Origin of the sequence: Pseudoalteromonas rubra (assembly GCF_004212645.1) — a bacterium.
Taxonomy (GTDB): domain Bacteria; phylum Pseudomonadota; class Gammaproteobacteria; order Enterobacterales; family Alteromonadaceae; genus Pseudoalteromonas; species Pseudoalteromonas rubra_G.
The window spans coordinates 115344-160417 of record NZ_PPUZ01000012.1; the positions used below are offsets into that span (position 1 = coordinate 115344).

Genomic DNA, 45074 nt, shown 5'->3' on the forward strand with positions numbered 1-45074 from the left:
GCACCATTCCAGCTGTGCTGCTGTTTGGTCAGGGTTTCAACCTGAATTTTTCCGCTGTGCGCGTGCTCTGCACTGACACTTATAGAGCTCAGCAGCAACAGGGTCGAGAAGGAAAAAGCGGTATTGTTCATAGGTGTTGTTCCGTCGTTATTTTCCCCACCCTAACGCATTAATGTGGGTTAATTGTGAAGCACCGTCTCGGTGATCTGGCGCTGCGGTGAGAGCCTTAACATGATGTCGCATTGCTCTGGCAAAGTTGCTAAGCCCCACTGTGTCAGACGCTGAAAAAACTGCACAAAATGCGCTACTTCCGACTGCGACATGCGGCGCGCCTGAGCGCCAGACAGGCTAAGTTTTTGCTCCTGTTCAAAGCGCCAGCGGGCAACATGAGTAAACGCCTGCGCGTTGAGGAAAATAAGCTTGTCCAGCTGTCCAAACAGCGGCTGATAGTCTGTATTAAGAAAGTGATTAACCGCATGTCGATAGCGTCCTTCAGGATCCTGGTTTTGTTCTAACGAATTAACCGGATCACTGAGTTGTTGATCAGTTTGTGGCCCGACGCCCAGGCACCAGCCCTCGACAATGAGGACATCCAGCGCATCGGTCTTTGTCCATTTTTCTGGCTCAAATGGTTCATCCATGGACTTGTCAAAGCGGGGTAAGGTAAGGGGCCGACGGGCTCGAAATTGCGCGAATACATCCTTTGCCAATTCGATGTTGTGTGTGCCGGGGACACCGCGGGTTTGAAACAAAGGGTGAAGATCTGCAGCACGTTTTGCACGCTCGGCCCGGCTCAGATAAAAGTCATCCAGCGATACACATTCAGCATTGAGGCCGAGCTGTATCAGATAGGCTTTTAAATAAGTCGCCAGAGTTGATTTGCCACTGCCCTGCGAGCCACTGATCCCAAGGCACACAGGCACCTGTTGCTCAACCTGCTGCGCCAGCCAGCGTGTAACCGGCGCCAGAGGCTGGATATACTGCGCATCCAGGCCCTGATTGTCACAAAATGCCTGCTGCCAGGGCGAAAGTGTCGAAGGTTTATCCATACGATACTGAGCTAGTTTGTCAGCTCATATTTGTAACCCGCACCATAAATTGAGTGAATAAACTCGCTGTCAGGAGACAACTGCGACAGCTTTTTGCGGATCTTTTTAATGTGGCTGTCTATGGTGCGGTCACTGACGATGCGGTCGTCGTCGTAAATGTTGTCCATCAGTCGCGAGCGATTATAAATACGCCCCGGATGCGCAACCAGCGTTTGCAGCAATACAAATTCAACCTGAGTCAGTTCAACAGAATTATTCTGATAACTCACAAACAAAGTATTTTCATCCAGTGTCAGTTGCTCAGACTGAGGCTCGCTCGACCCGACCCGGCGTAAAATGGCTTTAACCCGGGCAACCACCTCCCTCGGACTATAGGGCTTGCAAACGTAATCATCGGCCCCGACTTCAAGACCCAGCAGCCTGTCTATTTCTTCGACTTTGGCGGTTGTCATGATGATCGGCACCATAGAGTGACGGCGCACCTCCTGACAGATCACGATACCGTCGACATTAGGTAACATCAGGTCGAGTAAAATAATATCGGGTTTATAACTTTCCACGGCGGCCAGGGCGTCGGCGCCGTCATGCACCATATGGAGCTCATATCCAGCCTGGGTGACATACTTGCCCAAAATGGTCGCAAGCTTTTGCTCGTCTTCTATGATCAGTACTTTTTGCATCTTCGGCGTTCACTTTCACCTTGGGTCTTCTCTTACCCAAAGCTAAGTGAAATCGCTTGAATTTACAACCCTTTTAAGCAAAACGCATCACCACAGCCAAGCCTCCTAACTCACTCTCGCGCGCCGAAATCGTGCCGTTATGGGCCTGAACTATGCTGGTACAAATGGCCAGCCCAAGACCTGAGCCGCCCGAGACCCGATCTCGGGCCTGTTTAACGCGAAACAACCGGTCGAACAATTTATCCAGCAGCTCGGGGGCCACGCCGGGAGAGCTATCTTCCCAGACGATCTCTGTTTGTGTGCCCTGCTGTTTAATGGTCACCCGAATTTGCCCAGGATTGTGCAACTCTGAATCGGTATAGCGCAGTGTATTTTGCATCAGATTACTAAACAACTGCGTCATTCTTCTGTCGTCACACATCATCAGACTCTGTGTGTCGCCTTTAAGCTGATAGTCAAAGGCACGGTTGGCAAGCTGCGCCTGATGATTGCCAAAGGTTTGCTCGATCAGTTCGCCCAGACAATGTGATGACATCTGGTAGCTTAGTGAGCCTCTGTCCGACATAGAAAGCTGGTGCAGGTCATCAACCAACTGAGTCAGACGACTGATCTCTTCATGTAAGGACTGCAACTGAGCAGGATCTGTGTCTATCACGCCATCTATCATGCCCTCCAGCTCGGCTTTAAACACGGCGATTGGCGTGCGCAGTTCATGGGAAATATCGGCAATCCACTGTTGTCGGGCTTGCTGGTTTTCCCGTAGGGTCTCGGAGAGTGTATTCAAATCTCTTGCCAGCATGCCCAGCTCGTCGTTACTGTCAGGGTTTAAACTGCTCTGATAATCGCCTCTTGCCAGGTTTTGTGCAGCACGGCGCAGCGCCAGCACCGGCGCGACCAGAAAGTGGCTGAACGGGATAGCCAGTAAGCTCGACGCTATCAGGGCCACAATGGCAATGTACATAAACCAGTTTTTTTGTCGCTCTGCAAATAAGCTGTCAAAGCGATTGCTGATAACCAGACCATCTTCCAGACCCACGTACCCCAGCAAAGGAGACGATGAGGAGTCGGACTGATGTACGGGCTCCCATAACGTGCTTCTGGTCGTCGTCAAAGAACCAATCACCTGCTCACCTGCCGCGTTTTTAAATACCAGACGACCACCCATACTATCTGCGCGTCCTCTGGGGGGTCTGCGCTTTTGATGAGGGTGATCACCGCGCTCGCCTCTGGGCGGGCGATCAGCGCCGGGCCTTGGACGTCTGTCGGTGTGATGCTGCGCCTGAGGGTCTTGCTCATTGCGCATGCCACGACCATCCCGACCTGGTTCAGGCTCCCGCTCAGTGAGCTCTGATAGTCTGCGCGGGCGCTGCATGGCGGGACTGTCGTAACTGTCATAGGAAGGTGCCCCAGCGGGTGAAGTGGCACTTCTGCCGTTTCCTCTTAGTTCGCTTACCAGCTGATGCCAGGCGGGATGACGAGGATATACCCAGTCGTCGCCATAGCGAGCAAAATTATCGCGAATGCTCGGCATCAGCGCAACCAGCCGGGCACGGCTGTTTTGCTGAATATAATCACGAAAGCTCTTTTCAAATGCCGCCTGATTAGCAAAGTAAATCGCCATGATCAATACGGTGTTGACCAACAGCAAAATAGCCAGCAGCTTGTGCCGTATCGTCAGTTTCATGGTGTAATTACCTCTGTGAACGGAATTCAGAACATGGGTTCGCAAATTTTGCCTGTTTATCGCCCCTATTTTCTCGCCTCAAATAGAACACTCAATTAAGCAAATTGTTATAAGGCCAGATGCTAATCAGTATGTAAGGTCAATGTGCAAATAGTGTGGAAGTAGCGGCAAACACTAACTAAACAGGAACACGTCTGCATGCCTGCTTGGGTGGCTGGCTTGTCGGATGCCAGACAAGCCAGGTTGCTAAGGAGATGAAGGCGGCTAATTAAACTGCACGATTTCCAGGCCCAGCATATAGCCATCGCCTTCGCTGTTATTACCGCACCGGATGACTTTCACATGGGCATTCAAAGGAGGAATAGAGCCGCCATGGCTGTCGATAAATACGTCCAGCATTTCATTCATTTCCAGAGGCTCGTCCACAATGATTGAAAGCCCCGTGGCACTTAAATCGTGGCAGGTGCCTTGCAGTTTATGACCCGTGGACAACACTGTTAGTTGTGCCTGGGTATTGACCATCATGCGCATAAAGCGCCGTTTATCCTCGTGTATCATGGCGTGCTCCACTCTTTATTATCATTGCTTGCCTGCAAAAAATTACCTGGGAATAATTTGCACCATATTTTTTATTTTTTCCGATAAGGATTGCATTGAAAAAGGCTTAACCACATACGCATCGCAGCCTGCATCGAAGCCTGCTTGCTTCTCCTGCTCCGATTCAAGGCCTGACACCATAAGCACCGGAATGTCTCTGGTCTCTGGCGTATTTTTCAGCATCCGGCACGTGTCGTAGCCATCCAGCCCGGGCATGCACACATCTAGCAAAATCACATCCGGCGGATCGGCTATCGCATTAGACAGGCAGCTCTTGCCCGACTCAGCATAACTGAACTTAAATGCATCCGATAAAGCCATAGAGAGCATTTCAAAATTGAAATACTCATCGTCAACCACTAACACATGCGGCGTTTTCATCCTGCTCCCCTGTGTGGACATAGTCAATGCCGCTTCCTTTTCACAATCCAAAAATAGTTTCCTCTTAATAAGGTAATTGCCCCAATGCAAATTGCAAGTCAAAACACACTATTCGATCTCATTTAACGCATTGGTGATCCGTTTGGCCGAAATCGGATAAGGCGTTCCTAGTGTTTGAGCGAATAAAGACACCCGAAGTTCCTGCTGCATCCAGAAAATCTCCTCAAGTGCCGCAGGCATAGGGATCCCTTTTGGCTGTTTGTTACATTTATCGCTATACGCCGCCGCCACTTTTTCCAGCTCCAGCACACATAAACGGTCCCGGTTAGGGTCAACAGGCAGTTTTTCCAGCCGTTTTTCAATGGCTTTCATATAGCGCAGTAAGTCTGGCAATTTGTGCGCCCCATGCTGGCTGACAAACCCTTTGAAGATCAGGCTTTCCAGCTGAGACTTGATATCTCCGTGCGCGGTGATCATGGTTAAATCAACCCGCCCTTTCATACGCTTGTTAATGCTGTGCGCAATACTTAGCACCTGCTCTACCGCCGACGCAATATCTACCACTTTGTCTCCAAGTTCAGCCCGGACATATTCTTTGGCTTTTTCAAAGTCCTGCTCAGAGCGAATAGCGGTGTAATCTCCCAGTAAGGCATCTATTCCCGCTGCAGTACAATCGTCGATCAGGTCATTAATTTTACCAAACGGATTAAAATACAGCCCCAGCTTTGCTTTATTCGGTAAGTGCTGTTGTAAATATTTCACCGGTGAGGGCACGTTCAGCATCACCAGCCGACGTAAACCAAGGCGGTGTGCCTGTTGTGCCTTGAGCGGATGGTCAAATAAACTGATTGAAGTGCTTTGCTTGTTATCTACCAGCGCCGGGAAAGCTTTGATCTCATAGCCGCCTTGCTTTTTGGTGTATTCCTCAGGCAAGTCACCAAATGACCACTGCGTCAGCCCTTCCTGCTCGATGCCCTCTTCGGCCACTTTTGACAGCGTTTGTGTGACCTTGCCTTGTAATTTGGCCTTGAGTGCATCCAGGTCATAGCCATGCGCTATCACCTTGTTGTGTTCGTCCAGCACCTGAAACTGCATTTTTAAGTGCGATTCCAGTGCTCCGAGATCGAAATCCTCAGCGTCAACTTTGACGCCCGTCATACGCAACAAGCGATTGGCCAGCGCTTCCAGAAAACCGCCCTGCATCGGCTCTATGGCAGCAAGCACCGCATCGGCATAGTTGGGCGCCGGGACAAAGTTGCGTCGCAGACTTTTTGGCAGGCTCTTGATCAAAGAGCAGATCAATTCATGGCGCAGTGCCGGAATATGCCAGTCAAACCCTTCATTAGCCACCTGGTTAAGCAGTGGTAAGGGAATGTTCACCATCACGCCGTCAACCGGCTGACCGGGCTCAAAGTGATAGCTCAATGGCAACATCAGATTGCCCTGCTGCCACACATCAGGATAATCCAGCGCCGTAATGTGTGACGCTTCGTGCTGCATCAGAGCATCTCTGTCCATATGCAAAAAGCGTTTGTCAGTTTTTTTCTTCTCTTTCCACCAGTGGTTGAACGCAGCCCGGTTATTGACATCGGCCGGGATCCGCTGCTCGTAAAACGCCTGCATCATATGCTCATCAACCAGAATATCCCGGCGACGCGCTTTGTTTTCCAGATCCTGAATATCTTCAATCAGGGCCTGATTGTGCTTTAAAAAGGCCTCATTTTGACCCAGTTGCTGCGCAACCAGCGCTTCTTTAATAAACAGTTCGCGACACAGCGCAGGTTCAATCTGACTGTAAACCGTACGCTTTTTGCCAACTATGATCAGGCCATACAGGGTTTGCTGTTCAAAGGCGATGACACAGCCCTGTTTCTTTTCCCAGTGTGGTTCGCTGTAACTACGCTTAACCAGATGCTCCGCCAGCGGGGCAACCCAGTTGACATCAATCCTGGCATTAATGCGGGCATAGAGCTTACTGGTTTCTACCAGTTCAGCCGCCATCACCCACTTCGGACTTTTCTTAAACAGGCCAGAGCCCGGGAAAATATGGAACTGGCTGTTGCGCGCCCCTTTGTAGAATTTTTTCTCGTCTTTTTGACCTATGTGGCTCAACATCCCGCTGAGCAGCGCCTGGTGAATGGCTTCGAAACTGGCGTCGTTGCCTGAGGCTTTGAGGCCCATTTCTGTACACACAGTGGTGAGCTGATAAACAATATCTTGCCACTCTCTGACCCGCATATAAGCCAAAAAGTCTTTCTGACATTGCTTTCTGAACTGGCTGCGACTGAGCGCTTCCTGCTGCTCCTCCAGATACTGCCAGAGGTTCAAAAACGCCATAAAATCCGAGTCTGGGTCTTCAAATCGACCATGCTTTTCATCCGCAGCACCGCGTTTTTCCTGCGGCCTTTCTCTGGGGTCCTGAATCGACAGTGCCGCTGCGATAATGATCACCTCACGCAATGCACCCAAAGGAGCTGATGCCAGTACCATACGGGCCAGGCGTGGATCTATCGGTAAGCGGCTAAGCTTGCGCCCGGTCTGGGTCAGTGTAGTTTGCTCACGTCTTGCGGCAGGTTTAACGGCCCCCAACTCTTCAAGCAGCGTAACACCATCTGTGATATTGCGGTTATCGGGTGCTTGCACAAACGGAAACCGCTTGATATCACCCAGACCCAGCGCCAGCATTTGTAAAATAACCGATGCCAGGTTGGTGCGCAGAATTTCCGGATCGGTAAATTCAGGACGTCCCAGAAAATCTTCTTCTGAGTACAACCGGATACAGATACCCGCAGCAACCCGACCACAGCGACCCATACGCTGATTGGCACTGGCCTGAGAAACGGCCTCAATCGGCAATCGCTGAACCTTAGTACGAGCACTGTAGCGGCTGATCCGCGCCGTGCCCGGGTCAATAACATAGCGGATCCCAGGTACCGTCAGTGAGGTTTCGGCCACGTTGGTTGACAGCACAATACGACGATGGCTGTGGGCGGCAAAAATGCGATTTTGCTCGGCATTCGACAAACGGGCATACAAAGGCAGGATTTCAACCCCTTTGAGGTTACGCTTACTCAGCGCATCCGCCGTATCGCGAATTTCCCGCTCGCCATTCATAAAGATCAGAATGTCTCCGGGGCCCTCTGCACACAGCTCGTCTACGGCATCGAAGATCCCCTGTAGCTGGTCGTTTTCGGCTTCACTCTCATCCCCACTGGCATCAATCACGGGGCGATAGCGCACTTCTACCGGATAGGTACGGCCCGATACTTCAATGATGGGGGCGTTATTAAAGTGCCTGGAAAAACGCTCCGGATCGATTGTTGCCGAGGTAATAATCACCTTCAGATCTGGGCGCTTGGGAAGCAGGTTTTTCAGATAACCAAGGATAAAGTCGATATTCAGACTGCGCTCGTGGGCTTCATCTATGATGATGGTATCGTACTGGTTCAGGTATCTGTCTTGCTGGATCTCTGCCAGCAAGATACCGTCCGTCATTAATTTGATATAGCTCTTATCAGACACCTGATCGCTGAAACGGATCTTAAAGCCCACCTCCTGACCAAGCTCACAATTAAGCTCTTCGGCAATCCGGTTTGACACGCTGCGTGCGGCCAGACGTCGTGGCTGAGTGTGACCAATATAGCCATCAACACCACGGCCCAGTTCCAGACAGATTTTAGGTAGCTGAGTGGTTTTACCTGAACCGGTTTCACCGGCTACTATCACCACCTGGTTCTCGGCAATGGCTTTTTTAATGTCGTCTTTTTTCTGGCTAACCGGCAGCGACTCGGGATATTGCACCGTCGGCAGTTCAGCCAGACGCTTTACTCTAAGCGTTTTGCTGTGCTCTATGTCACGCGTTATCTGAGTAAGTACCTTTTGTTGTTTCGCTTCGTCTTTTATTTTTTTAACGCCCTGAAGACGTTTTTTAAAGAGAAACTGATCCTTTTTGAGGCAATCCGCTATGTTCGAATACAACGACTGCAAATCCACTACACGACACCTTGTTACTGAGAAAATCGTCGCGTAGTCTAACAAAAAGCATGCAGTCAGCCCAGTCCCTTTGACGGGGGCTGTGTACTAAATTAGCGCAGGTAAATTCGTCTCTACAACGAGTGGGCCGAACAAAGCACCAGGCACACTCGCCAGTAGGTCTGGCGAGTAGTTCAACACTCAGACAAAGCGATGTCCCGATTCATAGGTATCGTGGAGGTGCTTATCAATGGCATAAAGCACGTGAGTACGACTGATCACCCCAACCAGCCGACAATCACTGTCACAGACCGGATAAATTTTCGGCTTGTCCGCCGTCATTCTGTCTGCCAATTTTAAAATGCTGTCATCCGGGCTGACACACAATGGCTCGGCATTCATTACATCAGCCACTATGGTGTGTGATTCGTTCTGATAAGTAGCTTCGAGCATAGTGCGGATACAATCTTGCTCGGATAAAAAGCCCACCACGCGTTGCATGTCATCAATCACCGGGCCTCCGGACTGACCACTTTGCAGTAATTTTTCCACTGCCGATTCAATGCGCATGTCCGCTTTAAAGGTCACCGGACGATGATTCAGATAGTCTGCTACTTTGACAGATTGCATATTTCATTCCCCTAAAAAACACCAGCTTCATATTAAATAGTAGCTGGCGTTACAAAAATTGCCTAAGTTTGCAAACCTTAAGCACACTATTTAGAGGTGTCTTTGTCCTCAAAAATCCCCACATAGGTAGGCTGAGTGTTGGACTTGCTGGCCCGGTACATGCCCTTGGTGTTAAATGGCATACTGATATTGCCCTTGGCATCTAGAATAATCACACCGCCGGTTCCGCCCGCGCGTAACATAGGGCCAAAAATCACGTCCTGCCCGGCTTGCGCCACGGATTTGTCCTGATACTGTACCCGCGCACAGATATCAGCGGCAACGTTATAGCGAATAAAGTACTCACCATGCCCGGTTGCTGACACCGCACAAGAGTCATTGTCTGCAAAGGTCCCTGCGCCAATAATCGGCGAGTCACCAACACGTCCAAATCGTTTTGCTGTCATACCGCCGGTCGATGTGCCTGCGGCCAGGTTGCCCTGTTTGTCCAACGCAACGGCGCCCACTGTGCCCATTTTATATTGCTGCGGCAACTGTTGATGCTGTGCCTGATAGTCTTTGTTGCTCTGCTCGGCTTGCTCCAGTTTCTTGCGTGCTTTTTGCCAGGCTTCATAGCGATGAGGTGTGTCAAAATAGTCATTATTAACAAACGACATACCTTCGCGTTTGGCAAACTCCTCGGCGCCTTTGCCACTGAGCATCACATGCACCGATTGCTCCATCACTGCTCTGGCCAGCTCGATGGGGTTTTTAATATGTTTAACACCGGCAACCGCGCCGGCCTGACGGTCTCGTCCATCCATGATCGACGCGTCCAGCTCATGGGCTCCTTCATAAGTATAAACCGCACCTTTTCCGGCATTAAAAAACGGCGAATTTTCCAATATCTTAATTGCCGCAGTGATGGCATCCAGACTCTCACCACCTTGCTCTAACACGGCGTAGCCCTGCTCGACAGCTGACTGTAAAGTTTGTCGATATGCATGCTCCTGCTCGGGGGTAAATTTTGACCTTTCAATGGTGCCGGCACCACCATGAATAGCAATGGCAATAGGTGTCTCAGGTTTGGCTGCAAAAGCGGGGTGTACCGCGCTCAGGGCGGCGAATAAGGATGAGGTGATAAGTATACGGCGCATGTTGAGTTCCTGTTGTTCTTTTATTATGAAACCAAGTTGCCGGAACTGCATTTCGAATACAAAAAAAAGCGACAAAAAAAAGCGCCCTTGGGCGCTTTTTAACAATAGAAAGTCATTATTGACTTAGCTTGCCTGACGCTTTGCTTTCAGACGAGCCAGACGGCCAACCTGATGTGTAGAAGTCAGGAAAGAGAAGATTGGTGCCAGGTAACCACGCTTGCGCAGTTCCAGGTAAGCTTCGTCGCTCAGCTCGTTCAGCTTACGCTCGTCTACCAGGTAAATACCGTTGATGTCTTTCTTTTCACCAGCGATTTCAACTGTCAGAGTTTGTTGTACAAGTAGCTCTTTGTCTGCCAGGTACTGAGTGAAAGCTTCAGTTACACGAGAAAACTCGATGTAGTTAACCAATGCTTCTTTACGGCGCTCCAGATACTCAGTTTCTTTGCCGTCTGCAAACAAAGCATTGCCTTCTTCTTCACCTACCAGCGGGCTGGCTTCGTCAATAACGATGCCGTACTGGTCTTGCTCTGGGTGCTTAACCAGACCAAACGGGTAACGAGATGCTGCCAGTGGTGCGATACCTGCAGTCCATTCGCCATCCTGTACAAACAGGTTCTCACCTGGCTCAAGGCCAAATAAAGCTACCGCCTGATACTGACCGCTTTCAGTGTTCTTAACAAATGCCATCGGGAATTCAGTCGCAACACGTGCAAACTCGTGTGCAACAACCGGGATCAAGTGCTGAGATTTCAAAAATTCTACATTAATGCCATTTTTTACTTTGATGTTGGCATGTTTCTCGTTGTGTAAAGGCTGCACTTGTTGCTCCGCCATAATACTGCTCCGTTTTTTCATAAAGTTGTTATTTATATGTGTCCAAGGCTATAGCTTTTCAAGTTAAAAGAAAAGAAATATTGTGGTTAAATTCTTTGAAAGCCATATCTTGCTGCTTTTGCAACCAGCTTGCTGTGCGTTTCTAACATTGCTACAGCTTTTTGTTGTTGCTGGGACACCAGCTTAAGCATAGCTTCCTGTTGTGACACTTTTTGTGGCGAAGGATACTTGCACCGACTAGGATAGTTCATGCCGTATAAAACATAAAGGTGATTTTCTAGCCTGAATACATCCAGGCTACTGACAAAGTCATACTCATTCGGGATATCGCTTCGCCACAGTGCCAGTTTATGTTGCAGTGAATCCGGGATTGTTTCTGGGGCACGATTCATGCGCCAAAACTCGCTATCATCTCGATTGGAGATACAATAATGGAGTTTGATAAAATCAACAATTGACTGCCAGGCATGAGACATATGTTGATTAAATTGCAGCGCAATTGCCGGCATGTCCTGACGCTGCTCAGGTAAGCGTTTCGAGAGCATCCTGGCCGCCAAATCAAACACCAGCAGTCCAGTCGCCTCCAGCGGCTCAACAAACCCTTGTGACAACCCGATACCGATACAGTTTTTTACCCAGGCTTGCGCTCGATAACCTACTTGCATTTTTATCAACCGAGATTCGACGACGTCTTCAGATTTGCCAAGGTAAGCAGACAGATCGCGATGTGCCTGCTCATGGCTGGTAAACTGATCGCTATAAACGTGGCCAACGCCTTTGCGGGTTTGCAATCCAATATCCCAGATCCACCCTGCCTGTTGTGCTGTTGAAATAGTATAAGGCGGTACTTCTTGCTCGCGCTCATAAGGCACCTGTGTGACCACCGCATGATTGGCAAAGAGCACGTCACTCTTATCAATAAAGGGGGTATTCAGCGCTTTGCCAAGCAATAAAGACTGGAAGCCACTGCAATCAATAAACAGGTCGCCCTCCAGCAGAGGGCCCTGCTTCAGCTGTAAGCCTGAGATGGACCCATCCAGCGCCAGCTCTACCGACTCGACGTCATCGTGAATATGCTTGACCTGACGGTTGTCAATGGCATGTTTGGCAAGCAATGCCGAGAATTTTCCCGCATCAAGGTGAAAAGCATAATTGATCAAACGCTCATATTCCGCATTGGTGATCAACTTAGGCGCTCTATTTTCTAATGCAATATGCGTTTGAATGGATACGCTTTGATCAAAGCGTGCCCTGGCCTCTGGCAGCTGATGCAGCCAATACGGCAATAGATTAACCCCGTTGACATTGGGGTCGTCAAATGGGTGAAAATAGCAGTGGGGCTGCCCGTTAACAGGTTTGTTCCAGCCAACAAAATGGATACCATTTTTAAATGTTGCGTCGCACAACCTGAATACGTCCGACTCTTTAATACCGAACTTCTTCAAGCTATCAACTATAAATGGCACAGTCCCCTCACCAACTCCAATCGTAGGAATATTTGGCGACTCAACTAATGTAATGACCACATCTTCGGGCGCATCTGCAGCCAAATGGTTAGCAGCCAGCCAACCCGCAGTCCCACCACCAACAATGACTATACGTTTAATTTTAGCTTCTGCATTATGCACAACTCACCTCACTACTATGCTAAAGACCACCACGAACAGGCAAGCGACTTATGGTATTCACAGTATGCCTGCCCCGCTCGCTTTCTCATAGGCATAAAAAAGCCCCACTATTTAAGCAGGGCTTTTCCAAACAACAAAATTAGAAACGTAAGTTTGCTCCCAGTGCAATCTTGCGCTCACCCACATAGCTCCATGCAGGGAAGTTATGTTTCGTTTCTTCTTTCAACAGACCGTCAGAGCCAGAGATACCAATCTGATAGCTGTCTTCTTCAAGAATGTTTACAACTTCAAGTGTCAGGCTGATATTGTCATTCACCTGGTAATTACCAGTGAAATCAAGAGTACCGAAGTCCATGTGCTCACGTGAAGAGTAGAAACCCGTTTCACGGATCATGAACTCAGAACGCCAGTTATAAGCAAGACGAGCACCGAAGTCATCATTCTCATAGTAACCAACCAGGTTAACTGTGTGGTCAGAACTGTCAGAGAAACGGCCGATACGGTCATCGAAGTTTGTTTCTTCTGACGAGCTGTCTGCATACGTGTAGTTAACAATGGTACCAAAACCGTTGTCAAACGCGTGCTGAAGCTGTAGTTCAAGACCGATTACATCACCACCGTCGCCATTAACACGGTTAACGATGTTCCACACATCACAGTTACATGCCGGGTCATTAATACCGATTGACTGATTTGGCGTGGTTGATGACGTTACGAATGTCTCGATGTCTTTGTAGAAGAACGTCGCACTTGCGAAGTTGCTGTCACCATAGTAGTACTCGTAAGACACGTCCAACTGAGTTGCTTTGAACGGCTCAAGACCTGGGTTACCAGTTACTTCCTGCTGGTCATTCGGGTTTTCATTGTCGTAACCACTCAGACTGGAACGTGCAAACACATCCTGGTAGTTAGGACGGCTGATAACCTGTGCGATTGAACCTCTCAGGATAGTATCTTCGTCCAGGTCATACGCAATGTTAAAGCTAGGCAGGATATCTGAGTAATCGGCTTCTTTGTTAGACAAAGTTTTCGCTTTCAGTGCATTACCACCGTAGAAGTTACCAGAGTCCGTAAAACCTGTTACTGTGATATCTGAACCATAGTAGTCACTGTTTACGTCTGTAGAGATGTAACGCAAACCGAAGTTACCACGATAGTTTTCGCCACTGAAGTCAGCCATTACGTAGAATGCAAAGTTCTCTTCCTCAAGCGCAGCATAGCCACTGCGGTCACGCACATATTCGCTGAAGTTCTGTGCCGTGTGGTTGAACATCGCATCCAGGTGTGGGCCCGGGATAGTGATATATTCGAAGCCCGCTTCGTTTACACCATTACCGTATAGCTGTGCCGGCGCAATATCGGCGATATCGGCAATGATACTGCCCGGATCGTTCGGGTCTTTAAGGATCGGTGCACCGTTAGCGTCACGTTTGATGTTTGCCAGGCCTTTAAAGTTGTCTTCTTCAACCTTGTGGTTGGTAAAACGTGCACCGACATGAACGGCAGTGATGATGTCATGGTCAAGCATGAACTTGGTATCAAGCTGTGCGTAGGTCTCTTCATCTGTATTAGGCTGATTACGTACCGCCCAACCTGCAACAGCCGGACTGCCTTCATTCCAGTGGCCAACGCGATAGTCATTTTCTTTCAGCTGAATTTTGATGCGCTTGCCGGTCATGTCGATCATGCCGTAGCGATCTTCATGTGAGCCGATGTGGCCACCGTAGTTAGTTTGCGCTTCTGTACCACCGGTTGCTTCTGAGCGACCAATACGTCCAGAGATTTCAAACGTGTCACGTTTAAATTCAAAGCCAAAATCAACCGTTTCAGATTCCATCTTCGCCCGACGCGCGAACGCCTGTAGCCATGAAGGTTTGTCTGTAGGTATAGCAGCTGTTGCTTCAGACAACATACATACGCCATCCGGGTTTTCACCCAAACAGTTTGCACCAGTTTGGAAAATCCAGAAGCTACTGTTGTTATTGTTTGCTTCAAGCTCAAGGTTCATATAAGTCAAATCAAACGACAGCTCGTCAGTCGGTGCATATTGGAACGCAACATTAGTTGCCGTTCTTTCACGCTCTTGCAGGAAGTAGTTCGCAGAAACTGCGCCATCCCAGCCAGCCAGTGATTCGTTACCACGGCGTACATAGTCGGTTTCCTGTACTGCTAACGCAGCAAGTACACCAAATGTTTCGTCGTCATTTTTATAGCTTGCAAGACCACTGTATGCAGGGTCCCATTGCTCAGACTGGCTTGAGTAAACACTTTTAACAGAAGCGAATACGGTTCCGGAATCCAAGTCTAATGGCTTACGGGTTTTTACGTTAACCGTACCACCAACACCACCTTCAACGATGTTTGCTTGCGAAGACTTATATACGTCGATACCTGAAATCAGTTCAGGTGGTAACAAGGTGTAGTTGAAGCTTCGGTCGATTGCTTGCTCAGTATACCAACCTGTTGAAGCAACGTTCTGACCATTCAGAGTTGTTAACGTTAGCTGGCTGGATGCACCACGGATTGATACTTGCTGGCCCTGGCCAAACTGACGGCTTACCGCTACGCCCGGAATACGGCCCAGTGCTTCACCTACATCACTGTCTGGAAACTTACCGATATCTTCTGCCGATACCGCATCTACAACGCTGGTTGCGAAACGTTTGGTATTCACTGCTTCAGCCAATGAACGGCGGATACCGCGCACTTCAATGACTTCAACGTTTTCTTGAACGCCGGTCTGGTTATCTTCAGCAAACGCTACGCCTGTCACACCCGTACTCAGGATGAGGCCAACCTTAGCTGCCAGTAAGCTTTTTTTAAAATTATTAGCTAACACAGGATTCCCCTTGAATCATTTTGTTGGTTTTTAAATCACTTCTGCCCAGTGATGATGACAACGCTGTCATCTAATAACAAACCATACACCCAAAATTACAGATTCGCTACATCTTTTTTTGTGGCTAACATAAGATTTTTTCAACAAAAACCTAACCTATTGATGCTTAAGGAATAAATAATTGGTTGGTTATAGTTTGTTACAAACGAGGTGAATATATCACAAGCTATGCGCTATTTGACAGCAATTGCGATGAGTTATGTAGAAGATTTGGACCTAATTAATAAACTAATCTAATGTCGGCGAGCTGTGCTATCTGATTATTCCATAAACGCTCGGGCAGAAGCGTATTCAAGGTGATAATAGATCTCAATGACAACGCTGTCATTTTATCTTTTTCATGATTGGTTTGTCCAGTGTATTTATATGACAAATTTGCGATTGTGCCTTTAGACAGTAGGATAAGCGTGATTAGAGCGCCATATAACAAATAGATAGAGATCCATATAGAGGATGAAAATTTATCACACGGCATTATCTTACATTGCGATCTTACTTATGTTTCACTAAATACGCCTGACCTGAGAGTCGCTCTTCTTTTTGTATTAGAGATTCGGAAGTGGTCTGGTCGGGTTTCAACTAATCATCTAAAAAGGACTAACTAATGATACGTAATATCAAAACATTTATTGGAGTCTCGCTTGTTTGTACAGCTGCGGCTACTCAGGCTCAACCCGCAGATACGATGCAGGTGACAGATTACAACACCTTCTACGAGACCCAAGTGAACAGCGCAAATTGTGGTGGGTATTGGGACGAGCGTCGTGTCTGGGTGTGCGACTATCGAACGCAACTAGTCAATGTGTCGTACAAAAAATGTCATTACAAACTCACAAATAAACACAGTGCAGTGTCTGCTCCGGCATGGGAAACTCGCACTGTATTGTCTAACAAGAGTTGCCCTGCAAACTGGACCATTCCGGGCCCGGGTAACTATGCACCAGGCGGAATTTATGTGCACCAACACAATACTTATTTCACCCAGCAGGAAGAGCAGCGTGTAGCGTATAATTGTCGCTGGGAAACACGGTCTGTTTGGGTACCAAACAACGGTAGATATTGCCCACTTAACTCTGAACAATAACCAGACACAAAAAAGCCCGGTCGAAAGGTTCGCCGGGCTTTTATTAAACACTCTAAAGGCTATGTTTGGCTTATTTGCTCAGATCAAGCATTAGCTTATTCAGGCGAGCTACGAAGCCAGCCGGATCTTTCAGGCTGCCGCGCTCTGCAAGCAGTGCCTGGTCCAGTAATACTTCTGACCATTGTGCAAACTTGTCTTCGTCCTGTTCCACATTCAGGTGTTTAACCAGCTGGTGTTCTGGGTTCAGCTCAAAAATTGGCTTAGACTCTGGCGCAGACTGACCAATCGATTCCATCAGCTTTTGCATCTGTGAACTCATATCATGGTCATCTACCACCACACACGCCGGAGAATCGGTCAGTCGGTGCGTAAAGCGCACTTCTTTCACTTTATCGCCCAGCGCTTCTTTGATGCGCTCAACCAGACCTTCGACCTGCTTCTCGCTCTCTTCCTGCGCTTTTTTGCTCTCTTCGTCTTCCATGTCGCCTAAGTCAAGATCACCACGGGTGATAGACTGGAACGGCTTCTCAGCAAATTCTGTCAGGTGGCTCATCATCCACTCATCTACACGGTCCGACAGCAACAGTACTTCGATGCCTTTCTTACGGAAGATCTCCAGGTGTGGTGAGCTCTTCGCCGCTTCAAAGCTGTCTGCAACCACGTAGTAAATCTTGTCCTGACCTTCTGCCATGCGCTCAATATACTGTTCAAGCGACACATTTTGAACGCTCTCATCAGTGTGGGTAGAGCTGAAGCGCAGTAGCTTAGCAATCGCTTCTTTGTTGGCATGATCTTCAGCCGGGCCTTCTTTGATCACCTGACCAAACTCGTTCCAGAAAGTCTGATAATCTTCTGGCTTGTTGTTACCCATGCGCTCAAGCATCTTCAGGATACGAGACGTACAACCTTTACGGATAGCCTGAGTTACTTTGTTATCCTGCAGAATTTCACGCGATACGTTCAGTGGTAAGTCGTTTGAATCCAGCAGACCTTTAACAAAGCGCAGGTAGCTTGGCATAAACTGTTCAGCGTCATCCATAATGAATACGCGTTGTACGTAAAGCTTCAGACCAGTCTGGCGGTCACGGTTCCACATATCGAAAGGCGCTTTTTTCGGAATATACAGCAAGCTGGTGTATTCCGTCTTACCTTCTACCTTATTGTGTGCCCACGTCAGTGGCTCTTCCCAGTCATGACCAACGTGCTTATAAAACTCTTTATATTCTTCGTCGCTGATCTCTGACTTATCGCGCGTCCACAGTGCCGTGGCACGGTTAATACCTTCCCACTCGCCCGGTTGTGCTTCGATTTTTTCGCCATCCGGCCCTTCAGACTCTGGCACCGGTGCTTTGTACATTTCTACCGGAATTGAGATGTGATCTGAATACTTAGTGACGATTGAACGCAGACGGAAATCATCGGCAAATTCCAGCTCTTCTTCACGCAGGTGAAGAATGATCTCTGTACCGCGCTCGGCTTTTTCAATGTCCGCCAGAGTGTATTCACCCTCGCCTTTTGACTGCCATTCAACTGCCTGGGTCTCGCCCGCTTTACGCGTGCGAACAGTCACTTCATCAGCAACGATAAAGGCAGAATAAAAACCAACACCAAACTGACCAATCAGCTGAGAGTCTTTCGCTTCATCACCAGTCAGATTCTTGAAAAACTCAGCAGTGCCCGACTTAGCAATTGTGCCCAGAGAGCTAATCACTTCGTCGCGGGTCATACCGATACCATTATCAGAAATGGTCACGGTTTTGGCGTCTTTATCGGCGCTGATACGCACGCGCAGCTCAGCGTCACCTTCGTACAGGTCGCCGTTTTGCAACGCTAAAAAGCGTAACTTGTCTGCGGCATCCGACGCATTGGATACCAGCTCACGTAAAAAGATCTCTTTGTTTGAGTACAAACTGTGGATCATTAGCTGTAGAAGTTGCTTAGTGTTGGCACTAAATGAATGATTTTCTTTGGTATTTTCTGTAGTCATTTGGTACACCCTAACTTATTTGGTACACATAATAGTACATGGTTAATCAGTTAACTTGCGTTATGCTCAGGTATATTGTGCTGGGTAAGAGTTTTTCAAGGGTGGTAAAAGAAAAAAGTTGCGGATAGAGTAGTTTTGCCGAAAAGATAACCAGAAAAGCCCTTTCGGGCTTTCACTAAATCGCTTTTCTGCCGCTGAAGGCATGCATCAGGGTCATGCCGTCTACCAGCTCCAGCTCGCCACCGACCGGCATACCGTGGGCAATTCGCGAGGCGGTCACATTATGCTGATGGCACATTTCACCGATAAAGTGAGCAGTGGCCTCCCCTTCAACCGTCGGATTGGTTGCCAGAATGACTTCATTGATGTTGCCATTGGCAAGCGTTCTTTCCAGTACATCCATGCCGATTTCGTTCGGACCAATGCCATCAAGCGGCGATAAATGCCCCATCAATACAAAATACAGGCCCTGATACTGACCGGTTTGTTCAATCGCCAGCACGTCGCTCGGAGATTCAACCACACACAGCAGCCCGGTATCCTGACGTTTTACGTTGCTACAGATATCGCACACCGGCGTTTCTGAAAAAGTACGGCAGGATTCACAATGGCCGATTTTGTCCATTGCCTGAAGCAGGCTCTGGCCCAGCTGAGTGCCGCCACTACGATCTCTTTCTAGCAGGTGAAAGGCAATCCGCTGTGCCGATTTAGGCCCAATGCCAGGTAAACAACGCAGGGCTTCAACCAAAGCTGAAAGTGAGGGAGATAATTGCATAATAAAGCATTCTTAATTTACTGACAGCGTACGGCGAACTGGCTGATATCTCTACATCAGTATGTTGTTAGCAGCTACGCTGTGCTGTTCCGATCAATGGTCGCCATCTTACTATGGCTGACACAACAGCGACAAGCCAAAGATAGAGGATAAAACAATACCCCGAGGGACAAGAAAAAGGCGGGCAATCAGAGAGTATTGGATCTCATGGGTAAGGGTGAGTACCCGCCTGAAGGACGTAAATTGTATCTTGTGGTGTTTGCTTAACTCTTAGCCACCAGCTCTTTGGTTACCTGATCAATGCCAACTTCACTGATCCGAGCTGTGATCTCTTTTTGTTTCGCGCTCAGCAATGAGATGCTCTCGGCAACCAAGTCGTACACCTGCCACTCACCCGCTTTGTTTTTACGGAATTTGAATACAATGTCGATGGTAGGCGCATTAGGCTCAACGATTTCGGATTTAACCGACGCGAACTTGCTGTCGTCGCTCACAACCGGCTCAATAAAGTTAACCTGCTGGCCCTTGTAGCTCATCAGTGCGTTGGCATAAGTGTTGGCCAGGTATTGCTCGACCGCATCAATAAAGGTCACGGCCTGATCCCGGTTGATCTCGCGAACGTGCTTACCAAGCAATTTAAAAGACACATATTTAATGTCGATGTGTGGCATCAGTTGCTCACGCACCAGCTTTTTCAGCTGTGCTTTTTTCTGCACTTCTTCCAGCGTATTCAGTTTGCTGATATCCACAAACAGCTGGTCGCCAACCGATTTGATCAGGCCATACGGGTTGCTTTGTGTGTCTGGTGCAGCAAGCCCCGGTACGCTGCTAAACGCCAGTACTGTTACCAGTATAAGTTGCATTAGTCTTTTCATGATCCACTCCCATAACGGTCAATGGGACAAGTTTAGCGCTAACTTTGCAGATGAAAAATAAGCAAATTTGCACCATATTAATGCCACTTTGGCACCAATAATATTTATCATAAAAATCAATCACCTAACCTTTTGGTGCCAAAATAACATCAATACTGTGCCATTTGGTGCCTTTTTAATAGCGACTCCTCATCCGACAATAGCCGTATTCCTTTATATACTCGGTGACTAATCATTATGATCAGATTAACCACACTTGCACTGCTACTGCTAAGCGCGCTGGCAATGCCGGTAGCAGCACAACAACACGGCTATGCTATTCATTACATTCATGGTGAAGGCAGTGTCGATGGCATTAAACTAGCGTACCAGTACCATCCAGAGCTGGCATTGCCTCAAGCCTGGCGCCACTTTGACGTGCACTTTGAAAGTAGTATCAATTTCTGGCGTTACGGAGATCAAAACCGCCACGACACTAATTTTGTACTGGCGGTTTCGCCAGTGATCCGATATCCCTTCACCACCTTTTACGGCCACCCGATAGCGGTAGAATTTGGTATCGGCATTGCCCTGCTGGACGATACGCAATTTGCAGGTAAGAACGTCAGTACGCATTACCAGTTTGAAGACAGACTGGGGCTGGTTTATCAGCTGGACGATGCCAATATCGCCATTCGCTATATGCACTATTCCAACGCCGGGTTTAAAAGCCCTAATCCCGGCTTAGACTTTTTATCTTTATCCTATTCAGCGTATTTTTAGCCAGTTTAACGCTCTGCCCGGTTAGCCGGGCGAAACACCAACCCATTAAAGCAAAAACCTTTAGCCTTGAACTGTAAAAACACAGACCGAAAATTAATTTCTGCGTTCCTTTATCAGTCCCTGACAGCTTGACAATCAAGCAGTTTATTCTAGTCTCCAAAGACTAGAACAAGTTTCTCATCGACTATGGCATATCAGCGTTTTGCTAGAGCAACAGGTCATCGGAGCGATACAGCTTGTAGGGCCAGGGGGAACTTATGACCAGCAAACAGCCCTGTCAAACTACAGCAGCATCTTTGCTCTTTTCCATGATTTTATTCAGCTCACACAGCGCAGCGCAAGGTGATGAACTTGATACGTTTATGGAGCTGAGCTTAGAGGACTTGCTTGATGTCACCGTGTCATCAGCCTCCGGCGTTGAGGAAACACTGCGCGATGCCCCGGCGGCTATGGTGATCATTACCGCAACGGATATCCGCCAGCGCGGTTATACCAGTATTGATGAAGTGATTTTGGATCTGCCCGGTTTTGATAGCACAGTTACCAATGGTAATGGTGGCGTTATCACCTATCAGCGCGGCTATCGCACGCCCCTCACCCAGCGTACGTTAATGCTGGTCAATGGCATAGTCGATAACCATTTGTGGTATCACGAAGCCACACTGTCGAAGAATTATCCGCTGTCGAACATAGCGCGAATAGAAGTATTATATGGCCCGGTGGGCGCTGTGTATGGCCCCAATGCATTCTTGGGGATAATCAACCTGGTTACGTCCGATGCCAAAGAGACTCACCAGAATGATGACTTTTTTAAAGTGCATGTTCAGTCGGGCAGCTACGACACACAAAGCGTTGATCTCGCTGCGGGCGGCAATCATAACAAGCTGACCTATAACTTATCTGCTAAATACTATTCAAGTGATGAAGCCGACATAGACGATCTGGCTCCCTGGGGCTTTGTCAGCAACGAATTATTGAGCAACCGGGATATCTGGGGGCCCGTTATTTATGACACCGCCTTATCGGCCAATTGTGCAGCCGATGGTTGTCCTCACGGTTCTAAATACAATGATTTTGGCGCCTACCACGACCCACAACGGGAATGGGGTATTTTGGCCGATGTTGGGTTTAAAAACCTGACGTTGGGCGTTATTGAATGGGATATGCGTCATGGCTGGGGACCGCAATATCCCCACGACAGAGCTCAACCTGCCGCGCAGTGGTATCGCAACTCAGAGCAATATTATCTGCGACATGCAGGGACTTTAAAAAATAAAGTACAGGTAGATACCCTGCTGCTGAGCAGAAAAAGTGGCAATGGCGGTTACTGGGTCGAGTCCTTTCCCGGCTCCACCGCCTTGAGCGGCCCGGATGTGGTCTCTACCTTAACCATTTCACACTGGCGAACCAGCAACAAAAGCTGGCTATTCAAGCAAGATTATGAGTTCGATTACAATGAGCAGTTAAAGATCAGCGGCGGCATTAAATTTGAAGACAAAGAACTCACCAAAGCCTACGATGCCTGCGGTTATTTTGCCGAAACCTTTTGTTCATCAGATACGCCCGAAACTGCCGGAGATGGCGTTGCGCTCAATACAGACAGCACCATCAATATTCAACCAGATACGCTCAGCCAGATGCCGGACGAAAACCTGGCCAGTCTGACTGACCGAGGCGCGTATATTCAGGCCATCTGGAACGTCAATAACTGGCGAGTGAATGCCGGCGTAAGGTACGACAAAAACAGCCTATATGGCAGTACCACCAATCCCAGAGCCTCCGCTATTTATTTCTTATCAGACAAGTCAACCATCAAGTTGCTCTATGGTACGGCTTTTCAGGAGCCAGCCCCGATACAACTCTGGGGTGGCTGGAGCGGCCGCTCTGCCAACCCTGATCTGAAACCCGAAAAGGCGGAAAACTTTGAGTTCATTTATATGTACCAGCAAGACAACTGGCTGCATGATTTGTCTTTGTTTACGGCCAGGTACGACGACGTCGTAAAAGAAGAGGCCGAAAACGCCGGAAAACGCAGCGCCTACGGCCTGGAATATCGCGGTAAGTTTGAGTTTAGTAACTTTATAACTGGCGCTGCAAATATCTCCGGCTATCTGTATTACACCCACACAAAAACCAAAAGCAGCGTTAGTTACGATCACACACTGGGCCTGTGGGTGGGCGAAGGGATAGAAAACTGCCAGGACATAGCAAACAATAACACGCTCACCTACAACCCCTGCCAGGATATGGATGCAGAGCTTGGCGATATCGCGCCACATAAAATCAATCTAGGGCTTAATGTGCCTGTCAATGAGGCGCTTAATGTTAACGTCAGGGTCAACTGGGTCTCAAGTAAACCGCTATATTTGAGAAACACATTGCGTGCAAAGGACAGAGAAAATGACGCCTATTTAACAGTAGACACCAATATCATTTATCGGTTCGAATCGTTTGAAGTGGCATTTAAAGTTAAAAATCTTTTTGATGAGACCTATTACCACTCAGGCACAGAAGCCGCCGCGAGTGGCGATGATTTTGAACAACGCTCACAAGGCTGGGCCAACTCCCTGATCCCCCAACCGAAACGTAGCTTTATGCTCTCTGTGAATATGCAATTTTAGGTAGCTCCTGACATCAAAAATCTGTCTAACCAAGAGTTTTACCACAACACGCGGTCCCAGCGCCTCTTTGAACGATACTACAATTAGGTCTTTATAAAGTATATACAGCAAAGAGTGTGCTATGCGTATACACTATTTAAGGAGCATTAAGTACTGAGGCCTGGGTGCGCCCGTGTAAGTAGGAATATTGGCGCAGGTCATTGTCCCACCCTGATCGTCATACATTAAGGTGACCTGCAAATCGTCTGTTAAAGAAGTAGTTGCCAGAGAAACCCATAATGAACAAGTTACAATACTGACTTCTGATGAGTCTTCGGTATTACATATTCTTGTATAATGATTTCTCCAGGTGCCATTAATGATGACGTTATTACTTGCATCAATATATATATTGGTGACCTTACCATTACACCAGATATTCTTCGCCATCACATTCGCTGAAGCAAATGCAACCAACAACCATAAAATCATGCTTTTCATAACGTCACCCTAACTCAAAGTCGCACCAACCGGCGTACCACATATTACAAATACACAAACACACCAAGTGTCTGTCTCCTTTTGTAAATATAGTGCTTTTTACAAGTGTAACGGTCAAGTTGAATTAGCTTAAATTTTTAGTTTTGCCAGTATCTTTCTTCCGACTGATTTGCCGGCGTGCCACCATAGCGCTAACGGAGAATTCAGCGACATCCACCTTTAAATTCACAAGCCAACCTAATCGGGGTCAATTTAGAAATGCGAGACGATTGACCCCTGCACTTCCTATTAACTCGCGGAAGAAAAACATCGGATAACGGCGACACCCTCCCTTACATTCACTTAGCCAATGTGGGCTATGTTCTAAATTGAATTTGAAATACAATATTCTTGGTTCCCCAAAAGCTATGCGCAGCCAGGAGCACACATTTAAGCTCGGAATATTTGAAAATAGACAGGCTAAGACAATACAAAAGCGTCCCCTAGACCGAGTTTGGGTAACTAGATATGTCGGGTCTGTCCGGAACTAATTCAGAGTAGTACTAGCCCAGTAACCGCTCACACTGAGTCAAATTAACACGTCGCTTTTTGTTTAGGTGCTCACAGTAATCCGTCATTGCCTGTTTTCGACCCACCGCACCATGAAATACCTTGGTAAATCGGGTGGTAAGCTTAAGCCAGTTGTCTGGCTCTATTTGCAATCTGGTCAGCAGTGGCTGGCTATCACTGATATACCCTCGTTTATCTGCACGCATGCATCGGCCAGTTAGTTCAACCAGCTGAATGTAGTAGGTCAGCTCAAACGGGAGACCACTTGGCATGTTGGCTCTGGGGTTGCCTGCAAAGCGTCGCAAGCTTTTCGGTTGCTTACCCTGTCGTGCACACTCAATGCGTTTTTTGATACTGGTAAAATCTGAGGACTCTGGTGTGTCTGCCATTTTGGCTCTGATTGGGTTCAGGTCAACATAAGCCATACACGCTGCCAGTGCAGCACTATCAAGTAAAGCTTGTGACTTGAATCGCCCCTCCCAAAAACGCCCCGTGCAACCATCTTCTTTATTGGCTCTGCGGGCAATGTCTTCATTAAGTACCCGCATAAACCAACTGATGCTTGCAAGCCGAAGTCTGAATTCAGTAATATCAGCCGCCAACATACTGTGCTCAGACTCACTCAGCTCATCACCATGGATGTATTTTTGCGTCAGCCAGTTACCTTTAAACAACTTATGCCAGCGAATGACTATCGCCTTATCAGTCAGCCTTTGCGCTTTCTTATCATCGACATACAGCACGATATGCGTGTGATTGCTCATCACCGCATAGCCACATACCTCGATGCAAAACACTTTTGCCAGCGTCAGTAGTTTTTCCTCTACCCAGTCTCGTCGATGCTCATATGAACGGCCTGTGAAGCTGTCTTCGCCGCATAAAAATGCCCGACGAACACACCGGGAAATACAGTGATAATATTTGGTATCGCTTAAGCTAACCTGCTTCTTCCTTGCTGTTGGCATAGTCCATTTTCCTCAATCCTTTGAGCGTGTTCTAAGCGTAGACGCCACATCAAAAGTGTGCCATTTGTAGGTGGGTGTCGCTTGTTTTTTTTGCACCTCCAACATAGCTAACTTAAACTATAGTGGTGCACTTCAATTTAGAACATAGCATAGCAAAAGTGCGCCATTTTTGGGTGGGTGTCGCTTGTTTTTTCCTTTCAGCTTTTTTATCATCGACATACAACACGATATGCGTATGGTTGCTCATGACCGCGTAGCCACATATTTCAATGCAAAACACTTTTGCCAGCGTCAGTAGCTTTTCTTCTACCCAGTCTCGCCGATGCTCATATGAGCGGCCTGTGAAGCGGTCTTCGCCGCATAAATACGCCCGACGTACACATCGGGAAATACAGTGATAATATTTGGTATCGGTTAAGCTGACCTGCTTCTTCCTTGCTGTTGGCATAGTCCATTGTCCTCAATCCTTTGAGCGTGTTCTAAGCGTAGACGCCACATCAAAAGTGCGCCATTTTTAGGTGGGTGTCGCTTGTTTTCTTCCATTACCGTTTATGTATTTTTGCGTCAGCCAGTTACCTTTAAACAACTTATGCCAGCGAATGACTATCGCCTTATCAGTCAGCCTTTGCGCTTTCTTATCATCGACATACAGCACGATATGCGTATGGTTGCTCATGACCGCGTAGCCACATACCTCGATGCAAAACACTTTTGCCAGCGTCAGTAGCTTTTCTTCTACCCAGTCTCGACGATGCTCATATGAGCGGCCCATTAAGCGGTCTTCGCCGCATAAAAACGCCCGACGTACACACCGGGAAATACAGTGATAATATTTGGTATCGGTTAAGCTAACCTGCTTCTTCCTTGCTGTTGGCATAGTCCATTGTCCTCAATCCTTTGAGCGTGCTCTAAGCGTAGACGTCACATCAGAAGTGCGCCATTTTTAGGTGGGTGTCGCTTGTTTCCCCATAGCAAAAGTGCGCCATTTTTAGGTGGGTGTCGCCTATTTGTTCTCAACAAAAGCATACCATTTTAGGTGGGTGTCGCTTGTTTTGCTTGTTTTCGTCGTTTTACTTCCGTCGGAGAAGTAACCCACCAACAAGTACGACAACAGCAGACACTCCACTCGCAATGTACTTCCAAGTATTATTGTTCTCTTTATTTGTTTCTTGCATGATTTTTGCGATTTCGAGTCCGTAATCGGCCAGTTTTAAAGCAATGTCAGCTATTTTTGAGCGTAGCTCTTCAGTTTCAGACTTATGCACAATTGTTTTAAGAAGATCTGTAATATTCTCTAGGGTTACAGAGATCCCTCTTAGAGCATCTTTCTGAGTTTCTTTTGCTGAGTTTATTACTGATTTAAGCCCATCTACATATGCTTGTTGGAGCTGCACAAAGTGAGGTATAGCCTCCACAAGCAGCTTCATTTGCTCTTTGGTTATTTCACCATTAGCAGCAAGTTCTTGTATTCTTTCAAAGTCTTTTGCAGTTGTTCCAGATAGCTCATCTATTCCAATTTTAGATTTGACTTTTTCTAGCTCTGATGTCTTATCCATGATTTATTCTCAGTATTTACAAAGTAAAGCTAACGCTTACCATAAACAGCACCAAATAGCAAGCTTAAATTAGCGACGAAGGAGCACAAGCCTGCTGTTTTGTGTCCTTAGTTTAACGGCCATGTTATAACTCACTTTTCGATAAGTGATTTCCAATCAATGAAATTTGCTAAATTTGTGATTTGGCTATAGTCAACGAAACACCCTTTAAAAGGCGAATCTTCTACGATTTCTGAGAAGATACACTCAAATTTTTTCAAAACCTCTTCTTTTGTCACGCATTTTTCAAATGAGATAACATGATAGTTACCATAGCACTTATCAGGTGGAATTAAATCAAAATAACGCTTTGGACTTCGGGGCCTTTCAGGATTAGACTTAGAAATAATAAAAGTGAACCCACCTTTTCCTTTACCTACTCGAATCCAACCTAATGCATGGTTTTCTCGCCAACTTCTACCCATATCCTTAGCTAATTGATCTTTCATCATAAGCTTCATTCTATCACTTACACCTCCACTCGTTTGAGCTTCAAGTTCAGAGAGCCTCTTAGCAAATTTCTTTTCGTAATTCTGTTCGAATTGCTCTTTTGTTTCTTTATAAATCGGTAAGTAAAAGTACACTATTCCTCCGTGAGTTATAACGCCTCCAAATGGGGCGCACAAATGCTTGGCTAAACTTAGCGACGAAGGAGCGCAAGCCAAGCGTTTTGCGTCCAATTGTCATGATGGTCTTGTTAGTTGCCCCAGTTAAACAACTTTTTGAGGCTAATGCCAACACCACTTATGTTAGGTTCTAGGATTAAGGCATCAGCAAACCGCCGACCTTTGCCTTTAGATAACGTTTTAGCCACTTCAAAGCCAGTAAGTTCCCTTTTCTGTTTTATGTCGTTGAAAATGGAACTTATAAGTTTAATAACATCATCAGTGGACTCACAAACTGGCTTTAAAGGAATGAGTAACAACTTATCATCAATTTCGTTAGCCATTCTTCTTTCGTGATTATGCTCGTGGAAATATGCCGGTGTTAGAGTTGAAATCATTACAGCAGGAAGAAGTTTTTCACCGTCTTCACCGTTTATTGAATGCCAAGAAAAAACTTCATTTGCAAAATGCACTGGTTCTATTCCAGCTATTACCATAGATCTAGACTCTGAAGCTTTTCTAGCCATATTAGTAAAGTTGGCGATTAAAGTATCAGTTAAGGGCTCCTTACAACCATAATCTAGGACGTAAATAAAATAGTCACGACCATCTACAGTATTTGGTAAGTTTCCAAGGTTGTGTACGTGAAGTCCCATTTCAAATTTTCTCCATAGTTCGAAGGGCAACTAACGCCCGCATTTGCGGCTGGTTTGAAGCGCAGCGGAAAACCAGTCCGATAACATGCGCTTGTTAGAATTCTTGCTGATTATTTCAATATGATAATTTTTACTTTTAATCATCGATAGCAGAGTGTTTATTCATGTTGCCATTAAGCTTGCATAGCTGTTCAAATGGTATGCAATTTTGCTTTGCTACAAAGTTAGTTTCTTCGGCTTCTTCAGGAAGCATGTATAGAACATCCAAAGGCAACATACTTCCCGCAACGCTTATTTCGGACTTGAGCTGTGACAAAGCTACACCTGAGGGTCCAATTATAAGTATGTCGAAATCACTACCGACACCAGCTAGAGAGGACCCGAACATGTAAGCATGAAACTCAGATAAAGCTGGGCAAGTCATCAATATGTGTGTTGCTACTTTAGACGCATTCATTTACTTACGTTTTCGCATTAATTGCTTTAACTCTTCCCATTTCACTACCTCACAGCCAAGCTCCAGTCCGGTTTTTATTGCTTGCTGAGTTGGGTCGCCATTGGGGTTTATATTCCAGGCAATATCAATTGGGCCAAATTGATCCCAAAAAGTTCGAATGGAATCTGCGGTAGGCTCGTACTCCATAACCATACCAACACGGTAGCTCTTTCCACTTCTCAACGACATAGTAAAAACTCGGTCGTACTCTCGATCTATTTCAGTAACTGAGCCCATTTGCCTTATGAGCCTGTATGAGAAAAAGTAGAGTTTATGTTCAGCGTTTATAAAGTCACCTGAATCGACAGCATCACTTAATGAACCTGCATTACCCCATCCAATTTGGTTTTCCTGTGCATACGTTATTGCCCCTCCTTCCCATATGCATTCCTTTCTATAGCCACAAAGAAAGTTCATGCTTGGAAAATCAGAGTGATATTGAGCTACTAGCTCTCGCGTAATTTTGTATGATGCAGAGATGATTGCGATTACTTCGGTTCCATCATGAAGCTCTATTTTAATCGCCTCATCTCGGATATGTTCCGCCGAAATTAAACTTGTGTTCTTATGCAGATATTCAAGAGCGAATTTAATTTGCCACATCATGAAAAGATTCCGTCCATAGCCGCTGGGTAGCGGATTGCTTCTCCGGCAACACCACAAATATGTCGCGCCGATAAACCTCTAACATGCTCCTGATATCGAGCAAAGGTCTCTTGTTCATCAGGATTAATATGGCATTGATTTTTCTTAATAATTGCTTCGATGCGAAAATGGTTAGGAAGGATTACTCCTCGCATCCTATTCTCCCATGTCTTGGCTGCTTCAGATTCTGGGTTGTAATCGAAGCTATCCCCATCTATAGGGGCATATTCTTTCCATATTGCCTTGTTTTCAGCCATGGCTGCAGCCACAGCTGCCTTAGCTTGATTACGATCCTCGTAAGTTTGGATTCCTTGACTGTGAGCCAATGTTAATAAGTGCTTATTTTTCCAACCTAGCAATGTGCTCCTACTAAAACCATCGGGCTCCTTATCAATGATTGTGTGACAGTTTGGGCACAGTAGTATGAGGTTTTCAAATGAATCTGCCTCAAACTCTTCCGTGGGTCGTTCTTCATGACGCGGCCCTTTTTCTCCATGAGGTATAACATGGGCCATTTCCGCAATATGTTTTTCACCGCCCATTTCTGCTGGGTAGAGCGGTTGAAGACAATCTGGATTCTGACAATAACCTGCTGAATCAGAAAATAGACGTAGTTTGATTTCAGTTGGTATTGCTTTACGTGATGCCATGAGTCATTTCTTCTTTTTTCATATGTGCTTCTTTCGTTGACATATAGAATTCTAACGCTTCAGTATTCATGCGTACGCAGTACGCATAATCGTTTGTTGAACTAGGCCGCTATCCGCACGCCGCACCCGGCTGGTGTAGTTTATGCTAAGGGGATTTGCTTTTGATGAGTAACTTCTGTTTTGAACCGTTTGTGACTTAAACCGTTACAACGTGACTCATTCCCTGCCTGAACAACGTTATTTATGCGTATTATTAGACCCACTTTTTCCTCATTTGGCAAGGTGTTGTGATTTCAACACAGCATGACTTAATCTCCCTTGCATATTGAATTGACAGAATCGCCTCACCGCAAATTTCATTTGTCAGGAAAGCACATCTGATCGCTATCTCGTCAACTCTGTTTCAACTTTTCGCCTGATATCTTCTCGCTTGTTTTATACTTCTGTCAGCATTTAGAAAGACCCAAACAAGGTAAACCTCAGCAAAACAGCGCCCCCCAGAAACCTACTATTTCAAGTCTCCACACATTAAAAAGCCCGACTAACCTAGCCGGGCTTTGTAACTCATAAATATCGTTTCGGATTAATCGTGCGTAATGCGGATCACCGGGCGTTGCTGGCAGGTTTTGCCAAGCAGGCAGCTCAGTGCATCACGCACGGTGTCGACGCTAAAGTCGAGCAGTTTAACCTCAGGGGCTTTGATGCGGCCGTTACTGACGTCATCAAGTAACTGGCGACCCATAAAGCACAAGTGCTGCTGGGCGCACAGGCTGTTGGCCATCCAGGCACCGGCGACCGAGACCACGCCAATGTTGGGCGCTTTCTCAAAGAGCAGCTCTTCGGGAATGGTGCCAAAGCCATTGAGGCAGGCAATGCGGCCGCAAAACCGCAAGTGGCGCAGGTCGTCCAAAAAGGAGTCGCCGCCTTGTGTATTTAAAATACAGTCAAAGCCACCCGGGCCCATTTCTCGCTTGATCTGCTCACATACCGACTCCGACTCACAGTCGAACACCCAGTCTGCACCGAGTTTACTTAGCCTTTTGTGATGCTCTTTCTGTGCAAAGGCAAACACCTGAGCACCGCGCTGTTTGGCGTATTGCACGGCAAAGTGTGCAACAGCACCTTGTGCGCTGTTGATGGCCAGCGAGTCGCCGTCCTGCACCTGCATTTTATCCAAAGCCAGCAGTGCCGCCATGCCCGCATTGGGTAAAGACACCGCCACTTCGCCACTCATGCCATCGGGTACTTCCGACACCGCGTGACTGGGCACAACCGCGTACTCTTTCAGCATCCCCTGCTCTGCCAGACTGGCATTAAACAATACCCGGCTGCCTTTGGGGGGAAATACCCCTTTAGCAGCTGAGACCACAGTGCCGACGGCATCCAGTCCCAAAATGTGCGGGTATTGCCACTGGCAAAATCCGTCTTTCGCCATCCGTGCGTCCAGGTGATTCAGGGCCACATAATCTATGGCAACCAGTAACTCGTTATCTCCCGGCACTGGCATGGCGTGCTCTGCCATCGCTAAATCAAACTCAGCGCCACATTGACGCAGCTCCAGTGCTCGCATGGTGGTTTTTTCGACTGACATGGTGGTTTTCTCCACTTTTCGGCCCTTTTAAGGCCTGATTGCCCATAACTTTAACTGTCCTGTTATGGGCAAAACTTCGCAATTGTTGCTATTAAACCATCTTGGTCTCTGTCAAACAACTCAATATTGTGACAGGTGTTTAAATCCTGTTAACGGCTATTTTTCAATCACAGGCTCATTTGCGTTGTCTTGCAAACCTTCCTTCGCGCTGTCGTTCAGGGTAAGCAGGCGATAGAACACCGGCGTGAATAGCAAGCCAAATACCGTTACCCCTATCATACCAAAGAACACCGCATTACCCATTGCCTGGCGCATCTCTGCACCCGCGCCTGATGCCAGTACCAGAGGGACCACACCGGCTGTGAACGCAATCGAGGTCATCAGGATAGGACGCAGTCGTAAACGACACGCTTCCATGATGGCTTCCAGATGCGTTGCACCGGATTTATGCTTATCGCGGGCAAACTCGACCATCAAAATCGCATTCTTCGAGGCCAGTGCCACCAGTACAATCAGCGCAATCTGGGTGAAGATGTTATTGTCGCCGCCCAGCATATACACACCCGCCAGCGCAGAGAATATCGTCATTGGTACTATCAATATAATGGCCAGTGGTAAACGCAGGCTCTCGTATTGGGCTGCCAGCACCATAAAGACCAGTACCACTACCAGAGGGAACACATACACCATAGTATTGCCCGCCAGAATTTGCTGATAGGTTACCTCAGTCCATTCATAGCTAATCCCTTCCGGTAAACTCTCAGCCAGTACCGATTCAATCGCTTCTTTGGCCTGATCTGAGCTGTACCCCGACGCCGGGCTGCCGTTCAGTTCTGCGGTCATATACCCGTTATAGTGCATCACCCGATCCGGACCTGTGGTGGGTGTCACCGTAACCACAGAGCCCAGCGGTACCATGTTGCCAGCGGCGTTACGCACTTTCAGGTTATTGATCTGCGACTGCTTAGCGCGGAACTCAGCATCGGCCTGCGCTTTGACCTGATAAGTACGGCCAAACAGGTTAAAGTCATTCACATACACAGAGCCCAGGTAAATCTGTAGTGCATTGAACACTTCATCCAGCGGGATGCCCTGTAATAACGCCTGCTCACGGTCAACGTTAATGTCCATTTGTGGCACCTGAATGCGGAAGCTGGAGTACAGACCCGTCAGAGCCGGATGTTGTTGCGCCTGACCAATGGTGTTCTGAAGCGCTGCAAACAAGGCTTCGAACCCTTTGTTTCCTCTGTCCTGAAGCTGTAATTTAAAGCCACCTGTGGTACCCAGGCCAAGAATTGGCGGCGGCGGAAACACAGCAACAAAGGCTTCATCAATTTCAGCAAAGCGCATGTTCAGCTGCATCGCAATCGCATGGGCAGACAGGCTGGGATCCTGACGCTCCGAGAAATCGTCTAATGGCGTAAACACAATGCCGCTGTTGGTGCTGTTGGTAAACCCATTCACTGACAAGCCCGGGAACGCCACGGTGTGTGCCACACCGGGTACTTCCAGTGCAATCGCCTGCATTTGTTTCACCACGGCTTCGGTTCTGTCCAGGCTGGCCGCATCCGGCAGTTGTGCTACCGCAACCAGATATTGCTTGTCCTGCTGCGGAATAAAGCCACCGGGCACTGAGTTAAACAGGCCAACGGTTGAACCCACCAGCGCTAAATACACCACACCCACGACCACACTCATGCGGATCAGTTTTTGTACCAGCCTCTCGTAACCCTGCGCACCTTTGTCGAACATGCGGTTGAAGGGTTTGAATAACCAGGTGCCAAACAGCTTGTCGAGCACGCGGGTCAGGCCATCTTTCGGCGCATCATGCGACTTTAACAGCAAGGCAGAAAGCGCAGGCGACAAGGTCAGCGAGTTAAAGGCCGAGATCAAGGTTGAAATGGTGATCGTCAGGGCAAATTGCTTGTAAAACTGGCCCGACAGTCCGGTAATAAATGCCGTTGGAATAAACACCGCACACAATACAAAGGCGATGGCAATAATCGGACCGGTTACTTCGGTCATGGCAATCTTAGTGGCCTCAAACGGGCTGTAGCCGTCGGCAATATTACGCTCAACGTTTTCGACCACCACAATGGCGTCATCCACCACAATACCGATGGCCAGTACCAGACCAAACAAAGACAGCGTATTAATCGACACGCCCAGCATCTGCATAATGGCAAAAGTACCAATCAGTGACACCGGCACGGCAATTAAAGGAATGATAGACGCGCGCCAGGTTTGCAGGAACACCACCACAACCACAACTACCAGCAAAATGGCTTCCAGTAACGTCTGGATTACGGCATCAATTGAGCCACGTACGAATACGGTAGGGTCATAGGCAATTTCATAGGTCATGCCCGCCGGAAAGTCTTTTGCCAGACGCGCCATTGTCGCACGTACGTTGTCAGACAAGGCAATGGCATTAGAGCCTGGACGCTGGAATACCGGCATTGCCAGCGCTGGCTGGTTGTCCAGCATAGCGCGCAGTGCATAGTTTTCCTGGCCCAATTCAACACGCGCAATGTCCTGCAAGCGTGTGATCTGGCCCTGCTCGCCCACTTTGATGATCACCTGCTCAAATTCATCAATCTGAGTTAAGCGGCCTTTTACATTCAACAATACCTGAAACTGGTTCTCATCCGGTGAAGGCTGAGCACCCAAAGAGCCCGCGGCTACCTGCTGGTTTTGTGCACGTAAAGCATTGATCACATCACCTGCAGTCAAGTTGCGGGCTGCAAGTGCGTCGGGGTTTAGCCACACACGCATAGAGTATTTAGCACCACCGAATAGTTGCAAATCGCCCACTTCCGGCAAACGCTTCAGCTCATCTTTAATGTAGATGTCGGCATAGTTGGCCATGTAAGAGGTATCCTGCTGACCATCCGGAGACACTAAATGCACCACCAGTGCCAGGTTAGGTGACGACTTTTGCGCTGTCACACCCAGGCGTTGAACCTCCTGCGGCAGGCGTGGCAAGGCATTGTTCACCCGGTTTTGCACCTGAACCTGCGCCTGATCCAAATCTGTGCCTAAAGCAAAGGTCACAGTCAGGGTAAGACGGCCATCGCTGGTTGCCTGCGATGAATGGTACAGCATGTTTTCCAGGCCATTGAGCTCCTGCTCAAGCGGCGTTGCGACGGTCTGACCAATTACTTTGGGGTTCGCACCTGGGTAACTGGCGTTGACCACCACGGTTGGCGGGACAACCTCTGGGTACTCGCTGACCGGCAACTGAAACAGCGAGATGGCGCCGGTGATCACAAACACCAGCGAGAGCATGGCCGCAAAAATCGGCCTGCTGATAAAAAAGTGAGAAAAGTTCATAATGGCCTCTTAGTTTGCAGCGCTAAGCTGAGTGTCGCGCTGTGCAATCACAAGACGGGTATCATCCAGGTTCAGCGTCACCATGTTTGGGGTGATAGGCATGCCCGGACCAACGCGTGCAGGACCATTGGCCGCGACTTTATCACCCGCTTCCAGCCCCGATTTAATCGCACGGAATGCACCGTAGCGCTCACCCAGCTCTACCAGACGGTATTGCAGCGTGTTATTGGCATCGACCGTCAGTACAAAGCGGTTTTTCAGATCCGTTCCAATGGCACGCTCAGGCACCAAAGGCATGGTAGCTGCCTCAGCTGAGCCCAAAGAGATGCGGGCAAAGGCACCGGGTTTCAGGCCGTGTTGCTGCGCATCGAATACCGCACGTACACCTAAAGTGCCCGTATTGGGGTTGATTTCGTTGTCGATAAAATCAACCACGCCAGGCACCGATGCCCCACCATTGATACGCTGTAATTGCACGGTTACCGCATCGGTGGCATCAACACCGGCAAACTTGTCGCTCCAGGTGCGCTCGTCGACATCAAAGTAAGCATAGATCTGCTGATCTGACACTATGGTTGCCAGCGTGGTTTCACCGGCGCTCACATAATTACCTTTGGTTACGATAGCACGCGAAATCACGCCGCTGATGGGCGCTTCAACCTGACTGAACTCCAGATCAAGGCGCGCTTTTTTCAGCTGTGCGGCGATTGCATCACGATTAGCCTGTGCCTGGCGCAACGTTGCTGCACGCTGCTCGGCAAGCTCGGTTGACATGGCTTTTTCAGCCACCAGCTGTTTGGCACGGCGCGCCTCGCTTTTAGCCTGCATTAAAGCCGCATCGGCACTGACCAGCTGTGCGTTCAGGGTTTCAACCTGCACTTCAAACGGGCGCGGGTCGAGTCTGAACAAAGTCTGGCCCTTTTCAACTCTTTCACCTTCTTTGAATGTCATCTGCTCTACCTGACCAGATACGCGAGGCTTGAGCACCACCCGCTCCGGCGCTTGCAAACGCGTGGTAAAGGTATGCCACGACTGAACCGGGGCCATTTTGACCTGCGCCACATCTATGGTCAGCGGCGGTGGCTGTTGTTGCCCTTCCTGTGCACTTGGCTGGCTACAGCCGCTCAGTACCAAAGCAAGTGCCACCGCACTCAGTGTATAGCTAATTTTATTCATGACATTCTCCGACAGTATGAGTTGCTATGATGGTACGGAGAATTACCGTGTAGAAAAATGGTAGTTTTTTAAAAACATTAGTGCCAGAATGGCACCAATAAACTTTTCTTTGTATTGAAAGGACAGATTATGGATACCACCAGCCGGTTGATTATGTTGCTCGAAGTTGTTGAGCAGGGATCGTTTTCTAAGGCCGCTGAGCTGAGAAATATAGACCGTTCAGTGATCTCCAAACAGATAGGTAAGCTCGAAGAAGAGCTGGGCGTTCGGCTACTGAATCGCACAACCCGGTCATTCTCTCTGACTGCAGCCGGCGCCGAAATGGTAAAAAAGGCCGCAGACTTGCGCCTGCTGTTACAAGATACGGTACAACTGGCGGAAAACTATCACCAGGAGCCCAGGGGCTTATTGCGTATTACCGCATCGAGCTATATCGGCAAGTACTACCTGATGCCCGTCATCACTGATTTTCAAAAACGCTTTCCTCAGGTGAGTGTTGAGATACGTATGGACGACAGGGTCGTGGATATGATCTCCGAAGGCTATGATCTGGCGTTTCGGGTTGGTGAACCTCGCGACTCCTCACTGGTGGCCCGAAAAATTGCCCGCAATAAAATGCTGATCCTGGCAACCCAGCGCTTTATTGATACATACGGCGAGCCCAAAACCATGGCCGATCTGGCAGACTTACCCGCAGCTTCTTATAGCAGTTCACATCTGCGCTTTGAGTCTATCAGTTACATAGATGAAGCTGGCAAGCCACAGGAGCAGTCCATTACGCCAGTGTTTCGCTCCAATGACGCCGAAGCCCTGATGGCCAAAGTACTATCACATACCGCGTTTTTTACCGCGCCTGCTTTCTTCTTTGCCGATCAGGTCGATACCGATCAGCTGGTACCTTTGTTGACGCACGTCAACCTGCCCGACTACAGCGCCGTATATGCGGTTTATCCGCACCGGGATTTACCGGTCAGAACCCGGCTCTTTCTGGATGCGGCACGGCATTATATCGGTGAGCAAAAGCCGCGCTGGGAGCGAAATATCCCAGATATTGACCAACTTTATCAGGCTAACAAAAAATAATTGCGCAGCGCGGGAGTATTTATACTCATACCAAATATTCAATAATGACAGCGGCAAAATAACCATTAAATAGACATTTTCCCGCTGTAAGACCCGTTCTTGCTGGGGAACGGCAGGTTTTCGGATTTATCTCAAGCCAGCACGCATCAATAATGTTATTTCACAAAGAGTCATACATGCGCGTCTACAAGAGTACCTAAGCCTTTATTTTTCATAGTAATACAATTTTAACTTGGCTGTTTTCCAAGATGTTAACACAACCAATAAAGTCATTTTCTAGCCATATATAATGCACAGAGATGCCATGAATTTTTAGCCTCTTTGTCTTTTTTGGTTTCTATAGTACTGCCCCTGAAACAATTACAGAGTCAGGACTATGAAATTAAAATTACTAACACTCGCAATGCTTTGCGGCAGTGCCGCTTTACTCACAGGTTGTTCAGATAACGACAACAAAGTTGAGGTCAAGCCACCGACTAATGAGCAACAAACGGACGATAGCAAACAGCCAGTAGACGACAAACAACCAGCTGACGATAAACAGCCGACCGACGACAAGCAGCCCACTGACGACAAGCAACCTGAGGAGCCTGTGATCGCCCCAGGCACCCTGCTTGAGTTGCGCGTGATGGAAACCACGGACTTGCATGCCAACCTGATGAACTTCAATTATTTCTCGAATAAAGAAGACAACAAGGTTGGTCTGGTCAAAACTGCAACTCTGATCCGTCAGGCACGTGATGCAGTGAAAAACTCCGTACTGGTCGACAATGGTGATCTTATCCAGGGCAGCCCGCTTGGCGACTACATGGCTAAAATCAAAGGCCTTGAAGACGGTGACGTACACCCGATTTATGAGGCGATGAACACCCTGGATTACGACGTCGCCAACATCGGTAACCATGAATTTAACTTTGGTCTGGAGTTTTTAGACGAAGCCATAGACGACGCTAAATTCCCTTATATCTCAGCCAATGTCTTTATAGACGATGGTGACGATGACCCAAGCAACGATTTGTCACTGTTCAAACCTTACGTTATCCAAGAAAAGCAGGTTGTTGATAAAAATGGTGACACACAAACACTGAAAATTGGTTACATCGGTTTTGTGCCACCGCAAATTATGCAGTGGGACAAAGCAAACCTCGAAGGCAAAGTCATTGCCAAAGACATTGTCGATATGGCCGAGCACTATGTGCCTAAGATGAAAGCAGCCGGTGCAGACATCATCATCGCCATTCCACACTCAGGACTGGAAACGGCAGAGAAAAAACCTCTGGCTGAAAACGCCAGCTACTACCTGTCCAAAGTCGACGGCATTGATGCCATTATGTTTGGCCATGCCCACGCCAACTTCCCGGGACCACGGTATGCCGGGCTTGAGGAGCATGGCGTAGACAATGAAAAAGGCACCATCAATGGCGTCGCAGCAGTTATGCCGGGCTTTTGGGGTAATAACCTGGGTATCATCGACATGACGCTGGAATACGGTAAAGACGGCTGGCAGGTGAAAAACACTCAGTCGACTTTACAGCCAATTTCTGTCACTAACGAAGACCGCACTGTCACATCTTTGGCAATTAACGATGCACAGGTCGAAAACGCAGCAATGAGCGCGCATGAAGAAACTAAAACCTGGGTGAACGAGCCGTTCGCCAAAATCTCGGATGAAGTAAACAGCTACTTTGCACTCGTCAATGACGACCCGTCTATCCAGATAGTCACCGACGCTCAGCTTTGGTATACACAGACAATCGTTCAGGGTACTGAGCTGGGTGAGTTGCCAGTGCTGTCTGCGGGCGCCCCGTTCAGAGCAGGTCGTGGTGGTCCGGATGACTTTACAGCGGTAGAAAAAGGTGACATTGCTTATCGTAACGTGGCCGACCTGTATATTTACCCGAATGTACTAAAAGTGCTGAAACTGAATGGCGCTGAGGTTAAACAATGGCTGGAAATGTCGGCCGGTCAGTTTAACCAAATTACGCCCAACAGTGAGGAAGTTCAGGTACTGGTTAACACCAACTTCCCTTCTTATAACTTTGATGTACTGGATGGCGTGAGCTACCAGATTGATGTGACCGAGCCTGCTCGTTACGACACCAAAGGTAATAAAGTTTCTGACGGTAACCGCATTAAAGCCCTCACCTATCAGGGCGAGCTGGTAACGGACGAGCAAGTGTTCCTGGTTGCAACCAATAACTATCGAGCTTCGGGTGGCGGTAACTTCCCGGGGATCTCAAGCGAGAAAATCGTAGTTGACTCGCCTAACGAGAACCGTCAGGTTGTTGCCGACTACATTGCACTTCAGTCAAGCAAAAACACTGAGACCGGCATGGATCCAAGCGCAGATAGCAACTGGTCATTTGCACCTGTGGCAGGCGCTAACGTCGTATTCTACAGCTCGCCGTCGGACAAAGCCGTTGCATTCAGTGCGCGCTTTGCCCACATCACACCTTTAAACCAAACCACTGATGATGGTTTTGCAATCTATCAAATCGACCTGACTCAGCCAGCGAACTGAGTGTCAGAGCGATAAACAAATTAAAAGCCACGCAGTTGCGTGGCTTTTATATCGCGCCGCAATCACAGGCAGTATGCGGCACTATCCTATCAACCTGCCGCACTGACTGTGCCATTTTGAGGCCAAAGGATTGTGTGTTTGCCAGGGAAACTTGGCTTTGCAGCGAGCAGTGCCTGTTCGCCCCCATTTACTCACAGAGTGAAAACACTCATTTAGCAAAAGCAGTCAGGCAGGTTGATATCCACAACGGGAATTGAAGATGAAACTAACTAAACTCACAGTCTTAGGCCTTGGTGTCGCGCTTGCACTGGGTGCAACAGCACTGCAAGCGGCAACACCTTATAACTGGAACAACACCGCACCGGTCAAAGTACCGAGTGCACAACAAAGCAATGGCAAAACCGTACTTTTTGATGTCTCACACGGTGGCGTTGAAGGAAACGCCGACTGGGTAATTGACGGCGCGTTTTCTGACTTTGCCGACGCCCTGGTTGCTGAAGGGTATCGCGTTGAAGAGTATCGCGGCGTTGATTTAAACAATGACGGTAAAATTCGCTTCTATGACGATCGCGACATGTCAACTCAGGCAAACGAAGCCATCATTACCTATGATGCCATCAAACACGCCGACGTATTTGTCCTGGCTGAAACCAACCGCCCGTTTACGCTGGCAGAGCAACAGGCACTGGAAACCTTCGTGGCAGCGGGTAAAGGCATTTTCTTTATCGCTGACCATTACGATGCAGATCGCAACCTCAATACCTGGGATGCAACAGAGGTCTTCAATGGTTACAACCGCTCCGATCTGAGCAAGTACAACCTGGGCGGTGCCTATGGTGACTGGCGCAACCCGAAAAGCGCACAACAGGGCTGGCTGGTTGAAAACTTCGGCATTCGTTTTCGCTTTAACGGCGTGGACTATAAGCAAGGGGTCAGCGGTGTAGAGCCGGCTTCTCAAACCGAAGGGTTGACCCAAGGCGTCGCGCCTATTCTGATGGCTGCGGGTGCAACACTGGCGATTGTGGACGGTCAAAAAGCCAAAGGCCTGGTGTATTTTGCCGAAACCGACAACCCGACTAAATGGCGACACGCTAAAGATTCAGGCCTGTACTTTGGTGGTGAAGCAGAAGGCCCTTACGTTGCTATCGCGAAATCTGGTGCTGGTAAAGCGGCTTTTATTGGTGACTCTTCCCCTATTGAAGACGCCACGCCTAAGTACCGTCGTCAGGACAATGGAAATATCAAGAAAACCTATCCGGGCTGGACAGATCCAGGTCATGCCTCTGTGCTGTCAGTGAACATCATCAACTGGCTGGCGACCCCTGAAAGCTACACCCACTTTGATGGTGCCAATGGCCGCACGCCGGGTCGTGTTACGCCTGTGCCAATGACCTCAGAGGAAATGTTCGATCCCAACAACGGACAACCCTGGAGCAACCCCAGCAATGGCTTTAACCCTTGGGATACAGACACCTATAAAGACAACTCGTTCAATGCACCGTATGGCCAGGGCCAGGTAGACCCAGATCCTGACCCAGATCCAACACCGGGTACTGCGGTGTCAGTCGCTGATGCGCTGGCTGCTGCTACCGGTACTGAGCTGGTTGTTCAGGGTAAAGTAACGGATGCCGTAAACGGTATTTATGGTCTGCTACTGACCGACTTAAATAACCCGGCTGTAAGCATCAATGTTAAACTGGAGTCCAATCAGCGCGCCGACTTCAACCCGCAACTGAACCCGGAAATTCTCGGCAAAACTCTGCTGGTAACCGGCAAGCGTAACAGCTACATGGGTGAAGCCGGGATCCGTTACGTTACGGATTTGGTTATCGCGCCCAGCGCACTCTCGGTTGCTCAGGCACTGGCCACGGCTCAGGGTGAAACCATCACCTTAACCGGTAAGGTCAAAGCACCGCTGAACAGCATCTATGCTTTGGTTCTGTCAGACTTATCTGATGACAGCACCACCATCAACATCAAACTTGAGTCCAGCCAGCGCGCTGAGTTCAGCCCGCAACTGAACCCCAGCATTCTGGATGAGACTTTGGTGATCACCGGTAAGCGCGACTCGTACATGAGCCAGCCTGGGATCCGTAACGTGTCTGAGATTGCTACGGCATCTGCAACCTCACCAGACCCGGATCCAAACCAGGATATGACGGTCAGTGAAGTGCTGGCCAAAAGCAATGGTACACCGGTTGTGGTAGCCGGCACCATTACCTCAGCCATCAACAACATTTATGCACTTGAGCTGAGCGATCCTAACGCGCCCGGCAACAAGCTGTACATCAAGCTAGAGTCTTCGCAGCGCGCAACATACAGCCCTCAGCTTAACCCAAGTTTGCTTGGCAAAAAGCTGCGTGTGACTGGTGTGAAAAATGACTATATGAGCCAGCCTGGTGTGCGTAACGTCACCGCACTGACTCTGTTAGATTAAACCAACGAGTTTATAGTCAGGCGACGCATATTGCGTCGCCTTTTATATTATTCATCCTCTGCCAGTGATTGGATGTCTTCAATCAACTCTTCCAGCTCAGATACCAGACGTTTTTTCTGCTTATCGCTGAGGCTCTCATACACATCCAGCAAATATTGGTGATTTGCCTGTCGATTTTTTATCTGAGCCTGGTTTAGCTGCTCAGAACGAAATACCTCAGGTGCCATCAGCAACTCAGACAGCCTGGCTTTAAAGGCATCACCACGCTCGGGCTGAGCAAATAAAGTTCTGAGCGCCCCCTGATAACGTGTGCGATAATCTAACCACAAATCTGCGGTGCTACTTTGCTGGTCATACAATTGTGCAATGCGCGATTCCTGCTCAGCAGACAACCTGCCTATCCAACGCTTGAGGTTTTTCTTACGCTCCTTTAACCAGCGTTTATGTTTTTTCTGCTCGGAACGCTTTGCCCGTTTTTCTGCACGCTCCGCTTCTTCCTCTGCAAGTGCATCGAACAGTTCGCTAGCCTGCGCCTCGCTCAGCATAGGCGCCATTTCAACCAGATCCGGCACCACTTTGCTGCGCAAACGATGCCAGTGTGCCAGCATCTGTGCCTGATGATATTCAATGCGCGCCAGGGTAATTTTGTCGTTCTCTATGTCTGATTTCAGTGCACTAAGCTGCTCGGCATAGCGTGTCAGCTCTTGTGTTTTATGCCACTCAAGCCACGCGTCTAAACGTACGTCAAACTGGGCTTCCTGCTCATCGCTCAGTGACACATAGTCGTCAAGATACCAGTAGCTAAGCCAGTCAGCGTTTTTGTAGATAAATTTTGTTGAGCAGCCGGTCATCGTCAGCAATACCAGCACCACCATTAGCTTTCTCATTGTCGTATCCATAGTCCGTGTTATTAGTCTCTCTAGTTAATACGGAATTCGACAAAATGTGGACTAAAAAAGTGTCTGTAAATATTTCTAACGTTACAATCTAAGCCCAATCTTAAAATAAGCCGATTTTCAGATAACCTGGGCTCTGCCCTGTTATTCACCTTGCCTGCATACTGACGTCACACCATATACAAGAGGAATACTTATGAGCCACTGGAATGATGAACATGCAAGCAGTTATGACGAACAATGGGGCGAGCTCAATTTTCACCAGCAGATCCCAAAACTTGTGGGTGTACAGCCCGGTTTCAATATTGTCGAGCTCGGCTGCGGCGGTGGATATCTGGGCGTATGCCTGGCACAATCGGAGGTGAATGTGCGAGTGACAGCGCTTGATCCAACGCCCAAAATGATAGCGCTGGCAAAAGAAAGGCAGGTCAAGGCGGGTCTGACAAACGCTCAGCTACAATTTTTTACAGCCGCAGCCGAGGCGCTGGATGTCTCCAATAATACCCAGGATTTAGTCATCGCCGCGTTTTCAGTTCACCACTGGCAAAACCCGGAGAAGTCGATGCCCTTGGTTTATTCAGCACTCAAACCAGGTGGCAAGATCTGGTTGTGTGAGGATCTGAATGCACCGACAGAAGGCAATATAGAAGTTCGCGCTGATCTCAAGGCCCTTGATGGCATAAAATCACTCCTGAAAAACAGCGGTTTTATACAAGTGTCACACACGCTGCACCACAGTCATGAAGGCGATTTTTTGATTGTTGAGGCGCTCAAGCCACAGCAGGACAGCTAAAAGAATTGCCCGCTTTTAGCTGCGGGCAATGTTAGTCACATTAATACTAAAGAGAATACGCTCAACCAGACCAACTGTGTCCAGTAAGACAAGCGCTGGTATAAACCCGCTCTGCGTTTGATTTTATACGCCGATACCAACTTAACGGTGAAAAACATCGACGTAAGTACGGTAAAGACAGAAAAAACACGAAACCAGGACGTGACCAGCTCTGAATCCGGGCTGATGGCCACAAACACCGGGGCAAGCAGTAAAGTTAACATGACTACAGAACCTGCAGTTGAATGGATCAGGCAATGGCGGCTGGGTGTGGGCGTGTAAGGGTCTTTGTCCATCGGAAAATAACCCGCAAACCAGGTCCCTACACCATGAAACATGATCAACACACCCGTAATATAGAACGCAATGCTGGCTTCTGGTAACTGAGTGACATACCAGCCAAATGCAACAAACATCACGCTCAGTGGATAATTATTAATCCAGGGAGACAGCTTCTGAGTCGGGCTGCCCGCCGCACCCAGTTCACTGCAAAACTGATTAACATGGTCGTAGTTCGGATAAAACCGACCCGCAATATAAACACCGCATGAGATCCAGACGGTCGCTATCAGGCCTAATAACGCTGCATAAAATTCAAACATCCTCTTCCTCCTTGGTCCAGGCACAGCTTAGATGACGGTTAAGGCTTTTCTTATTATTCGCACTTATTTGCATGCTTTTTGTATATGAAGTGCTAATTAAACGTACCTAAAAATGAATCAAATTGCAAACCATACACACCTACCAATCACAACGCATACGACTCGTCCGTCAGGTACCCATTATAAAAATTTCTTTTATCTCATGGACATAAAATAACCTAATCGTTCGCACACGCGACCAGGTGACTAAAAGATGGACACAAGCCATTCAAACAACATAATATTAAATTTGTTCACATTTAATGACATCAAAACACAAAGAAGGTCATTGTCTGTGGAAGGATCAAAATAATACCAATTTGCTTAAT

The 45074-nt window shown here is 48.0% G+C and carries 35 protein-coding genes and 2 pseudogenes (1 of these 37 only partly in view); 7 read left to right on the forward strand and 30 right to left on the reverse strand.

Translation table 11 applies throughout. From position 1 onward, the window contains the following. The 12 genes from C3B51_RS05265 to C3B51_RS05320 form a co-directional block, all read right to left on the reverse strand. Positions 1-131: the start of a cupin domain-containing protein gene (locus C3B51_RS05265; RefSeq protein ID WP_130244399.1), read on the reverse strand. The gene continues 298 nt to the left of window position 1, outside the view; 131 of the gene's 429 nt are visible here — the first part of the coding sequence; it begins with the start codon at positions 129-131; its stop codon lies beyond the left edge, outside the window. Positions 132-179: 48 nt separating this feature from the next. Beyond that, positions 180-1049: a kinase gene (locus tag C3B51_RS05270; RefSeq protein ID WP_130244400.1), complete on the reverse strand. Its 870-nt coding sequence runs from the start codon at positions 1047-1049 to the stop codon at positions 180-182. Between the two features lie 11 nt (positions 1050-1060). Further along, complete coding sequence (locus C3B51_RS05275; RefSeq protein ID WP_130244401.1) at positions 1061-1729, reverse strand: response regulator; 669 nt, start codon at positions 1727-1729, stop codon at positions 1061-1063. Positions 1730-1802: 73 nt separating this feature from the next. Beyond that, complete coding sequence (locus tag C3B51_RS05280; protein WP_130244402.1) at positions 1803-3413, reverse strand: ATP-binding protein; 1611 nt, start codon at positions 3411-3413, stop codon at positions 1803-1805. 264 nt (positions 3414-3677) lie between these two features. Continuing rightward, complete coding sequence (locus C3B51_RS05285) at positions 3678-3971, reverse strand: PilZ domain-containing protein (RefSeq protein WP_125718819.1); 294 nt, start codon at positions 3969-3971, stop codon at positions 3678-3680. 42 nt (positions 3972-4013) lie between these two features. Beyond that, positions 4014-4412, reverse strand: coding sequence for a response regulator (locus C3B51_RS05290; RefSeq protein WP_010381687.1), 399 nt, complete (start codon positions 4410-4412; stop codon positions 4014-4016). 87 nt (positions 4413-4499) lie between these two features. Beyond that, positions 4500-8384, reverse strand: coding sequence for an ATP-dependent RNA helicase HrpA (hrpA, locus tag C3B51_RS05295; RefSeq protein ID WP_130244403.1), 3885 nt, complete (start codon positions 8382-8384; stop codon positions 4500-4502). 180 nt (positions 8385-8564) lie between these two features. Beyond that, complete coding sequence (locus C3B51_RS05300; protein WP_130244404.1) at positions 8565-8993, reverse strand: CBS domain-containing protein; 429 nt, start codon at positions 8991-8993, stop codon at positions 8565-8567. Positions 8994-9079: 86 nt separating this feature from the next. Then, a complete protein-coding gene (locus C3B51_RS05305) occupies positions 9080-10129 on the reverse strand; it encodes an isoaspartyl peptidase/L-asparaginase family protein (RefSeq protein ID WP_130244405.1) in 1050 nt (349 codons plus the stop codon). 123 nt (positions 10130-10252) lie between these two features. Next, positions 10253-10963 (reverse strand): SapC family protein, encoded by a 711-nt coding sequence (locus tag C3B51_RS05310; RefSeq protein WP_130244406.1) that lies wholly within the window; start codon positions 10961-10963, stop codon positions 10253-10255. An 86-nt stretch (positions 10964-11049) separates the two neighbouring features. Next, a complete protein-coding gene (locus C3B51_RS05315) occupies positions 11050-12591 on the reverse strand; it encodes a tryptophan halogenase family protein (RefSeq protein ID WP_130244407.1) in 1542 nt (513 codons plus the stop codon). 139 nt (positions 12592-12730) lie between these two features. Further along, a complete protein-coding gene (locus C3B51_RS05320) occupies positions 12731-15430 on the reverse strand; it encodes a TonB-dependent receptor (RefSeq protein WP_130244408.1) in 2700 nt (899 codons plus the stop codon). A gap of 664 nt (positions 15431-16094) precedes the next feature. Between C3B51_RS05320 and C3B51_RS05325 the strand changes: the two genes are divergently transcribed. Then, positions 16095-16574, forward strand: coding sequence for a hypothetical protein (locus tag C3B51_RS05325; RefSeq protein WP_130244409.1), 480 nt, complete (start codon positions 16095-16097; stop codon positions 16572-16574). Positions 16575-16644: 70 nt separating this feature from the next. Here the strand turns inward: C3B51_RS05325 and htpG are convergent, their stop codons facing one another. From htpG to C3B51_RS05340, 3 genes are all read right to left on the reverse strand, one after another. Further along, a complete protein-coding gene (gene htpG / locus C3B51_RS05330) occupies positions 16645-18561 on the reverse strand; it encodes a molecular chaperone HtpG (RefSeq protein WP_130244410.1) in 1917 nt (638 codons plus the stop codon). 175 nt (positions 18562-18736) lie between these two features. Further along, positions 18737-19336 (reverse strand): recombination mediator RecR, encoded by a 600-nt coding sequence (gene recR / locus C3B51_RS05335; RefSeq protein ID WP_130244411.1) that lies wholly within the window; start codon positions 19334-19336, stop codon positions 18737-18739. Positions 19337-19599: 263 nt separating this feature from the next. Further along, positions 19600-20211: an MlaC/ttg2D family ABC transporter substrate-binding protein gene (locus C3B51_RS05340; RefSeq protein WP_046003720.1), complete on the reverse strand. Its 612-nt coding sequence runs from the start codon at positions 20209-20211 to the stop codon at positions 19600-19602. Positions 20212-20448: 237 nt separating this feature from the next. Between C3B51_RS05340 and C3B51_RS05345 the strand changes: the two genes are divergently transcribed. Continuing rightward, complete coding sequence (locus tag C3B51_RS05345) at positions 20449-20973, forward strand: acyloxyacyl hydrolase (protein ID WP_125718804.1); 525 nt, start codon at positions 20449-20451, stop codon at positions 20971-20973. A gap of 257 nt (positions 20974-21230) precedes the next feature. Then, positions 21231-23594, forward strand: a complete 2364-nt coding sequence (locus tag C3B51_RS05350) for a TonB-dependent receptor plug domain-containing protein (RefSeq protein ID WP_130244412.1) — start codon at positions 21231-21233, stop codon at positions 23592-23594. Positions 23595-23726: 132 nt separating this feature from the next. Here C3B51_RS05350 and C3B51_RS05355 read toward each other — a convergent pair whose 3' ends face one another. The 13 genes and pseudogenes from C3B51_RS05355 to C3B51_RS05415 form a co-directional block, all read right to left on the reverse strand. After that, positions 23727-24074, reverse strand: coding sequence for a hypothetical protein (locus C3B51_RS05355; RefSeq protein ID WP_130244413.1), 348 nt, complete (start codon positions 24072-24074; stop codon positions 23727-23729). 542 nt (positions 24075-24616) lie between these two features. Further along, positions 24617-25588 (reverse strand): transposase, encoded by a 972-nt coding sequence (locus C3B51_RS05360; RefSeq protein WP_130244414.1) that lies wholly within the window; start codon positions 25586-25588, stop codon positions 24617-24619. A 163-nt stretch (positions 25589-25751) separates the two neighbouring features. Then, positions 25752-26036 (reverse strand): annotated as a pseudogene (locus tag C3B51_RS05365) (transposase); the annotation flags it as partial. Between the two features lie 93 nt (positions 26037-26129). Next, a pseudogene (locus tag C3B51_RS05370) lies at positions 26130-26465 on the reverse strand (transposase); the annotation flags it as partial. 193 nt (positions 26466-26658) lie between these two features. Further along, positions 26659-27144, reverse strand: a complete 486-nt coding sequence (locus C3B51_RS05375; RefSeq protein ID WP_125718793.1) for a hypothetical protein — start codon at positions 27142-27144, stop codon at positions 26659-26661. Between the two features lie 131 nt (positions 27145-27275). Then, positions 27276-27767, reverse strand: a complete 492-nt coding sequence (locus C3B51_RS05380) for a hypothetical protein (RefSeq protein WP_125718791.1) — start codon at positions 27765-27767, stop codon at positions 27276-27278. Between the two features lie 113 nt (positions 27768-27880). Then, on the reverse strand, positions 27881-28444 hold the full coding sequence (locus tag C3B51_RS05385) for a hypothetical protein (RefSeq protein WP_130244415.1): 564 nt from the start codon (positions 28442-28444) through the stop codon (positions 27881-27883). A 136-nt stretch (positions 28445-28580) separates the two neighbouring features. Next, complete coding sequence (locus C3B51_RS05390; RefSeq protein WP_164519242.1) at positions 28581-28901, reverse strand: nucleotidyltransferase domain-containing protein; 321 nt, start codon at positions 28899-28901, stop codon at positions 28581-28583. Then, a complete protein-coding gene (locus C3B51_RS23770; RefSeq protein ID WP_206074725.1) occupies positions 28902-29546 on the reverse strand; it encodes a hypothetical protein in 645 nt (214 codons plus the stop codon). Continuing rightward, on the reverse strand, positions 29543-30235 hold the full coding sequence (locus C3B51_RS05400) for an HNH endonuclease signature motif containing protein (RefSeq protein ID WP_125718787.1): 693 nt from the start codon (positions 30233-30235) through the stop codon (positions 29543-29545). The genes C3B51_RS23770 and C3B51_RS05400 overlap by 4 nt, the downstream gene beginning before the upstream one ends. Before the next feature lie 583 nt (positions 30236-30818). Next, on the reverse strand, positions 30819-31826 hold the full coding sequence (locus tag C3B51_RS05405) for a zinc-binding dehydrogenase (protein ID WP_054016789.1): 1008 nt from the start codon (positions 31824-31826) through the stop codon (positions 30819-30821). A 156-nt stretch (positions 31827-31982) separates the two neighbouring features. After that, on the reverse strand, positions 31983-35159 hold the full coding sequence (locus C3B51_RS05410) for an efflux RND transporter permease subunit (RefSeq protein WP_130244416.1): 3177 nt from the start codon (positions 35157-35159) through the stop codon (positions 31983-31985). 9 nt (positions 35160-35168) lie between these two features. Beyond that, positions 35169-36335 (reverse strand): efflux RND transporter periplasmic adaptor subunit, encoded by a 1167-nt coding sequence (locus tag C3B51_RS05415; RefSeq protein WP_130244417.1) that lies wholly within the window; start codon positions 36333-36335, stop codon positions 35169-35171. A 129-nt stretch (positions 36336-36464) separates the two neighbouring features. Between C3B51_RS05415 and C3B51_RS05420 the strand changes: the two genes are divergently transcribed. The 3 genes from C3B51_RS05420 to C3B51_RS05430 all read left to right on the forward strand — a co-directional run bounded on the left by C3B51_RS05420 (position 36465) and on the right by C3B51_RS05430 (position 42376). Next, positions 36465-37418: a LysR family transcriptional regulator gene (locus C3B51_RS05420; RefSeq protein WP_130244418.1), complete on the forward strand. Its 954-nt coding sequence runs from the start codon at positions 36465-36467 to the stop codon at positions 37416-37418. A gap of 376 nt (positions 37419-37794) precedes the next feature. Further along, a complete protein-coding gene (locus C3B51_RS05425; protein ID WP_130244419.1) occupies positions 37795-39939 on the forward strand; it encodes a bifunctional 2',3'-cyclic-nucleotide 2'-phosphodiesterase/3'-nucleotidase in 2145 nt (714 codons plus the stop codon). Between the two features lie 259 nt (positions 39940-40198). Then, positions 40199-42376 (forward strand): DUF6359 domain-containing protein, encoded by a 2178-nt coding sequence (locus C3B51_RS05430; RefSeq protein WP_130244420.1) that lies wholly within the window; start codon positions 40199-40201, stop codon positions 42374-42376. 47 nt (positions 42377-42423) lie between these two features. On the opposite strand, the gene C3B51_RS05435 is transcribed toward C3B51_RS05430, so the two are convergent. Continuing rightward, positions 42424-43263, reverse strand: a complete 840-nt coding sequence (locus C3B51_RS05435) for a DUF6279 family lipoprotein (RefSeq protein ID WP_130244421.1) — start codon at positions 43261-43263, stop codon at positions 42424-42426. 205 nt (positions 43264-43468) lie between these two features. On the opposite strand from C3B51_RS05435, the gene C3B51_RS05440 reads away from it, so the two are divergent. After that, on the forward strand, positions 43469-44065 hold the full coding sequence (locus tag C3B51_RS05440) for a class I SAM-dependent methyltransferase (protein WP_130244422.1): 597 nt from the start codon (positions 43469-43471) through the stop codon (positions 44063-44065). A 35-nt stretch (positions 44066-44100) separates the two neighbouring features. On the opposite strand, the gene C3B51_RS05445 is transcribed toward C3B51_RS05440, so the two are convergent. Further along, positions 44101-44706, reverse strand: coding sequence for a DUF998 domain-containing protein (locus tag C3B51_RS05445; RefSeq protein ID WP_125718770.1), 606 nt, complete (start codon positions 44704-44706; stop codon positions 44101-44103). Between the last annotated feature and the right edge of the window lie 368 nt (positions 44707-45074).

Excerpts from the sequence above, each read along its gene's own strand:
- C3B51_RS05270 (WP_130244400.1), bottom strand. The coding sequence starts at position 1,049 with ATGGATAAACCTTCGACACTTTCGCCCTGGCAGCAGGCATTTTGTGAC.
- C3B51_RS05275 (WP_130244401.1), bottom strand. The coding sequence starts at position 1,729 with ATGCAAAAAGTACTGATCATAGAAGACGAGCAAAAGCTTGCGACCATT.
- C3B51_RS05280 (WP_130244402.1), bottom strand. The coding sequence starts at position 3,413 with ATGAAACTGACGATACGGCACAAGCTGCTGGCTATTTTGCTGTTGGTC.
- C3B51_RS05285 (WP_125718819.1), bottom strand. The coding sequence starts at position 3,971 with ATGATACACGAGGATAAACGGCGCTTTATGCGCATGATGGTCAATACC.
- C3B51_RS05290 (WP_010381687.1), bottom strand. The coding sequence starts at position 4,412 with ATGTCCACACAGGGGAGCAGGATGAAAACGCCGCATGTGTTAGTGGTT.
- C3B51_RS05300 (WP_130244404.1), bottom strand. The coding sequence starts at position 8,993 with ATGCAATCTGTCAAAGTAGCAGACTATCTGAATCATCGTCCGGTGACC.
- C3B51_RS05305 (WP_130244405.1), bottom strand. The coding sequence starts at position 10,129 with ATGCGCCGTATACTTATCACCTCATCCTTATTCGCCGCCCTGAGCGCG.
- C3B51_RS05310 (WP_130244406.1), bottom strand. The coding sequence starts at position 10,963 with ATGGCGGAGCAACAAGTGCAGCCTTTACACAACGAGAAACATGCCAAC.
- C3B51_RS05325 (WP_130244409.1), top strand. The coding sequence starts at position 16,095 with ATGATACGTAATATCAAAACATTTATTGGAGTCTCGCTTGTTTGTACA.
- htpG (WP_130244410.1), bottom strand. The coding sequence starts at position 18,561 with ATGACTACAGAAAATACCAAAGAAAATCATTCATTTAGTGCCAACACT.
- recR (WP_130244411.1), bottom strand. The coding sequence starts at position 19,336 with ATGCAATTATCTCCCTCACTTTCAGCTTTGGTTGAAGCCCTGCGTTGT.
- C3B51_RS05340 (WP_046003720.1), bottom strand. The coding sequence starts at position 20,211 with ATGAAAAGACTAATGCAACTTATACTGGTAACAGTACTGGCGTTTAGC.
- C3B51_RS05345 (WP_125718804.1), top strand. The coding sequence starts at position 20,449 with ATGATCAGATTAACCACACTTGCACTGCTACTGCTAAGCGCGCTGGCA.
- C3B51_RS05350 (WP_130244412.1), top strand. The coding sequence starts at position 21,231 with ATGACCAGCAAACAGCCCTGTCAAACTACAGCAGCATCTTTGCTCTTT.
- C3B51_RS05355 (WP_130244413.1), bottom strand. The coding sequence starts at position 24,074 with ATGAAAAGCATGATTTTATGGTTGTTGGTTGCATTTGCTTCAGCGAAT.
- C3B51_RS05360 (WP_130244414.1), bottom strand. The coding sequence starts at position 25,588 with ATGCCAACAGCAAGGAAGAAGCAGGTTAGCTTAAGCGATACCAAATAT.
- C3B51_RS05375 (WP_125718793.1), bottom strand. The coding sequence starts at position 27,144 with ATGGATAAGACATCAGAGCTAGAAAAAGTCAAATCTAAAATTGGAATA.
- C3B51_RS05385 (WP_130244415.1), bottom strand. The coding sequence starts at position 28,444 with ATGGGACTTCACGTACACAACCTTGGAAACTTACCAAATACTGTAGAT.
- C3B51_RS05390 (WP_164519242.1), bottom strand. The coding sequence starts at position 28,901 with ATGAATGCGTCTAAAGTAGCAACACACATATTGATGACTTGCCCAGCT.
- C3B51_RS23770 (WP_206074725.1), bottom strand. The coding sequence starts at position 29,546 with ATGATGTGGCAAATTAAATTCGCTCTTGAATATCTGCATAAGAACACA.
- C3B51_RS05400 (WP_125718787.1), bottom strand. The coding sequence starts at position 30,235 with ATGGCATCACGTAAAGCAATACCAACTGAAATCAAACTACGTCTATTT.
- C3B51_RS05405 (WP_054016789.1), bottom strand. The coding sequence starts at position 31,826 with ATGTCAGTCGAAAAAACCACCATGCGAGCACTGGAGCTGCGTCAATGT.
- C3B51_RS05410 (WP_130244416.1), bottom strand. The coding sequence starts at position 35,159 with ATGAACTTTTCTCACTTTTTTATCAGCAGGCCGATTTTTGCGGCCATG.
- C3B51_RS05415 (WP_130244417.1), bottom strand. The coding sequence starts at position 36,335 with ATGAATAAAATTAGCTATACACTGAGTGCGGTGGCACTTGCTTTGGTA.
- C3B51_RS05420 (WP_130244418.1), top strand. The coding sequence starts at position 36,465 with ATGGATACCACCAGCCGGTTGATTATGTTGCTCGAAGTTGTTGAGCAG.
- C3B51_RS05425 (WP_130244419.1), top strand. The coding sequence starts at position 37,795 with ATGAAATTAAAATTACTAACACTCGCAATGCTTTGCGGCAGTGCCGCT.
- C3B51_RS05430 (WP_130244420.1), top strand. The coding sequence starts at position 40,199 with ATGAAACTAACTAAACTCACAGTCTTAGGCCTTGGTGTCGCGCTTGCA.
- C3B51_RS05435 (WP_130244421.1), bottom strand. The coding sequence starts at position 43,263 with ATGAGAAAGCTAATGGTGGTGCTGGTATTGCTGACGATGACCGGCTGC.
- C3B51_RS05440 (WP_130244422.1), top strand. The coding sequence starts at position 43,469 with ATGAGCCACTGGAATGATGAACATGCAAGCAGTTATGACGAACAATGG.
- C3B51_RS05445 (WP_125718770.1), bottom strand. The coding sequence starts at position 44,706 with ATGTTTGAATTTTATGCAGCGTTATTAGGCCTGATAGCGACCGTCTGG.